This window comes from Actinoallomurus soli (assembly GCF_024055715.1).
Classification (GTDB): domain Bacteria; phylum Actinomycetota; class Actinomycetes; order Streptosporangiales; family Streptosporangiaceae; genus Actinoallomurus; species Actinoallomurus soli.
The window spans coordinates 616,807-665,759 of sequence record NZ_JAMXMV010000002.1 but is presented as its reverse complement, the minus strand read 5'-3'; the positions used below and the strand labels follow the sequence as shown (position 1 = coordinate 665,759).

The following is a 48,953-nucleotide window of genomic DNA, read 5'->3' as shown; positions in this document are numbered from 1 at the left end:
GGACGGACGAACCTCTGGTGTGCCAGTTGTACCGCCAGGTGCATGGCTGGTTGGCTACGTTCGGTCGGGATAACCGCTGAAAGCATCTAAGCGGGAAGCCTTCCTCCAGATGAGGTCTCCCAACCCTGGTGGTTGTAAGGCCCCCAGCTAGACGACTGGGTTGATAGGCCGGAGATGGAAGCACCGTGAGGTGTGGAGTTGACCGGTACTAATAGGCCGAGTGGCTTGACACACACTCTGTTTTGTTCGCGTTCACTATGCGGTTCCCGGGACACGGCCGGGAACATCGACCCCGAGACCGGTCTCATTTGGTCGTTTCGGTGGTTATGGCGAAGGGGAAACACCCGGTCCCATTCCGAACCCGGTAGTTAAGCCCTTCAGCGCCGATGGTACTGCACTGGAGACGGTGTGGGAGAGTAGGACGCCGCCGGACACTTACATAGATCAGGAAAGCCCGCCAGGCTGACGCCGGCGGGCTTTCCTGCGTTCACCGGCCATTTTTCATCCCAACGGAGCCGACCTATCGCGTTCCGCAGCCATCGACCCCGCCGAGACGCTGACCACGTGCGAGGACCCCGCCATGGCGGTCCGCTCACTGGGCAAGAGCGCTTCAGCGCCTACCGGCTCGGGACAATGCCTCCTCAGCCTGAGCGGCGAGGGCACCGACGAGGTCGGTCGCGGATGGCAGATCGTCGATGAGGTCGATGGCCTCGCCGGCCCATACCGGCAGTGCGGGTAGATCGCCGCGCGTAACGCCGTCCTGGTAAGCCTGTCTGGCCCGCGGATCGGCCGCGAGCTCCGCCTCCCTGCCGCGCCATCGGTCGAGGTACGGGTGGTTGAGGGTCCGAGCGGTGTACTTCGCGGGCCACCGCGAGCCTCGAGCGATGTCCAGCACTCTGCTGCGCTCGGTGTCCTCCCCGCGGCCTTCGATGATCGCCTTGGTGATCGACGGGTCGACGAGGGACTCGGCCGTGGCCTGGAAGCGGGTGCCGATGAGGGCTCCGGCCGCACCCAGCGCCAGGGCCGCGGCCACACCGCGCCCGTCGGCGACGCCTCCGGCCGCCAGCACCGGCACCGGTGCCGCCAGGTCGACCACGATGGGCACGAACGGCAGCGTCGATCGTCCGCGCCGGGCGCCATGTCCACCACCCTCGGTGCCCTGGGCCACGATGACGTCGGCGCCCAGGTCCACCGCCTGACGGGCCTCTTCCAGATCGGTGACCTGGAGGATCAGTGCCGCACCTGACGCGCGGACGTGCTCGGTCAAGGGACTCGGGTCGCCGAAGGACAGCATCACCGCACTGGGGCCCCACTCCAGCACCCGCTCGACCGCGCCGACATCGATCGCCCAGGTCAGGAACCCGACCCCCCACGGCTTCTCGGTGCCCTTCGCGACGATCGGCAACTCGTGAGCCAGCCAGTCCCGGTCCCCGTTGCCGGCGCCCAGCAGCCCCAGGCCTCCGCCGTTGGAGACCGCCGCGGTAAGCGCACCGCCGGCCGACCCGCCCATCGGCGCCAGCGCGATCGGGTGCTCCGTCCCGAACATCTCCGTGAACGCCGTCGACAATGCCATGCCCGTCATCATCCCGCTCGCCGCCGTACGGGGAGGCCTGGACGGACCGACCGGCGGCTCGTGGCATCGTCCATCCCGGCGCCGACCGGGCGCCCGACGTCAGACGTGCGGGGTGACCTGGGACAGGTCACGCTCATTCTTCGGTCCGGCGTACCTCGGTGTACGGAGAGATACCCGCACGGACCCGAGCGAACGTGGGCAAGTCGCCAAGGCTCGACAAGGGAGAACGCGCCGGTGCGCGATTCCGCACCGGCGCGTTCGTCCCGTCAGGATCTCGACGCGATCAGCCGCAGGCCTGCTTGAGCTCCTTGCCAGAGTTGACGAGGTTCGAAGTGTCGGGCATCTGCGGGTTTCCGCTCGCGGTCTGCCTCATCTGCCCCGCGAGCTGCTCCATCGCGGAGGCCGCGTGGTCCGCCGCCTTCTGAACCTTGCCGTCACCGGAGTCCTTGCCCTGCCGGCGCATCTTGGCGGCGGCGTTGGCGTACGTCTGTGCCAGCGCGTTCGGGTCGTTGATCTGCGTCATGCCCGTACGCGTCGTCTCCTGGATGGTGCTCTGCAGCTTGTCGCACGCGGCCTTCTTGTTCCCGCTGCCGCACGCGGCGGCCGAGAGCGCCAGTGTGGTCGTCAGCACGAGTGCTCCTGCGAGGCGAAGGGGGGTCTGCGTCACTGGGGAGGATCCTCCATGGTCGTCGGTGGGCCGCCCGAGGCGTTCCGGACCCCTCTTCGACAGCCTCGGGGCGGCCGTGGTTCCCGCAACCTCGCTGAAGATCGATGTCAGGCCAGGACGTCGGTGGCGCGGTGGTCGTCGCCCGCGCCGTCGATGAGCAGGATGGCGCCGCGCGAGTTCTCGGCGCGCAGCGGGATGATCTCGCGATAGGCGGGCGAGTCGTACCAGGCCCGCGCGCTGTCCAGGTCGGGGAACTCGATGAGGATCAGGTCGCCCGACCAGTCGCCCTCCCGCACGTCGGGCCGGGCGCCGTGGATCAGGAACCGGCCGCCGTACGGCTCCAGCGTCGCGTCGATCCGCTCGAGGTACTCGACGATCGCCGGGCCCGCGGCGACATCGTGCAGGTGTCCGACGGCGTATCCGGCCATGATTCTCCTCCTTCATCGTGGACCGCGGCCAGGTCCGCCGCGGACGATTCAAAGGATGGCGCGCGGGAGGTACGGAGGGCGATTACGCATGAGGTAATGCCAGACCGTCCCCGCACGCCTCCGGGCCATCGGCGCGCGCCGGCGGGTGGAGGTCGCGCGCGGGGGCCAGGGGCGTGTGCGCGACGATGTGATCGTGTGCGGACCGATCATGGGACAATTCGGTCGGTCTCGGCGTGAGGCGCTCGGCGAGCGCGGCCGGGACGGTCATCTCGGGAGGGCTCGCGGTCAGCGGTCTCCCGGCGCCCCGACCAGGAGGAACGATGTCCGAGCCGTACGGCCAGCCGCCCTCGCCCAACTGGCAGCCGTCCCCGGTGCCGCCCGGGACGCCCGGGCCGGGGCCCGCACCGTACGGGACGCAGCCTCCTCCTCCCGGCGCGCCCGGCCCCGGCGCGCCCGGCCCCGGCCCCGGCATGGCGGGCCCGGCCGGCCCGCAGGCCCCGTACGGCCAGCCCGGTGCTCAGGCCCCCTACGGTGGTCAGCCCGGAGCGCAGGCCCCGTACGCCCAACCTGGCGCCCAGGCGCCGTACGGGCAGCCTGGTGGGCAGGCTCCCTACGGGCAGGCCGGTGGGCAGGCCCCGTACCCGCCGGCCGGGCCGTACCCGTCCAGCCCCTACGGGGCGCCTACGCCGTTCGGGCCGCCCGGAGGGCCGGACGCGGCCAGGCGCCGGAAGCGCGCGCTGATCGTCCTGCCGCTCGCTCTGGTCGTGCTGATCGGGATCATCGTGGCCGGCCGGCTCTCGTCGCACAGTGAGGACGCGGCCGTCGGGGACTGCGTCCACCGGGTGACGAGCGGGGCGACCCAGAGCAAGGACGACAGCATCACGATCGTGAAGTGCACGGACCCGGCGGCCACCTACAAGGTCGTCGGCAAGGTCGATCACGTCTCGAAGATCAGCCTGAACATCCGGGAGAACCTTCCCAGCGACGGCAAGGGCATCTGCGGCCAGTTCCCCTCGGCGACCGTCCGTTTCTGGAAGGGCACCAGCAAGGACGGCTACGTGCTCTGCCTCGCGCCGAACCAGCACTGAGCAGAGTCGGCATAACGGTCCTCGGCGGGGTGGCGGCGCGATGGCGGCCCCGCCGGGTGGTCGTGGGCTCCGCCACACAAAGTTCCGGTAACGCGTCCTGAAAGGCGTTGGTGCGGCACAATCTGACTACTGTCCGCGAGAAGGGAGTCACGCATGGAAGCCGAACCTCCGAGTACCCCGTCCTCCAGCGGTTCCCACCCGTGTGTGGTCAGGCCCGACATCGAGCTGCTGGAAGAGGTGCTGGACCGGCTGGAGGTCAGCTCGTTCCGGGACACCCGCGGCCGTCTGGGCACGCGCTGGCCGTGCTTCAGCCTCTTCTTCACCATCCACGACGAGGACGAGGTCTTCTCGGCCCGTACGATCTATGACCACTACTTCAGCGTCGAGGACAAGCCGGCGCTCTGCGCGGCCCTCGACGAGTGGAACCGCGACACCACCGGGCTGAAGGGCTACACCGCCACCGATGACGACGGCAGTGTGGTCATCGTCACCGAGGCGATGATGCGCGTCGACGGCGGCGTGACCCGTGAGCAGTTCGCGGCGTCGGCGACCATCTGGCTCGGTCTGGCCGGGTCCTTCCACCTCTGGCTCACGCAGCGGCTGTCCCTCGTCGGGCTCGCCGGCGAGCCCCTCTGACCGACCCCGGTCGTCGCGCGTTCCGGCCACCCGCTCCCTCGATCGATGGGTTCAGGGGGATTCGTCTCGGCAATAGGTTGCTTAGGGCAACCAAGTGGGGTTATAGTTGCTTCAGGCAAGCAACTGCCCCCGCCTCCTCTCCCGGTCACTCTCGTACCCCCGCGTCGGACCGGCCAGGGCGAGGCCCCCCACTCTCTTCCGCGCGGACCCGATCGCGCGGTCACCGAACGAACGACCCCCACCCCTGTACGGGAAGGGGAGCGAAGGGAACTTGATGACAACCGCAGCACCGGCCGAGGCGCGGGCGCCCGGCCACGGAGCGGACGCCCCGATGTCGCATCGGCAGATCATGGAAGCGCTGTCCGGCCTGTTGCTCGGCCTGTTCGTCGCGATCCTGTCCTCGACCGTCGTGTCGAACGCGCTCCCGACGATCACCGCCGACCTGCACGCGAGCCAGACCGCCTACACCTGGGTGATCACCGCGACCCTGCTCGCGACCACGATCTCCACCCCGATCTGGGGCAAGCTCGCGGACCTGATGAGCAAGAAGCTCCTCATCCAGCTGGGCCTGCTCGTGTACGTCGCCGGGTCGGCGATCGCCGGCCTCTCGCAGAACCCCGGAATGCTCATCACCGCCCGGGTGGTACAAGGTCTCGGCGCCGGCGGTCTGACCGCCCTGGCCCAGACGATCATGGCGGTGATGATCGCGCCGCGTGAGCGCGGTCGCTACTCCGGCTACATGGGCGCGGTCTTCGCGCTGGCCACGATCGGCGGCCCGCTGATCGGTGGCGTCATCGTCGACACGTCCTGGCTCGGCTGGCGCTGGTGCTTCTACGTCGGCGTGCCGTTCGCGGTCATCGCCCTGATCGTCCTGCAGAAGACCCTGCACCTGCCGGACCGGAAGCGGCAGGTCAAGGTCGACTGGCTCGGCGCCACGCTGCTGACCGCCTCCGTGTCCCTGCTGCTGATCTGGGTCTCCTTCGCCGGCACCAAGTACGACTGGCTGTCCTGGCAGACCGCCGTCATGGTCATCGGCGCCCTGGTCATTGCCGCGATCTTCGTGTTCGCGGAGAGCAAGGCCGCCGAGCCGATCCTGCCGTTGCCGCTGTTCCGCAACCCGACCATGAGCCTGGCGGTCGTGGCGAGCCTGTTCATCGGTGTCGCGATGTTCGGCGCGACGACCTTCCTCAGCCAGTACTTCCAGCTCGCCCGCGGTGACTCGCCGACGAAGGCGGGCCTCATGACCCTGCCGATGATCGCGGGTCTGGCCCTGGCGTCGACGATCGCCGGCCGGATCATCAGCCGCACCGGCCGGTACAAGGGCTTCATGGTCGCGGGCGGCATCCTGATGACCGCCGGGTACGGCCTCATGAGCATGCTGCGTCACGACACGGCGTACTGGGAAGTCTCGATCTTCATGTTCTTCATCGGCGTCGGCCTCGGCACGACGATGCAGAACACCGTCCTGGCCGTGCAGAACCAGGTGCGCAACGACCAGATGGGCGCGGCCAGTTCCTCCGTCTCGCTGTTCCGTACGCTCGGTGGCGCGATGGGCGTCTCCGCACTCGGCGCGCTGCTGTCCAACCGGGTCGTCCACTACACGGCGGACGGCCTGGCCCGCCTCGGCATCCACCAGGCCGCCTCCAGCGGCGGCGAGTCCATTCCCAACCTGTCCAAGCTGCCCGCCCCGGTCCGCGCGGTCGTCGAGGCGGCCTTCGGCCACGGCATCGGCAACGTGTTCCTGTTCGCCGCCCCGTGCGCGTTCGTCGCGCTGATCGCGATCCTGTTCATCAAGGAGGTGCCGCTGCGCACCTCGCGCCTCGAGGAGCAGAAGGCCGAGCCCGCCCCGGTGGCCGAGCCCGCCCTGGTGGCCCAGGCCGCCTCGGTCGCCCAGGCCGCCCCGCGCGGCCAGCACGCCCGGCGTGAGGAGTGGCAGCCGGCCGCCGCGACCGCGATGGCGGGGAACGGCAACGGCTCGTACGACGGCCGTCCCGGCGCGACGCGCCCCTTCGCCACCCAGCCCGGCGCGGCCCCGGCCGTCGCCGAGGCGGCGGCGGCGCAGTACGGCACGACCGCCTCGGCCGCGCCCGTGGCGAGCCTGATCGAGACGCCGGCCCCGCTCAACGGGAACGGGTCGCCGGCGGGCGGCGGCGTGATCCGCGGCTACATCCGCGGCTCCGACGGCAGCCCGGTGCCGCACGCGGCGATCACTCTGATCGACATCCGCGGCCGCCAGATCGGCCGCGCGACGGCGCGGACGGACGGCCGGTACGAGGTCGGCACTCCCGGCAGCGGCACGTACGTGCTGATCGCCGCGGCCGGTGACCACGACCCGCAGGCCGCCACCCTGGTGACCGGCGACCAGCCGCTCGACTACGACCTGGTCCTGTCCGGCAACGGCGGCCTCACCGGGACCGTGCGCGACACGAACGGCTCGGCCATCGCGGGCGCGATGGTCGTCGTGACCGACATCCGCGGCGAGGTCGTCGCGAACGGCCTGACCGGCGCCGACGGCGGCTACTCCTTCAACCAGGTCGTCGCCGGTACGTACACCGTCGCGGTCAGCGCCGAGGGGCACCGCCCGGCCGCGCTGCTCGCCGAGGTCGGCGGCGACGGCGTCTCGAAGGTGACCCGGCAGGACGTCGAGCTGCAGCCGGGCGTCCGCATCGCCGGCACCGTCCAGGCGCGCGGGCGCGGCCCGGTCGAGGACGCCCACGTCACCCTGCTCGACGCGGCCGGCAACGTCGTCGCCGTCACCACCACCGGCCCGGACGGCCGCTACTCCTTCGCCGACCTGACCGGCGGGCAGTACACCGTCACCGCGACCGGGTACGCGCCGGTGGCGAGTTCGGTCAGCCTGAACGGGCATGACGTGGACGAGCACGACATGTGGCTCGGCCACACCACGAGCTGACCCCGATGACCGGGCCGGCCCGCCCCGGCCCGGTCATCGTTTCGAGCTGTCACCCGGAAGGGGTCGACGAACAGCCCCGCGCTGGTGGATCCTTACCGTCGCCTCGATCATCGAGGGGGACGGCCAGGCATGAGGAAGCGAGCGATGACCGAAGCACCAGTCTCCACGGCACCGGCTCCGGCCGGCACCGGTAAGGACCAGGCGTACAACGCGCTCGAGCACGAGCTCGGCGTGCTGCTGCGCCGCGCGCGGGCGCTGTCCGCGGGGATGATGCGCGAGGTCCATCCCGATCTGGACCCCGCGGCGTACGGGCTGCTCGTGGGCCTGCGCGAGTGCGCTCCGGCCCGCCCCAGCGACCTCGCGGACTACTTCAAGGTCGGCAAGGCCACGATGAGCCGCCAGCTCAAGGTGCTGGAGGGGCTCGGCCTGATCGAGCGGCGGCCGGACCCGGACGACCGGCGCGCGCACCTGTTCGACCTCACCCCGGAAGGGCGCTGCCGGATGGACGCGGTCAGCGCCGCCCGCCAGGAGAGCTTCCACCAGCTGCTCGGGGCCTGGCCGGAGGAGGACGTCCGCGTCCTGGCCACGATGCTGGCCCGGTTCAACCGGCTCGTCGAGACCGCCACGAAGCCGCTCCGGTCGCGCACGGACACCTCCTCCTGCTGACGCCGCCGGGTAAAGGCTCATTAACCCGCCGCTGCCACTAATCTTCGGCGAATGCGGCGAATACTGATCATCTGCACCGTTGCCGGGATACTCGCGTCGGCCGGCGCCTGCGGCGGCAGCGGTGATTCGAAGAAGAACGACGCGAAGGGCTCGTCGAGCCGGCCGGCCGACGGCGCCGGGAAGACGGCCGGCGGGGACACCACCTCCAAACCCGCCGCCGGCGGGCACGCGGTCGTCCTGGAGGTGCAGGGGTCCGGAGAGCTTCCCGGCATCCTGTACAACACCACGACCAGCGGCAACGCCTCGAACGTGAAACTGCCGTGGAAGAAGACCGCCAAGGTGCCGGGCGGTCACCTGCTCGCCGTCCTCGCCAGCTCCACGTCGGGGAACCTGACCTGCAGCATCACGGTCGACGGAAAGGTCGTCACCAAGAAGACCGGCACGGTCGCCCAGTGCCGTTATCAGCTCAAGAAGTAAGCGTCAGCCGAACTCTGTACGAACCCCCGGTCGCGGCCTACCTTCTGATTTGGGATCGCTCCAAAACGCGGCGGCTCTCAGACCCGAAGGAGACGGTGTGACGCAAGCAGTCGGGCAGCTCGGCATCCCCCGCATCCCCGTGTCGTTGCGGTGGGATGGCGAGCCGGTGAGTTCCTACCGGTTGACGGACGACGGACTGGAGATCTCCGCCGGACCGGGCACGGACCTGTTCATCGATCCGCAGCGTACGGCCGTCACGTTGAACGCGCCGCACCTGCTCGCCTGCGCGGAGGGCGACTTCCTGCTCAGCGCCCGCGTCCAGGTCGGCTTCGAGTCGACGTTCGACGCGGGCGCGCTGCTCGTGTGGCTCAACGACCGCGCCTGGGCGAAGCTCGCCTTCGAGCTGTCCCCGCAGCGTGAGCCCATGGTGGTGTCCGTGGTGACGCGAGGCACGTCCGACGACTGCAACTCCTTCGTCGTCGACGGGGGTCACGTCTGGCTGCGGGTGGCGCGGGTCGGCGCGGCGTACGCCTTCCACGCCTCCACCGACGGGGTCCACTGGCGGCTCATCCGCCACTTCGCGCTGTACGCCTCGGAGACGCCGTCGTACGGCTTCTCGGCGCAGTCGCCGACGGGAGCCGGCTGCACCGCCGCCTTCGACGCGATCGCCTACGAGCCGAGGCGCCTCTCGGAGCTGCGCGACGGCTCCTGAACGGCCGTCCTCCGCCGCTCCAGCTCCACCGGGTCGTGCGCGGAGAAGACCGTGACGTCACCGGCCCGGGCCAGTTCCCGGAGCCGGTCGACGTTGTGCAGCCGCGTCGTACGGTCGGCCTGGACGAGCGTCTGGAACAGCCGCAGGCCCGGCGGGCAGCCGCCCGACTCGACCTGGTCGTGGTGGAAGTAGGCGTCGCCGGCGTGCAGGAGCCAGCCGTCGCCGGTCTCGACCGCGACGCCGACGTGGCCCCGCGTGTGCCCGGTCAGCGGGATCAGCAGCAGTCCGCCGGGCAGATCGCGTACGGCCTCGAACCCGTGCCAGCGGTCGCCGCCGGTGGTGTGCTCGACCCAGCGCGGCCGGTGCGACCACAGCACCGGCCGGTAGCGCTCGCGCTCCCAGAACGTCACCGGGCGCCGCGCGGCCTCCAGCTCGGTGGCGTGCACGTGGACCTCGGCCTCCGGGAAGTCGGTCAGGCCGGCCGTGTGGTCCAGGTCGAGGTGGGTCAGCACGATGTGGCGCACGTCGGCGGCCGTATGGCCCAGCGCCGCGATCTGGCGGACGGCGGTCTCGGTGACGTCGAGCCGCGGCCGGGTCATCGCGACGAACGGCCGGCCGAGGATGTCCTTGGGCCGGGCGACGGCCTGCGTCCCCAGGCCCGTGTCGACGAGCACGAGACCGTCGTCGGTCTCGATCAGCAGGCAGTGGCAGACCAGCCGCCCCGTCGTCCGGTCGCCGCTCTCGTTCAGGAGCCGCCCGCCGAACGGCCGCATCGTGCCGCAGTTCAAGTGATGGACGCGCACGCGGACCCTCCCTGACGTCGCCGGACCAGCGCCTCATCGTAGGCCAGCGTGATCACGCGTGACGATCCCCGAGCCCGGGGATCGCACCCCCGTGACGCGGAGGCGGTCGGCGGCGGGAACGGCGAGCGCGGCGATGAGGCCGAGGGCGATGGCGACGACGTGCTCGCGGCCCGCGAGATTCGGCAGCAGGGTGACCTCGGTGACCATCGAGGTCAGCAGGATGGTCAGCGTCCGCGGCGCGCGTCGGACGCAGCACAGGTAAGCGACGAGCGCGACGACCGCCGCCGACGGGCCGGTGTCGGAGACGTACCGGGAGATCCACGGCAGGCCGACGATCGAGCCCGGCCCGAGGTAGCACATGATCCGGCCGCTGAGCGTGCACAGGAACGTCGCGGTCAGCGCGACCGTGAGCGTACGGCGCCGGCCGACGTACGTCTCGGCGACGCCGAACACCACGAACACCTGCAGCAGCGACCCCCAGACCGGGAGGTTCGGCGCCGGCGCGTACATCGATGCGGGCAGCCGGAGCACGGCGAGGTAGAACGGGGTGGAGGGGGAGACGTCGCTGATCAGCCGGACGATGGAGGCGCCGAGGGCGGAGAAGTGCAGCGACCACAGCAGGAACACCGCCGCGGCCGAGCCGAACGCCAGCGGCAGCCGGCCGCGCCGCAGCCGTTCCAGTGGTTCGGCCGTCAGCCGACGCGCCTCCGCCACGAAACCCGTGATCACATCATGACCTCACGTAGAAGGGACCTTGACCATTACCTGAATGATCGCTCCGGAGGGCCTCCGCGTCCTCCCCCCGCAGGCTGATTTCGACTCGGCCGTGGGCGTGAGTGATCCGCGCGCAGGCCGACGATGTGACGACGGTCCCGAAATCCGGCTAGATGGGATGAATCAGTCAATTTTGGGGAGAAGGGGGAACGTGTCAGCCTCTACGAAGAGTGAGTTCGTTGTCGTCGCCAACCGCCTGCCCGTCGACCGTGTCGTCGACGAGGACGGCGAAGCGTCCTGGCGCCGAAGTCCCGGCGGCCTGGTCACCGCGATCGTCCCCGTCATGCAACGGCGCGGCGGTGCGTGGGTCGGCTGGGTCGGCGCGCCCGACGAGGACCTGGAGCCGTTCAGCACCGAGGGCATGGACCTCGTCCCCATCCGCCTGTCCGCGGAGGAGGTCGAGCGCTACTACGAGGGCTTCTCCAACGCCACTCTCTGGCCGCTGTACCACGACGTTGTCGCCACGCCGGTGTACAAGCGGACGCTGTGGGAGGCGTACGTCCGGGTCAACCGGCGGTTCGCGGAGGCGGCCGCGGAGGTTGCCGCCGAGGGCGCGATCGTCTGGATCCAGGACTACCAGCTCCAGCTGGTGCCGAAGATGCTCCGGGAGCTCCGCCCGGACCTGCGCATCGGCTTCTTCCTGCACATCCCGTTCCCGCCGATGGAGCTGTTCGTCCAGCTGCCCTGGCGCAAGCAGATCATCGAGGGCCTGCTCGGCGCGGACCTGGTCGGCTTCCAGACCGCCGACGCCGCCGCGAACTTCTCCCGGCTCTGCAAGCGCCTGGCCGGCGCGAAGACCCAACGCGGCGAGATCGTCGTCGGCGACCGGGTCGTACGGGCCGAGGCGCACCCGATCTCGGTCGACGTCAACGAGCTGATCGACCTGATCGGCCGGCCCGAGGTACGGCAGCGGGCCGCGGAGATCCGCGCGGAGCTCGGCAACCCGGGCACGATCCTGCTCGGCGTCGACCGGCTCGACTACACCAAGGGCATCCGCCAGCGGCTGCAGGCGTTCAGCGAGCTGTTCCGCGACGGGCGGCTGAAGAGCGGCGACGCGGTGTTCGTCCAGATCGCCACCCCCAGCCGCGAACGCGTCGAGGAGTACCGCCGGCTGCGCAACGACATCGAGTTGTACATCGGCCGGGCCAACGGCCTGTACTCCGAGCTCGGCTCCCCGATCATCAACTACCTGCACACGTCGTACACGCGCGACGAGCTGGCCGCCCTCTTCCTCGCCGCCGACGTGATGGTGGTGACGCCGCTGCGCGACGGCATGAACCTCGTGGCCAAGGAGTACGTCGCCTGCCGCGCCGACCTGCGCGGCAGTCTGGTGCTCAGCGAGTTCGCCGGGGCGGCGGAGGAGATGAAGCGCGCCTTCCTCGTCAACCCGTACGACATCGACGGCATGAAGCAGACGCTGCTGGACGCCATGAACGCGAGCCCGGCCGAGCAGCACCGCCGGATGCGGGCCCTGCGCAAGCGGGTCATCGAGTACGACGTGGACCGGTGGGCCCACGACTTCCTCGAGGCCCTGGAGCGCCCGCACGCGTCCGAGCGGTCGTTCGAGGAGGTCGCGCCCGCCGTCTGACCGGCGGGCGCCGCCCGGCGTCCAGCGCCTCGACAGGGCGTGGCCGGTCCGAGACGCCGTCGACCTAGAGGCGGTCGACGGCGGTGACGTGGACGACCGCGCGGCCGGCCTCGTCGGAGGCGCGCAGGTCGACCTCGGCGCTGATGCCCCAGTCGTGGTGGCCCGCCGGGTCGTCGAAGACCTGCCGCACCCGCCACAGGTCCGTCTCCCGCTCGATCTGCAGGAGCTTCGGCCCGCGCGCGTCCGGACCGGTCTGGATCTCGTCGTGCTCCTCGAAGTAGGCGTCGAGGGCGTCGGCCCACCGGTCGGCGTCCCAGCCGTCCTCCGCGTCCAGCTCGCCCAGCTCGTCGTACCTCTCCAGGGCGGCGAGCTCCACCCGGCGGAACATCGCGTTGCGGACCAGCACCCGGAACGCGCGCTCGTTCGCGGTGACGACGGTGGGCGTCTCCTCGATCCGGGTGTGCTCCTCGGCGGTCTCCGGATGCTGGAGCTGCTCCCACTCGTCCAGCAGGCTGGAGTCGACCTGGCGGACCAGCTCGCCCAGCCACTCGATCAGGTCCTGCAGGTCCTCGGTCTTCACCGAGTCGGGGACGGTCTGCTGCAGGGCCTTGTACGCGCTCGCGAGGTAGCGCAGCACGATGCCCTCGACGCGGGCCAGCTGGTAGTACGCGACGTACTCGGTGAACGTCATCGCCTGCTCGTACATGTCCCGTACGACCGACTTCGGCTGCAGCGGGTAGTCCGCGACCCACGGGTGCCCGCGCCGGTAGATCTCGTACGCGCCCTCGAGCGTCTCCTGCAGAGGCTTGGGATAGGTGACGTCCTGCAGGAGCTCCATCCGCTCCTCGTACTCGACGCCGTCCGCCTTCATCTGCGCGACGGCCTCGCCCTTCGCCTTGTTCTCCTGCGCGGCGAGGATCTGGCGCGGGTCCTCCAGGATCGACTCGATCACCGACAGCACGTCCAGCGCGTACGACGGGGAGGACGGGTCGAGCAGCTCCATCGCGGCCAGCGCGAACGTCGACAGCGGCTGGTTGAGCGCGAAGTCCTCCTGCAGGTCGACGGTGAGGCGGGCGTACCGGCCCTCCTCGTCCGGCTCCTCGAGCTGTTCGACGACGCCGCCGGCCAGCAGGCTGCGGTAGATCGCGATCGCCTGGGAGATGTGGCGGCGCTGCTTCGCGCGGTCCTCGTGGTTGTCGGTGAGCAGCTTCTTCATCGCCTGGAACGCGTTGCCCGGCCGGCCGATGACGCTGAGCAGCATCGCGTGGCTGACCTGGAACCGCGACTGCAGCGGCTCGGGGTCGGCCGCGATGAGCTTGTTGAAGACCTCCTCGTCCCAGCCGACGAAGCCGTCCGGCGCCTTCTTGCGCACGACCTTGCGGCGCTTCTTCGGGTCGTCGCCGGCCTTGGCGAGGGCCTTCTCGTTCTCCACGACGTGCTCGGGGGCCTGCGCCACGACGTACCCGACGACGTCGAACCCGGCGCGGCCCGCCCGCCCGGCGATCTGGTGGAACTCCCGCGCCCGCAGCCGCCGCACCCGGCTGCCGTCGTACTTGCTCAGCGCGGTGAACAGCACGGTGCGGATCGGGACGTTGACGCCGACGCCGAGCGTGTCGGTGCCGCAGATGACCTTGAGCAGCCCGGCCTGCGCCAGCCGCTCGACCAGCCGGCGATACTTCGGCAGCATCCCGGCGTGGTGGATGCCGATCCCGTGCCGTACGAGGCGGGACAGCGTCTGGCCGAACTTCGTCGTGAAGCGGAAGTCGCCGATCAGCTTGGCGATCTCCTCCTTCTCGGCCTTGCTGGAGACGTTGATGCTCATCAGCGCCTGCGCCCGCTCGGCCGCCGCGGCCTGGGTGAAGTGGACGACGTAGATCGGGGCCTTCTGGTCGTGCAGCAGCTCCTCGATCGTCTCGTGCAGCGGCGTGACGCGGTACTCGTACTTCAGCGGCACGGGCCGCTGCGCCGAGGTGACGACGGCCGTGGGACGGCCGGTGCGCCGGGTCAGGTCCTCCTCGAACCGTGACACGTCGCCGAGCGTGGCCGACATCAGCAGGAACTGGGCCTGCGGCAGCTCCAGCAGCGGGATCTGCCAGGCCCAGCCGCGGTCCGGCTCGGCGTAGAAGTGGAACTCGTCCATCACGACCTGGCCGATGTCGGCGTCGGCGCCCTCGCGCAGCGCGATGCTGGCCAGCACCTCGGCGGTGCAGCAGACGATGGGCGCGTCGGCGTTGACGCTCGCGTCGCCGGTCATCATGCCGACGTTCTCGCTGCCGAACATGTCGATCAGGTCGAAGAACTTCTCCGACACCAGCGCCTTGATCGGCGCGGTGTAGAAGGTGACCTTGTCCTGGGCGAGCGCGGCGAAGTGCGCACCGGCCGCGACCAGGCTCTTCCCGGAGCCGGTCGGGGTGTTCAGGATGACGTTCGCACCCGAGACGATCTCGATGAGCGCCTCCTCCTGCGCGGGGTAGAGCGTGATCCCACGCTCGGTCACCCACGTGCTGAAGGCTTCGAACACGGCGTCGGGGTCGGATCCCTTGGGCAGACGGTCGATGAGGCGCACAGGTCAATACTGCCCGTCCCCGCCAAATCACGGGACCGCGCCTTGCTTCCCGGGCTCCACGAGGCTTAAAGTGATATCACTTTGATAGTTCACGCTAAGCACGTTGGAGGAGCCGTGACCGAGGTCGAGATGCCGAGGCCCAAGGTCGGCGAGCGGACCGCCGCCGGAGTCTCGGGCTGGGCGATGCTGGGAGCGGTCATCGTGGCCCTGGCCGCCGCCGTCGCGCTGTTCTTCACCCGGCAGCCCCTACTGATCACCCTGGCGATCGTCCTCATCGTCGCCGCCGCCTTCGTCTCCGTCGGGCTCACCGCCGTGGCGCCGGGCGAGGCCCGCGTCGTGCAGCTGCTCGGCCGGTACGTCGGGACGATCCGCACGGACGGCCTGCGCTGGGTCAACCCGCTGACCACCCGGCGGAAGATCTCCACCCGGATCCGCAACCACGAGACCGAGCGGACCAAGGTCAACGACGCCGAGGGCAACCCCATCGAGATCTCCGCCGTCGTCGTCTGGCAGGTCGAGGACACCGCCAGGGCCGTGTTCGAGGTCGACGACTTCGAGGAGTTCGTCGCGATCCAGACCGAGACCGCCGTCCGCCACATCGCCGGGATCTACCCGTACGACGCGCACGGCGACGAGCGGCTCTCCCTCCGCGAGAACGCCGACGAGATCACCGCCCGGCTGTCCGAGGAGATCGCGGCGCGCGTCGAGTCGGCGGGCGTGCACGTGGTCGAGTCGCGCATCACCCGCCTGTCGTACGCGCCGGAGATCGCCCAGGCGATGCTGCGCCGCCAGCAGGCCGGGGCCGTCGTCGCCGCCCGGCAGCGGATCGTCGACGGCGCGGTCGGCATGGTCGAGAGCGCGCTGAACCAGCTCGCCGAGCACGACGTCGTCGACCTGGACGAGGAGCGCAAGGCCACCATGGTCAGCAACCTGCTCGTCGTCCTCTGCGGCGACCGCGACGCCCAGCCCGTCGTCAACACGGGGTCCCTGTACCAGTGACGGAGCGCAAGAAGGTCCTGCTGCGGCTCGACCCGGCCGTCCACGACGCCCTGGCCCGGTGGGCGGCCGACGAGCTGCGCAGCACCAACGCGCAGATCGAGTTCCTGCTGCGCCGCGCGCTCACCGACGCCGGCCGCATGCCCCGCGACGCCGGCCGCATGCGGAGACCAGGACGGCCTCCGAAGGAGGAGGAATCCGAGTGATGAACCTGCCCCGATCGCTGCCCGCACGGCTCTACCTGCTCGCCTACGACCCGGACAAGGAGCGGATGACCGCGCGCAGCCGGCTCGGCCTGGTCCTGCGCGCCGCCGCGCTGGCGGACCTCTACCTCGACCAGCGGCTGGCCGACGACGACGGCAAGGTCAAGGTCGCCGCCGCCCGGCCGACGGGCGACCCTGTCCTCGACGCCGTGCTGCGCCAGATCGCCGACGCCGGGCCGCGGTCCTGGCGGCGCTGGGTCCGCGCCGGCGAGCGCCGCATCGTCCGTGAGGTCCGCGACCAACTGGAGAAGGAACGCTGGATCAAGGTCGAGCGGCGCCGGATCCTGCCCGATCGAGTCCGCCTGCGCGAGCGCCGTGAGGTCAAGCGGTACGCGGCGGAGGTCAAGTCCGCTCTGCGGCCCGCCGCGCAGGCCGACGGCCGCACCACGGCCGCCCTCGTCCTGGCCGCCCGTGGCGAGCTGCCGACCGTGCTGAGCCGCCGCGAGCGGCGCGAGCACCGGGGTCGCATCGAGGAGTTCGCCGACCCGCTCTGGCCGATCGCCCGCGCCCTGGAGCACGACCTGCGCCGGAAGCGCGCCGTCGTGGCGAGCGGCGCCTGACCCCGGGACTCCGGTGCGCGGCAGCCGGGGTATTCCCCGGTCCGGCTCTGCCCGGGTGGCCCCGGCTTTGTCTGTGGCGTCTACTGAGGGAAGACGAATTCTCCTGTGAGTAGACACCTGCTGGCGAGCACCCTGCCCCCGGCAGCCCGATTCTTCGCTTCATGTCTGGAATGGCGGTCGCGGCAGCCGAGTATCCGGGATTCGCAGATCCAACTCGGGGGAATGAGCGCGAGCGAAGGACCAGCGACGGGAAAGCGGGGGCGCTCCTATGTCCATTCGGTATTTCGTCGGCCTTGCCGGAATGGCGGGAATCGTCGTCGGGGCCGCGGTGGTGGGCGCCGGACCGGCGGCCGCCACCGGGTCGGCGAGGTCGACGACCGGCACGGTGGCGGGGTCGACGACCGGCACGGTGGCGGGGTCGACGGTCGGCGCGGCGGGCCGTCCGGTCGCACGAGCGCTGGCCGGGTGCGACGTGCTGCAGCCGGGGGCGTCCGCGGTGGCGCAGCAGGCGGTGCGGGCGGCGTGCTCGCAGCTCGGCGTCTGGTACAGCTGGGGCGGCGGCCACGGTCCCGTTCCCGGCGCGACGTACGGCCATTATGACGGCCAGGATCCGGCCAGCAAGAACGACGGGCAACGGCTCGGATTCGACTGCTCGGGATTGGTGCGATACGCCTATTACCGGGCGACCGGCCGCGACATTCTCAATGGCACGGCCGACAATCAATTCCATACCGGGCGGGCCGTCGCGCGATTCTCTCCGGGGCAGGGCACCGGTCCGCTTCTCCCCGGCGACCTGCTGTTCTGGGGCCGCGGGTGGGTGCACCACGTCGCGATCTACCTCGGGGCCGGCCAGATGGTCGAGGCGTTCCAGTCGGGGACGCACGTCCGGATGACGCCGGTCCGCCTCGGCGGCGACTACGCCGGCGCCGTCCGGGTCGACGGCGGCGGAGGCGGCGGGGGACAGCCCGGCCAGGTGAAGTACTGGGTGAACACCTTCGCCGACGCCGTCGGCTACCGGGAGCCGAACACCGGCGACGCCCAGGGCGTGCTCAACAAGGGGAACAACTACGTCTACTGCAAGGTCTGGGGCGCGCAGGTCGGCAGTGGCGGGCAGTTCAACCACTGGTGGCTGCGCACCGACCTCGACCGGACGTATCCCGGCAAGAACGGCCGGGGCGCGTACGTCTCCGCGTACTACCTGTCCCGCTGGGGCAACGACGAGGCCCGCGACGTGAACGGCGGTCCCATCCCCAACTGCTGACCCCGAACCGCCGATCAGCCCTCTCGGGCGGCCCGCATCTCGGCCTTGCGCTTCTGCCACTCGGCGAGGAACCTCGGGAGCTCCTCGTGGATGTAGTCGAAGAACGCCAGGGTCTCGGTCAGCCGGAGGCCCGCCGGGGTGTCGGGGCCCAGCGCCTCGACACCCTCGCGGATGCTCTTCTGCCAGCGGGGGATGATCCGGTCACGGTTGAGGATCGCCTCGAACCAGATGTCGGCGTCCGAGACGTAGACGTCCCGGCGGGATCCCGGCTCGCGCTCACGCCGGATCATGTGGACCTGGGACAGGTAGCGCACCGCGCCTGAGATCGCCGCCGGGCTGACCTGGAGTGTCTCGGAGAGCTGGGCGGCGGTGAGGCGACCGGAGTCGGAGCCGAGCAACGCCGCGAAGACGCGCGCGGGCATCCGTGGCACACCCGCCTCCACCAGGTCCGAGGCGAACCGCTCGATGAACCGGCGCACGGTTTCGGGGTCCCGCTCGACCACGCGCTCCCACCCCTCTCAGTCCGTAATCAGCTTATCGGAGCTTCACTATGTTCACGATTTTGTGAAACTAGTGTACGTTCAGAACTATGACAGACGCGATCTCCGTGTCCGGCCTGGTGAAGACCTTCGGCCGGACGCGTGCGCTGGACGGCCTGGACCTGACCGTCCGCCCCGGCGAGGTCCACGGCTTCCTGGGCCCGAACGGCTCGGGCAAGTCCACGACCATTCGCATCCTCCTCGGCCTGCTGCGGGCCGACGCGGGCACGGCGCGGCTGCTGGGCGGCGACCCGTGGCGCGACGTCACCACGCTGCACCGCCGGCTCGCGTACGTCCCCGGCGACGTCGTCCTCTGGCCGAACCTCACCGGCGGCGAGGTCATCGACCTGCTCGGCCGGCTGCGCGGCGGACACGACCCCGACCGCAAGGCCGAGCTGCTGGAGCGGTTCGAGCTGGACCCGAAGAAGAAGGGCCGGGCGTACTCCAAGGGCAACCGGCAGAAGGTCGCCCTCGTCGCGGCGTTCGCCTCGGACGTCGAGCTGCTCATCCTCGACGAGCCGACCTCCGGCCTCGACCCGCTCATGGAGGAGGTCTTCCAGCGCTGCGTCGAGGAGGAGCGCGAGCGCGGCCGTACGGTGCTGCTGTCCAGCCACATCCTGTCCGAGGTCGAGGCGCTCTGCGACCGGGTGAGCATCATCCGCCGGGGCCGCACCGTCGAGAGCGGCACGCTCGCCGAGCTCCGGCACCTGACCCGCACGTCGATCACGGCCGAGCTGGCGAGCCCGCCCGACGGGCTGACGACCCTGCCCGGCGTCCACGACCCCGACGTCCAGGGCACCCGCGTACGGCTCGAGGTCGACACCGACCGGCTCGACGAGGTGCTGCGGCACCTGACCCGGGCGGGCGTCCGCAGCCTCACGAGCACCCCGCCGACCCTGGAGCAGCTCTTCCTCCGCCACTACGAGGACGAGGCACCCGCGGGGATGACCCGATGAGGAGTCTCGCCGGCACCGGGCGGCTGCTGGCGCTCGGGCTGCGGCGCAGCCGGATCATGCTCGTCGTCTGGGTCTACGCCCTCGTCGCGTACGCGGCGAGCACGGCGTACGGCTTCAAGACGCTGTACGACACGCCCGCGTCGCTGCGCGACTTCGTCGCCGGCATCAACGGCAACGGCGCGGCGGTCGCCATGTACGGCCGGATCCACGTCGCCGGGTCGATCGGCGGGATCACCGCCTGGCGGATGGCCGCGACCGGCGGCCTGCTCGTCGGGGTGATGAGCGTCCTGCTCGTCATCCGGCACACGCGCGGCGACGAGGAGGCGGGCCGTCTGGAGCTGGTCGGCGCGGGCGTCGTCGGCCGCCGCGCGCCGCTGACCGCGGGCCTGCTCGTCGGGGTCGTCGCCAACGTCGCGCTCGCGGTCGTGACCGCCCTCGCACTGATCATCATCGGCCTGCCGGCGGCGGGGGCGTTCGCGACCGGGCTGGCCTGGACGATCCCCGGCCTGTGCTTCACGGCCGTCGCGGGCGTCGCGGCGCAGGTCGCCGAGACGGCCCAGGCAGCGCGGACCATCGCGCTCGCCGCCGTCGGTGTCGCCTACCTGCTGCGCGCGGTCGGGGACGCCGGCCGCGTCGCGTGGCTGCCCTGGGTGACGCCGATCGGCTGGGCGGAACAGGTACGGGCGTTCGGCGCGGAACGCTGGTGGGTCGTCGCACTCGGGCCGGTCGCCGCCCTGGTCCTGGGGGTCGCGGCGTACGCGCTGGTGGAGCGCAGGGACCTGGGGGCGGGCCTGCTCGCGGCGCGGACCGGCCCGGCCGGCGCCACGCCGTACCTGGGCGGCCCGCTCGGCCTCGCCTGGCGGCTGCAGCGCGGCGCGCTCCTGGCGTGGCTGGCCGGGTTCGCCGTGTACGGGGCGGCGGTCGGCGGCATCCTCAAGGGCATCGGAGATCTGGTCAAGGACAGCTCCAGCATGCGGGACATCCTCGCCAGGATGGGCGGGCGGCAGGACCTGGAGGACTCCTACGCCGCGGCGATGATGGGCATCATCGGCATGATCGCCGCCGCGTACGCCGTCCAGGTGGTGCTGCGGATGCGGGCCGAGGAGACCGCGCAGCGGCTCGAACCGCTCCTGGCCGCGCCGGTCCGCCGGGTGCGGTGGTCGATCGGCCACCTGCTGTTCGCGGTGGCCGGGCCGGTGCTGCTGCTCGCGGTCGCCGGGCTGACGGCGGGGCTGGCCGACGGCCTGCGGGTCCACGACCTCGGCGGACAGGTGCCCCGGCTGCTCGGGGCGGCGCTGGTGCAGGCGCCCGCCGCGTGGGTGGCGGCCGCGATCGCGATGCTGCTGTTCGGCGCGGCGCCCCGGCTGGCGCCGGCCGCCTGGGGCGTGCTCGGCGTCTTCCTGCTCCTCGGCCAGCTCGGTCCGGTCCTGCGGCTGAGCCAGGTGGTCATGGACCTGTCGCCGTTCACGCACGTTCCCAAGCTGCCGGGCGGTGAGGCGTCGGCGACACCGCTCCTCGCGCTCGCCGCCGTCACGGCCGCGATCACCGCCGCGGGTCTCACCGGCCTCCGGCGCCGCGACATCGGCTGATCACAGGATCACCGGTTCCCGGGATCACGGGGTCACGAGGAGCTGAGAGCGGCGTCCACGATCGCCTGCAACCGGCGGTGGTGGGCGCCCTTCCAGTAGAGCCGGCCGCACGCCTCGCACCGCGCGTACCCGTCGTAGTTGCGCCGGGTGCCGGGCTGCAGCAGGTGCTCGATCGTCTCCTTGGCGACCGGCGCCAGCACGCCGTTGCAGGCGGTGCAGCGGGTCCACGGCGCGAGCGGCGGCGCGAACCGGTCCAGCACGTCGAGGAACTGCTCCTCCGGCCGGGTGCCGCGCACGTACGCGCCGAACCACAGCCTCCGGCGGCGGAGCAGGCCGCGGTCCTGCGTCAGCAGGACCCGCTCCTCGCGGTTGGCCAGCTCGACCAGGACGTCGTCGTCGATGTCGTTGTGATAGTCGGTGTCGACCCCGACGAGCCGCAGTCGCCGGGCGAGCTTGCCGAGGTGGACGTCGAGCGTGAAGCGCGGCGGCCCGGCCGGCAGGCGCTGCGGGCGGTGTACGGCGTCCACCCGGACGACGTCGCCGTCCTCCGGGCGGTACGAGGCGGGCACCGGCCGGCCGGCGACGAGCAGGGCGCCGACCTCGGGCAGCGGGACGCCGACGGACTCGACCATGTGCCCGAGGGAGGAGGTCCCGTCGAGCGGGGCGAGCAGCGCACCGCCGCGGGCGGCGGGCGCGAGGAAGAAGCGGAGTTCGGCGGCGAACTCCAGACGGGCGTGCCCCATAGGTGCAGCTATCCCCGGTCCTGGGCCGGGCATTCGGTCTCGGGCGCGGCGGCGGGCGCCGGCACCGCGAACCGCGCCGGGCGGAACGGCCGCAGCAGCGCCGACTCCTTGCCGTACACCTCCCCGGCCACCAGGTCGCCGAGGAGCGGCGCGAGCGTGATCCCGCTGTGCGTCACGACGGTGTAGACGCGCGCGGCGGAGTCGGTGAACCCCGCGACGGTACGGCGGTCGGCGGGCATGGCGCGCTGTCCGACGCGGGTCTGCTCGACCCGTACGCCCTCGGTCGCGGACAGGACCTCGGGCAGCCGGGCGATCATCTCGGCGCCGACGTCGTCCGGCGGCCGGGTCTCGGGGTCGGCGGCCTCGTCCAGGTCGAGCGCCTGGAGCAGCAGGCGGCCGCCGCCGTCGGGACGGACGTTCAGACGGTCGCTCGTGAGCACGCGTCCCAGCCGGGCGGGGACGGGCGTGGTCGTGACGAGGAAGCCGTTCGTGACCGCCCCGGACACGCGCGGGTCGAGCACGGGGACGTCGACGAGCCCGCCCGTCCACCGGCCGACGCAGCAGACCAGGACGTCGGCGGCGCGGACCCCGCCGTCGGCGAGCGTGACGCTCACCCCGCCACGGCCCGAGGTGATCTCCCGGACGGCCGCGCCGGTCTCGACGCGGGCGCCGCGGTCGCGCGCCTCGCCGAGGAGGCGGGCGAGGAGCACGGCCGGGATCACGTGGCCCTCCTCGGGGAAGAGGACGTAGTCCGTGGCGTCGGGCTGGGCGGCCAGGTCGGGTTCGAGTTCGGCGGCGCGGCGGGCGGTGATCCGTTCGACCGCGTACCCGCGGTCCCGTAGCCGCTCGACGCGGGCGCTGAGCTCCAGGCGGCGCGTCTCGCCGTTCGCCCACTCCAGGTGCCCGGTGGGGACGAAGCCGTCGCCGCCGAGCGCGTGGTAGGCGTGCACGGCCGTGTGGTTGAGCGTGAAGTAGTCCTCGGGGTCCTTGGCGTTCGCGTTGACCCAGGCGAAGGACGTGCCGGTGGTGCCGGCGCCGGGGAAGCGCTGGTCGAGGACGGTCACCCACGCGCCACGGCGGGTCAGCCCGGCGGCGACGGCGGCGCCGATGACGCCGGCACCGATCACCAAGACTCGCACGCGGGATCCCTCCGTCGCTGGTGACGCGTTCGCTCACCGCGACGGTAGCGAAGTCGGCCTCTCAGGTCAGGGAGCGGCTCCGTCCCTGTCGGGTTCTTCACCATCACTTGGACAAGGTATTTGAGAGTTCAACTAAATCGCGTAGTCTCGTAGGCATGTCCGAACGGATGCCGGTGATCTACCTCAGCCACGGCGCACCCCCACTGGCCGACGACGCGATCTGGCCCGGCCAGATCGCCGCCTGGTCGGCCGCCCTGCCCCGCCCGAAGGCGGTCCTCGTCGTGTCGGCGCACTGGGAGTCCGCGCCGCTCGCCATCGGCGCCACCCGCCCGGTGCCGCTGACCTACGACTTCTGGGGCTTCCCCGAGCACTACTACCAGGTGACCTATCCCGCGCCGGGCGCGCCGGAGCTCGCCGACAAGGTCCGCAAGCTCGTCGGCGGCCCGGTCCACGACGACCCCGAGCGCGGCCTGGACCACGGCGCGTACGTCCCGCTCGTGGAGATGTACCCCGACGCCGACGTCCCGGTCCTGCAGGTCTCCATGCCGACCCTGGATCCGGAGCGCCTCCTCGACCTCGGCCGCCGCCTCGCGCCGCTCCGCGACGAGGGCGTCCTGATCGTCGGGAGCGGCTTCTTCACCCACAACCTGCGCGGCCTCACGAGGGACCCCGATCCCGCGAGCGCGCCCGGCTGGTCGAAGGAGTTCGACGCCTGGGGACGGGAGACGCTCGCCGCGGGCGACCTCGACGCGCTGCTCGACTTCGAGCACCGGGCCCCGGCCGGGCGGCTCGCCCACCCGCGTACGGAGCACTTCGCGCCGCTGTTCGTCGCGCTCGGCGCCGGCGAGGCCGAGCTGGACACCCAGCGCAGCGTCATCGACGGCTTCTGGCTCGGCATGGCCAAGCGCTCGATCCAGCTCGGCTAGACGTCGAAGACGCCGTCCGGGTCGCAAGCGGCCCTGAGCCCGGCCAGCCGCCGGTGGGTCTCCGGGCCGAACGCCGCAGCCGACTCGTCCTCCTCCGGCGGCCCGTAACCGAAGTTCAGGGAACGGCCCAGCGCGTCGGCGGCGAACGGCGCGAGGAGCTCCTCGTGCAGGGCGCGCACCTTGTCCTCCTCGCCCGGTTCGACGGGGGACAGGACGTTCAGCAGGTAGGCGGCCTCCCGGTGCCCGACGGCGTTCGGGATCTCCGGCAGCCGCGCCAGCGCGCCGCCGAGGTGCCGGAGCCCGATGACGCACATCACCGGCGCCGCCGGACCGGCCGAGGCGATCAGCGCGGCGAGCGCCCCCGGGTCGAGCGCGCGCAGCAGGTGGTTCCGTGACCGGTACGCGTGCGGCCGGTCCGGCTCGGCGAAGATCGTGCCGCCCTCGGTGTAGGGCAGTTCGCGCAGCGAGTCGCGCAGGCGCGGGCCGAGGGCGCGCAGCGGCTCGACCAGCTCCCGCCCCTCCGCCTCGCCGCCCAGGTGGGCGACCTGGACGTGCGCGACGTGCCGGCCGCGCAGCTCCTCGGGCACCATCGGCAGGTCCGGGTAGGACAGCACCGTCATACCCGACGTCAGCTCCTCCGGCACCGTCGCCGTCCACCGCCGCCAGGTCTCCGGCGCGTCCGGCGTCTCCGCGACGTCGAAGTACAGGCCGCCGCCGAACATCCGGGTGATCGGCAGTAGCCCGATCTCCATCCCGGTGACCACCCCGAAGCCGCGGCCGCCGCCGCGCAGCGCCCAGAACAGGTCCGGCTCGGAGGCCGCCGTGACCGTACGGAGCCGCCCGTCCGCGGTGACCAGGTCGATCCGGCGCACGTGGTCGGCGGCGAAGCCGTGGCGGCGCGCCACCAGGCCGATGCCGCCGCCGAGCGTGTAGGAGACCGCCCCGACACCGGGAAAGCTTCCGGACAGCGGGGCCAGACCGTACGGGGCGGCCGCCTCGACCACGTCACGCCAGGCCGTCCCGGCCCCCACCCACGCCGTACGGGACTCCGGGTCCACCCGGACCTCGGACATGCGGCGGGTGGTGATCAGCACGCCGTCCCGCAGCGCCCGGCCCAGCCCGTGCCCGGTGGCCTGGACCGCGACGCGCAGCCCGTGCGCCGCGGCGTACTCGACCGCGGCCCGTACGTCCTCCGCCGCGGCCGCTCCCACGATCACCGCGGGCCGGTGCGGGTCCAGCCGCTGGAACCCGAGGCGTTCGCCGTCGTAGCCGTCGGTCCCGGGCAGGTGGACCGGTCCGCGCGTCCGGGCCCGCAGCCGGTCGAGGCCGTCCCTCGTCGTCTCGCTCATGCCCGCCACCGTAGGGGGACTTCCGGACACATCCTGTCCGGAAGGGATGCGAACCTGGTATCCGTGACCGAGACGCCCCGCAAGGACCTGCCCGGCCGGCTGCTGCGCCTGCTGTCGCTGCTGCAGAGCAGGCGAGAATGGTCCGGAGCCGAACTGGCCGAACGCCTGGGCGTCACCGACCGCACGCTGCGCCGCGACGTCAGCCGGCTGCGCGCGCTCGACTACCCGGTGGAGGGCGTCACCGGTACGGCCGGCGGCTACCGGCTCGTCTCCGGCCGCAACCTCCCGCCGCTGCTGCTGGACGACGACGAGGCGATCGCCGTCGCGCTCGGTCTGGTGACGGCCGCGGACGGCAGCGTGGCCGGGATCGAGGACAGCTCCGCGCGGGCGCTCGCCAAGCTCGAACAGGTGCTGCCCGCCCGGCTGCGGCCCCGCCTGGCCGCGCTGAGCGACGCCGCCGTCGCCGTGCGGCACGGCGACGTGCCACGCGTCGCCCCTGACGTCCTCGCCGTGATCGCGGCGTGCCGCCGCGACCGCCGGCTGCTGTCCTTCGACTACCGGAACCGCGCGGACGAGGCCGGCGCCCGCCGGGTCGAGCCGCACCACCTGGTCACCCTGCGCGGACGGTGGTACCTGATCGCGTGGGACACCGGCCGGGCGGACTGGCGTACGTTCCGCGCCGACCGGATCGAACACCCGACGCCCGCGCACGCCCGGTTCGAACCGCGCGAGCTGCCGGTGCCGGACCCCGCCGCCTACCTCACCCGCGTCCTCGCGGGCGCGTCCTACCGGTACACCGCGCGGATGACGGTCCGGCTGCCCGCCGGCGCCGTACGGGCGGGCCTGTTCGCCGCGATCCGCGGCGAGATCGAGGACCGCGGGGCCGAGGGGTGCGCGATCCGTCTCAGCGCGGACTCCGCCCACCTGGTCGTGCAGTACATCGCCGCGATCGCGGCCCTCGGCGCCGCGTTCACGCTCGACGCGCCGCCGGAGATCTCCGACCGGGTGCGGGAACTCGGGCGCAGGCTGACCCGGCCGCCGACGTCCTTCTCCTGAACCGAGAGACCGGGCATTGACACGCCGTCGCCGGCCCGCCCGGGACGGCCTGTCAGGGCGGGCCGTTTCGGCGCGTACGGCCGTTCGTCGCCCGAGCGATAGAAAAAATCTATAGGCACCGTGTTTGGCGACATATTACCTATTAGTGATGGTGCGCGCCGATTACCGAGGGATGATGGCAATTGCGGCGCGCCCGGCTTAGTGATTCCAGGGCCGTCGTGTTTCAGGCTCTATGCCATTCCGATTCAAAGGAGGCACGACTGTGGTGAGGAAAGCGTCCGTTAGCGGCCTGGCGGCCGCAGCAGTGGCGAGCGGTCTCCTCATGGCCGCGCCCGCATACGCCCAGACCCGTACCGCGCCCTCGACCGGCAGCCAGGTCGTGGCGGCCACGGCGGCGGAAGTCGTCTCCGCCCTGCCCGGCGACGACGGCCGGCGGCGCCGCGAACGCGAGCGCATGCGCGAACGCGAGCGCATGCGCGAACGCGAGCGCATGCGCGGCGAGCACGGGCGCATGCGCGGCGAGCACGGGCGCATGCGCGAGCGCGAGCGCATGCGCCCGGGGCGTGAGTTCCGCCGGGAGGAGCACCCCAGAGGCAGGAGCTACGGCCGGTACGGCCGGGAGTACGAGAGGACCCGGGGCGGCCTGCCGCGCACCGAGCGCGGCCGGGAGGAGCTCCCCCGCGAGCGCGGCGGCATCAGCGAGAGAACGCGCACCGGCGTGTCCGAGCGCGGTCGAGTGCCTCATGAGCGCGGCATCACCGAGCGGACCCGATTCGGACCGCAGGAACGCGGCCGGACGGGCGTGGAGGAGCGCGGTCGAACCGGCATGTCCGAGCGCGGCCGGACCGGCGTGGAGGAGCGCGGCCGGACCGGCGTGGGCGAGGGTATTCCCACCGACTGAGTGATCGAGGAGCGGTCCGGAAACGCCATCCGGATCAATCGATTCGAGGGCACAGGCAACCGCCTGTGCCCTCGACCTGTGCGGGCCCGCCTCCGTCCGGCCGCTCAGGGCGCAATAGGAGCGGTCTATCATGGCGGGGATTTGTGGAGCCCTTACTGGCTCATTGTGTTATCTCCAGGTTGCGCAGCAATAATGGTTGATGCGTAGGCCTCCCGCAAGCGCGACCGAGACGGTCATCACTTCAAAACGTCATGCGCTCTTGACGAAAAGGAGGCTGAACGTGTCGAGGAAGAAGTGGGTCGCTTCCGGCCTTGCCACCGCCGCGACCGCGAGCGCACTGATGCTCGCGTCGCCCGCGATGGCCCAGAACGGCGCGGTGACGTCCACCAACAGCCGGACGGCGGCCACGGCCCAGGGCAACGTCGGCAACGTGGCCGCGTCCGACCACCACCGACGCCATCGCCACAGGCACCATCGGTACCACCGGCATCACCGCCACGGCCGTGGCGGCGGTGGCGGCGGGTACGGCCGCGGTGGCGGCGGGTACGGTCCCGGCGGGGGCGGTGGGTTCGGCCCCGGCCGCCGTCGAGGCGGGTACGGTCCCGGCCCCGGCGGCGGGTTCGGTCCGGGCGGCGGGTACGGTCCCGGCGGGGGCGGCGGGTACGGTCCCGGCGGTGGTGGCGGCGGTGGGTTCTGGCGTCACCGGTGAGAGGAGTTCCGCGGCGGAGACGGCCCTCCTGCCATGAGGCCGGTACCGATGCGGGCGACCACGACCGGAGGGCCTATCAGCGACCCGTCGAGACGGGATCCGGGCCGCCGACTCGTTCGGCGGCCCTCGCTCACCCGGCCTGGAAGGCCGTGACGCCGTTCGGGGTGCCCAGACCCGTGGGACCGTCGTAGCCGGGCCCCGCGTTGCACAGGTACGCCGGAGCGCAGGAGCCGTTGCTCCCGGACGTCACGTCGTGGAGCGCGCTTGCGTGCGCGTACGGGAAGGAGGCCGGGTCACTGCCCTCGGGCGGCGGGCCGGCCAGCGCGTACGCCGCGGCGATGATCGGGGCGGAGGCGCTCGTACCGCCGACGACCAGCCAGCCGCCGACGCCGTACGTGTCGTAGACCGCGACGCCCGTGGCCGGATCGGCGACGGCGGACACGTCGGTGATCGTCCGGCGCGCGCAGCCGGCGTCCCGCTGCCGGCCGGGCTTGGCCGTGAACGCGGAGCAGCCGGACCCCGCTCCGCTCCACGCGACCTCCGCCCAGCCGCGTGACCCGCCCGCCGAGCGCAGAGACGTGCCGCCGACCGCGGTCACCCGCGGTGAGGTCGCCGGATACATGGTTCCGTACCCGCTGTCCCCCGACGCGGCCGTGATCGCCACGCCCGGATGGGTGAAATACGCGGTGTCGTATCGGGTGGCCGAGGAGTCCTCACGCCCGCCGTAGCTGTTGGAGATGTAACGCGCGCCCAGGCGCACGGCCGTGTTGACGCCGGCGCCGAGCGACTCCATGTCCGCCTCGTTCGCCTCGATGAGGAGGATCCGGCAGTTCGGGCAGGCCGCCGAGACCATGTCCAGGTCCAGGGCCGCCTCCTCGCCCCACCCGATGTCCGCCGCCGGCAGCCGGGTCCCGCCGTTCTGGTCGACCTTCCGCAGGCAGCCGTCGGCGCCGGTGCAGGGCGGCAGCCCGTACTGCGCCCGGTAGGTGGCCAGGTCCGCCTCCGCCCGCGGGTTGTCGTAGGCGACGACGATCGCGACCGTCTGCCCGCTCCCGCCCGTCGCCGCGGGCAGGCCGTAGGCGCTCTGCAGGGCGGCCGGCCCGATGCCGGGCGGAGCCGCCGACTTCAGCATCCCTTGCTGCGGGGCGACGTCGGCGCGCACGAGGGCCAGGCAGGCCATCCGGCCGTTGGCCGGGGCGCCGCAGGCGGGAACGACCGAGAGCCGTGGGTGCGCCAAAGCCGGGTCGGCCTTCGCGGGCGGCGCGGCCAGGACGGCCAGTGAGACGAGCAGGGTGCCGACGACCGGCGGAAGCCGTCGACCTCGCGGGAGAGTGAGCGATGACACCCTGCTATTGACAGCACAGAGGGTGCTTCGTGATCGATCACCGACGAGCCCCCCTCGTCGATCAGTCGACCACCGTTTACCCACCCTTGCCCAGCCGCCCGCCGCGACAGCGCGCGCCACTTCCGGTGATCGGGAGCCGTAGGCTTCGGGCAGCTGAGAAGGAGAGTGCGATGATCCCCCGTCCGTTGCATGCGGTGAATGAGGGCCTGGCGTTCCTGCTGGAGCTCCTGGCGCTGGCCGTGCTCGCCTGGTGGGGCGCCGAAGCCGGTGACGGGGTGGTCCTGAGCGTCGTCCTGGCGGTGGTCCTTCCCCTGGTCGCCGCCGTGGTGTGGGGACTCTTCGCCGCGCCGAGGGCCAGGATCCGGCTGCCGCTCGCCGGCGTCCTGTTCGTCAAGGTGGTCGTGTTCGGCGCGGCCGTCGCCGCTCTGTACGCGCTGCACCATGGGCGTTCGGCCCTCGTCTGCGCGGTGATCGTGATCCTCAACCTGCTGATCGCGACCATGGACCGGAACGCCCTCGTACGGAACCGCGCCTAGCCGCCCTGTCCGTCTTCGTGACGAGGCGACTACGTGGAATACGTAGCGAGATGGGGATTTGTCCCGTCACGAAGGCGTGGTCTCAGGGGAGATGCTCGTGTCATACGCCGATTCAGGCCGACTCGGCGATGACCGAAAGTACGAGACGATGTGTCAGCAGCAGGCCACGTGCCCGCCCGCGGATGTCCCCCGTGGTGACGCGGGCAGGTGCGCGCTCCTCGCGGGACGAGAACGGCCGCTGCGCCAGGGAAGGCGGACGCCGTGAACCGGCTCAGCCTCGCCGGCACCCCCGTGAGGACCCCCACGAGCACGCAGTGGCGGCGCCCCTTGGCGCCGCAGGTCGCGCTCGCCCCCGGAAGCGGCGGCGTTCATCAGCGGCGTGGACCGACTGCCACCGTCCCCCGCGGTGAGTTCGCCCGCCCTTCCGTGGAGTCGGGGAGCGACCGGGGTACCGCTTCGTGGCCGCTCCCCTCCTCGACCGCCGCGGTGCCGCCCGCCCGCCGCCTCACCGGCGAACAGCTGGAGCACTGGGGCCTCGGCGACCACCGTGACACCGCCGAGCTCCTGGTCAGCGAACTCGTCACCAACGCCGTACGCCACGGCAGGGGAGAGATCCAGCTGACCGTGTGCGCGGAAGAGGACAGGCTGCGGTTCGAAGTGCACGACGAGGCCGCCGAGTCGGTGCCACAGGTACGACCCGTCGGCGAGATCGACGAAGGCGGGCGCGGGCTCCACCTGGTGGGCATGCTGTCCAGCCGCTGGGGCGCCGCGCGTACGGCGACCGGGAAGTTCGTCTGGTTCGAACTACGGACCCACCGGCCGTTTCCGGAGTTGGAAGTCGAGCTGTGAGGAGGTGCGGCCGAGGACAGAACACAGCGATACCCGTTTGATGCCTCGCAAGGATCCGGGGGCCGGAAGGCGGGCCCCCTCGCCAGGACGCTGCCGCCCCCGGATCCGCCCGCCAGCGGGGCGCATCCCTCCGGTCGCCAGGACGCTGCCGCCCCCGGATCCGCCCCTCCCCCTTACCTGGGTCGTCTCTTTCCCACCCAGGCTCCGATCTGGGCGCGGGAGTTGAAGCCCAGTTTGTTCAGGATGTGCTCGACGTGGCCCTCGGCGGTTCGCTGGGCGATCACCAGCCTGGCCGCGATGTCCTTGTTGCTCATGCCTTCCGCGACGAGATCGGCGATCTCCGTCTCGCGGCGGGTGAGGGGTGAGCCGACGGGGTCGGCGACCGGGAGCCGCCGCTCGCCCAGCGCGTAGGTGAGGGCGTTGCCGAAGGGCAGCGCCGCGCCCGCCTCGCAGGCCGTCGCGAAGGCATGGCCGCCCATGGCCGCCCGCGTACGGGACGCGCACTCCTCGTGGCAGCGGACCAGGTGGCCGCATCCGGACGGCGGCGCGCCGATCAGCCGCCAGGTCGTCCGCAGGATTCCCAGGAGCCGGGCGGCCCGCTCGTAGTCCTTCTCCGCGGTGGCGACCCAGGCGAGGATCTCGAAGTCGACCCCCATGCCCAGCGGGTCGTCGAGGTCCCGGTGGGAGCGCAGACTCCGCCTGACCAGCTCCGTCGCGCCTCTCAAGTCGCCTTCTCGCCAGGTCTCCACGCCCAGCGCCATGGTCGCGTACGCCCCGTTCCAGCGCTCCCCGGCGGCGTCGCAGAGGGTCAGGCCCTCCTGCCCGTACTCGAGGGCGGACTTCGAACTCCCCTGGAAGGAACACGCGAGGCAGAGCCAGATCAGCCCGAGCGCCAGGCCCTTCCGGTCACCGAGCCGGCGGTGAACCGCGGCGGCCTCCTTGTAGTACCGGATCGCCGAGTCGGCGTCCGTCGCGTACATCGCGACCATCCCGCGGAACAGCGCGACGTACGCGCCCACGGACCGCGATCCGAGAAGGTCCCCGATGCTCCCGGCCTCGTCCAGCATGCGCAGAGCGGCTCCGGACTCCCCTTGCGTGATGGCCATCCAGGCGTCGGCGCACAGGGCCTTGGCCCGTACGGCGCCCGGTTCCGTTCCGGCGGCGAGCCCGCGGTCCAGCCAGCCGCGGCCCTCCGTGAGGTAATAGTTGACCATCCAGTGATGCAGCAGGCCGGCGGCCATCTCCAAGCCGACGGCGCTCTCGTCCGCCGTGCTGAAGGAGTACTCCAGGGCGGCGCGCAGGTTGGGATGCTCGGTTCGCAGCCGGTCGAGCCAGGCGACCTGGTCGGGTCCGAACCAGTCGTGTTCGGCTCGGGTGATGAGGTCGCGGTAGTGGTCGCGGTGGCGTTGTTGGACTCGGGTGGTGGTGCCGGAGGCGTGGAGGCGTTCTCGGCCGTATTGGCGGATGGTCTCCAGGAGGCGGTAGCGGACGGTGCCGGAGTGTTCTTCGCGGAGGAGGATGGATTTGTCGACGAGTCCGATGACGAGTTCGAGGATGTCGTCGCGGTCGATGCCGTCGCCGGCGCAGACGGTTTCGGCGGCTTCGAGGTCAAGGCCGCCGGAGAAGACGGAGGTGCGTTCCCAGAGGAGGCGTTCGGGTTCGGTGCACAGGCCGTAGCTCCAGTCGATGAGGGCGCGCAGGGTCTGGTGGCGGGGCAGGACGGCGCGGGAGCCGGAGGTCAGGAGGCGGAAGCGGTCGTCGAGGCGGGCGAGGAGCTGGTGGACCGACAGGGCGCGCAGGCGTACGGCGGCCAGTTCGATGGCCAGCGGCAGCGCGTCGAGGCGGTGGCAGATGCGTTCGACGGTGGGGAGGTTGTCCTGGGTGAGGGTGAAGCCGGGGACGACCGACTCGGCGCGTTCGGCGAACAGCCGCACGGCGTCACCGGCCACGATCCCGCCGTCAGGGGCGGTGTCCGGTCCGGTGACGGTGCGGCCGGTCACCGGCAGGCTGGAGATCGAGAGGGTCTGCTCGCCGGCGACGCCGAGGGCCTGGCGGCTGGTGGCCAGGATCCGCAGGCGCGGACACGCGCGCAGCAACGTCTCGGCCAGCAGCGCGGCCTCCGGAAGGAGGTGCTCGCAGTTGTCCAGGATCAACAGCGCGTGGGCGTCGCAGATGTGGTCGATCAGTACCTGCAGCGGCGGATCGGCCGAGGAAGCCTCGACCTGCAGGGTCTCGCACACCACCGGGGTCAGCATGCCGGGATTGGCCAGGGCGGCGAGGTCGACCAGCCACACGCCATCGGGGAAGGCACGGCGGACGAGTGTGCCCACCCGGGCGGCGAGCCGGGTCTTGCCGACGCCACCGACCCCGGAAAGGGTGACGAGCCGTGACGCGGACAAGAGACGTTTGACCTCGGCCACCTCGTGCCGACGCCCCACGAAACTCGTCACTTCGGCCGGCAGGGGTGGCCCGTGCGGTCGAGGCTCGACCTGCTCGGACTTCACAGCCTTCATCGGAGCCCCGTAACGGCTGCCGGCCGACCGGACCGCGGCCAGGAACCGTGACCTCTGCAGACTTGAGTCTAGCCACCCGGGACGGCCGTTGACGCAGAGTAACCGTCAAAACGGCCCACGCTCCCGGTAAGCCGACGGCCCGTGAGCATCGGACGTCACATGAAGCGCCCCCGGCGATCTCCGCCGTCATGCTCGCACGCCGATACGGTGGAGAACCGAGGAGGACCGACCGTGCCCGAGCTGTCCGAGGAAGAACACGCCATCGTCGAGGTCGTCGCCGACTTCGTCGACCGGGAGGTACGCCCGGTCGCCCGCGACCTGGAGCACGCGAACACCTACCCCGAGCACCTCATCGACCGGATGAAGGAGCTGGGCGTCTTCGGGCTGGCCGTTCCCGAGCCGTACGGTGAGGTCGCCGTGTCCAAGCGGTGCTACGTCCTCGTCACCGAGGAGCTGGCCCGCGGCTGGATGAGCCTGGCCGGGGCCTTCGGCGGTCACACGGTCGTCTCGCACCTGATCGGCGTCTTCGGCACCGAGGAGCAGAAGCGCCGCTACCTGCCCCGCATGGCGACCGGCGAGCTGCGGGCGACCATGGCGCTCACCGAGCCGTCCGGCGGCTCCGACCTGCAGGCGATCACGACCACCGCCCGCCGGGACGGTGATCACTACGTCGTCGACGGCGCGAAGATCTGGATCACCAACGCGCGCCGCGCCGGCCTCATCGCCCTGCTCTGCAAGACCGACCCGGAGGCGATCCCCCGGCACCGCGGCATCAGCATCCTGCTGGTCGAACCCGGGCCCGGGCTGACCGTCTCACGCGACCTGCCCAAGCTCGGGTACAAGGGCGTCGAGAGCTGCGAGCTGGCCTTCGACGGCCACCGGGCGCCCCTCGACGCGCTGCTCGGCGGCGTCGAGGGCACGGGGTTCGCGCAGATGATGCGGGGCCTGGAGGTCGGCCGCATCCAGGTGGCCGCGCGGGCGCTCGGCGTCGGCCGCGCCGCGCTGGAGGACTCCCTGCGGTACGCCCAGGAGCGCGAGGCGTTCGGGCGGCCGATCTGGCAACACCAGAAGATACATCGGGGCTACTACTTCTGCCTAGCCGCTTGAGACAGATTCCGAACAGGGGTCTTTCCGGTTCGTGCGGCGTACTCTGGCCGCAGGGTCACCGCTACTCCTTGGGAGTCCCCCATGCCCGAGACTCTTCCCCCTGAGCTGACGCGCGGCGAACGTATCCGTGCCCTCCGCGAGCGTCGCGGCATGTCCCGCACAGTGCTCGCCAACCTGGTCGGTCGTAGTCCGGACTGGTTGAAGAAGATCGAGCGGGGCGAACGCGACCTACGCGATTACACGCTCCTCGTCCGGCTCGCCGTAGCTCTCCGCGTCAATGACCTGTCCGTCATCACCGGTGGAACAACACCGGTGCCGGTCGATGCCTCCTCGCGCCTCATGCTGCCGTTCGTCGGTGAGATCCGAGATGCCGTGCGGGGACCGCTGTTCTCCTCTCCGTCGCAGGACGACCCTCCGTCCGTGGACGTACTTCGGGGGCGGGTCTCGGAACTGTGGCGGCTGTGGCACTCATCGCGCTTCCAGCGCTCCGAGGTCGGCCGGATGCTGCCTGATCTCATCCGGGATGCTCAAGCGTCAACGCGCCACTTCGACGGGCCGGAACGGCGCAAGGCGTACGCGGTGCTCGCTGACGTCTACCACCTGGCGCAACAGGCACTCGCCTACGCCTGTGAGCCGGAGCTGTACTGGGTCATCGTCGACCGTGGTCGTCTCGCCGCCCAGGAAGCCGACGATCCCGTGAGCCTCGGCGGGGCCGCGTGGACGTACGGCAACGGGCTCCGAGAGACCGGGTACACGGAGGAGGCCATACGCGAGGTAGAGACGGCCGCGAACGCACTCGCGCCGCTCCTGGAGGAAGGCTCCGACGATCTCCGGGCGATGTACGGCGCGCTTCATCTCCACGCGGCGATCACCTATGCGCGGGACGGAAGAGACGGCGACGCGTGGCGTCACTGGGACGAAGCCAACCGCGTCGTCGATCGGCTTCCCGCTGGCTACGCGCACGCCTGGACCGTCTTCGGGCGGGCGAACGTCGACATCCACGGGATCTCCGTCGGGGTTGACCTCCGCACACCCGGTGCCGCTCTGCAGCGCTCCGAAGAGATGGACCTCGACACGGTCCCGTCCGTGGAGCGCCGGTCGCGTGTCCTCATCGAACTCGCTCGGGCACAGCACCAACGCCATGATCACGCGGGCACCCTGCACTACATGAACCGTGCACACACAGCCTCGCCGGAGTCCGTGCGCTACACCCCTCTTGCCCGAGGGCTGGTGTCCGACCTGCTACGCGAGGCGCGGGGACCGCTCAAGAGTGACGCCGTCGCACTCGCTGACGCGGTGGGGGTCCTCGGGGGGTAGGGGGACACCGTGTCCCCCTCTGGTCACTCTGGGTTCTCTACCGTTCGGGCATGACGCAAACGGGAACACGACCAGAGGTCCCGGAGGACGCGCACACGGTCGCTGACCGCTTGGCGCGGGCCTGCCGGATCGAGGGGTTAAGCGCCGACGTGCTGAGCCCGACTCGGGTGCGCGCGTGCGTACCGAACGCGCATGCGGGGCTGGCGGAGATCATAAAGATCATGCCCGATGAGGGCGAGGTCCTGTCCTTCTACTGGAGCTGGGGCGAGCGCATCTGCCCGGCGGCCGACATCACCGGGGCGGTGGCTGCGATCAAGCACGTCGTCACGCCTCCGCTTCATTCGGCGTTCTGATGGCGTCGCCGGACGAGCTGATGTACTCGGTGCACAACTTCCATGCCACCGTGGAGCGGATGTGCCGACCGGGCGTCTCGTGGATCGCCGAGGTGGCACAGCTCAAGATTCTCGTCGGCAAGTATCCGGATCACGCTCGCCAGTTCCTGGACGGCCTGGGGGAACCGGTTCACCGCGCCGGAGCACGGGTCGGCGTAACGGCAGAACAGGAAGGGGCGCGATGGCCGTTGTGACGAGTCGCGTCCTGTCCGGGTGGGTGCGCGTCGGGGACGACATAGAGGGTGTCCCGCTGTGGCGCTGGAACGGGGAACCGGTCTATGCCGCGACTCGTGACACGGATCAGCTCCTGTTCCTCGGTGCCGCCCTGGCCCGGTTCGACGAGATGAGCGCCGAGGAACTCCACGCGTTCATCTCGTCGGCGACGGTACCCGGCGGCGGGGCCGACCGGCCGTGATCTGCGGAGGGGCGGGCGGGATCTTTGGCCGGTGTCCTGCCTTGGGGTGGGAGACCGGGGGCACCTAAGCTCGCTGGCGATCTCGGGCATGCTTGCCTGCCCGCGTCTTCCCGAGTCGTGCCCCCGGTCTTAGGGACCCGCCCCAAGGGAGGTGGCTAAAGATCCCGCCCGTCCCGGCCCACAAGGGCGGCAGCGGACAGAACCGGAATCCGCGGTGAGCAGTGCGGCCGGCCGAATGCCGCAGGCACCCGAAGGGCGAAGTTCGGCCGGCGGCACTGCGCCCCTGGACCGCGAACCGGCGGCGGTGCGGTCTGACGGGTGACGTGCAGGCCCCACGCGGGCGGTCATGTTAACGGCGGGCGGTCCGCCTCTCGGCTCGGGCGCGAACGGCCCCCAAGGCCGCACGCGCAAGCCCGAAGCCGAGGAGCGGACCGGGCGGCGGCGGGAGCGCCGCCGCCCGCCCCGGCTCTCCTGAGCGATCACTACCCGTCCGATCCCAGCGGTCTCCATGCGCGCGGCTCGGTGGGTGCTGATGTCGCTGAGGCGGCCCGTGCCCTTCATGGTCTGTGCGCCAGCCGACCGGCGTCGGCCTCGCCGGAGCGGAGTCCGAACGGAGCGGTAGGCGAGGTGCCGAGTCGGCGGCGCGTGCGGCCCGGCAGGGCCGCCTTGACCCTGTAGAGAAAATCCTCGCCGATTCAGAGCTTCCGGCTAGCTGGCCTTCTGGTCGCGGTCACGTTCTGTGGCCTGACGCCGGATGCTGCGGGCGGTCTGTACTCGCTCCCGGATGGCTTCGGCCCAGTACCCCTCTCCGTGTAGATAGCCGCTCCCCGCGTAGCTCCACTGAGCGAGAGTCAAGGTCCGTCGCTGCTCGGTTGGCTCGCCTTCGCCGTGAGCGCGGGCTTGGGCCTCTTGGTAGTCGGCTCGCTCCTGCCGGAGCGCTCCGAGCGTGGTGGAGTAGTGGCGGCTCTTGGTGGAGAAGTGGCCGCCGTAGCCGAGCATGTGTGCCCACTGGCGTAGCCGCAGATCGACGTATTGCGGGAACTCGGCGAGTTGGAGGCAAGTCCAGATCATCCGGCGTGCGTGCTCGTCGATGTCGAGGGCCTGGACCTGGTGGAGGTAGCGGATCGGCCGGTCGACGGTCCCGGATGCCTCTGCCCCCTTGGTGGCGTACTTGGCGATGTAGCGTGCGACGTTCTTGTCAGTGGTGACGCCGTCGAGTTCGGCGGCGACGTACACCGGCTGTACGTCGAGTTGCTTCGTGCCCCAGACGAGCGACAGTGAGCCGTCTCCGTCTGGTGCTGGGACTGACACGGTGACGTCCTCGGCCGCCTCATGGATCGCCTGCGTCAAAAGATCGGTTGTCGCCCATGCAGGCGGTGCGTCGGTCGGTCCGTCCGGTCCGTCGATGCGGATGACGGCATGGAAGTGAACCAAGCCGCGACGCTGGTACTCGATGACGCGGGCGTAGGACACGCGGGCCTGTTCGCGGAACGCCTTGCGGGTGATGCCGAGAGAGGCAGCCAGGCGTTTAGGGAGTGCGAGCATGAAGCGTCGCCATAGCTCGGCGGCGCGTGCGTTCCAGAGGACGGCTCCGACGTAGTCGTAGCAGTCTCCGCAGATCGGCTGCCCCAGTGTGGAGGCGTCAGCCTCATGGCGTTGGCCGCATCCTTCGGGGCGGCCGTGGACACAGACCGGGCTGTTTCTGCGCGGGCGGCATGGGAGTGCCTTCCCGGCTCGCTCTCGTCGTGTGTGCACGGCACCGAACGACGGAGCGGTGAGGGTCGCGAAGACGCGAGGATGTCTGCTCACGCCTTCGGGAACGCCTTTGCCGCCCTGCATCCCGGCGATGATCAGGTGATACGTGTCGTCGCGGTAGACCTCGGCGCACGCCGGACAACGCGAGGCGCGACGGTTCCCGCACGCCGTGAGCAGGTATCCGGTCGGCTCGTCGGCGGTCGCGTAGGACTCGATGACCTCGCCGGTCTCTGCGTCGAGAGTCACACGCTCGCCTTTGAGACGGATCGGCTGGGCGCATCCGCCGGTTGCGGTGACCATTTGTTGCCATCTTGGGAAGTCCGGCATGGTCGCCCGCTGCAATGCGGCCATGACATCGGGCGGCAGGTCCGGGAGCTGGGAGGTGTTCACGCCGCCTCCGGCATGTGGTCGGCGCTTCCGCTGTCCTGCTCCGGATCCGTGGGATTGATCGCGACACCGAGGATCGTCGCGACGCGTTCCCATTTTTGATCAGTCCAGCGCGGTGACTGCGCGGCCTGTCGCTTGCCCCATTCCTGTGCTTCCGGGCTCGGCTTCAACCCTGACAAACCCCTTCTCCCTCTCGACGGAAAAGGAGCACGCGTGACAGGACACGAGCAACAACGATCCGGCTCAACGCTCGAAGCGTCGGCCGGATGTCGGGCGAGACTGTTCCGTTGAGAGTTCTAAGGTTTTTAGGGCATTCGGTTATCGGCATTCTCGGGCAATTGCCCGTGGGGGCCGACCCCGGGTGCCAGGACCCTACCCCGGCTCAATGTTTATGTATATGTGTGTGTTTTAAGAGGCTGTCGTTTTCGTGAGACGCCCTCGCGGGTGCCTCGGCGGTCGGGAGCCTACCCCGGCCTGTGTCTCGCCTGCCCGTGGAGTCGTGATCGCGGCTCCGGGTCAAGGATGCCCCGATTCCAAGTCCGGTCAAACACCTCAAACCCCTGCGGGCGCGGGGTTCCTGCGGTCTCAAGTTGTCCGTGGGTGACCGCTGGCGTCCGGTGGCGTCCGCTGGTGACTGGTGGCGTATGGCTGCACCATCGGAGAGAGTGAGGGAGATCACGCACGCGGAGACGCCCCGGCGTGTAGTTGCCAGGGCGTCTCGGTCTTCTGCGGGTCAGTCTTCGCGCCAGATCGGCTCTAGCAGATCGGGGTTGAATCGCTTGCCCGCACCATGGCCCTTGCCTGCCGGGTGGACGATGACCGCATGCAAGGCTTCCTTGACATAGGTCCGCTTCGTCGAGATGGGAAGCCCGCCTTCCTCTTCCGGTAGGTACCAGCGCCGACGTACATCGGCCATGTCGGTGGTGGCCTTCTGCTGCGCGGCGGCGTACTGCTGGCGTTCGGCGCGCAAGCGGGAGATGTCTCCTTCGAGGCGTCGTGATTCCTCAAAGAACAGGCTGTTTGATATCTGACGTGCGGCCCAGTGTTTCCGTAGCTCCTTAAGCTGCTCTTGGTAATCGTTCAGCTCTTTCTCACCGAGCCATGGGCCGGAATCCTTCTGGGCGGCGATCGTGCGTTCTTCCAGCTTTGCCAACACGGCTTCTGAGACGAATTCGTCGATCTTGTCACCGCGTCGCGAAAGGGAACCGCATCCGCCGTTCGTCTTCGCGCGGCAGAAGTAGCGGTGGGCGCTGCGGTCGGGTTGCATGGACACTCGGAGTCGCGCCATGCACATGGAGCCGTCTTCGAGGATGCGACCGCATCGCAGGATGCCCGACAGCAGGTAGCGGTGTTCCCGGTGGTCGCGGTCCAGCAGATAGAGGGGTTGGCCGTCCGTGCTGACCTGGTGGCCGCTGCGGGCCTGGAAGATGGCTTGGAGTGCCTGCCACTGGTCCGGGGTGATCAGGGGTTCCCAGTCGCCTTGGACGGGCGTACCGCCATCGGTCACGAGTTCCCCGTTGATCATCCGCCATCCGCACAGGCGGGGATTCTTGAGCATCTTCTTGAACGGTCCCTGAAGCCAGTCGTTGCCGCGCGGGGTCTTCACGCCGTTGCGCTGCCACTCCCGGACGATCGAGTTCATGGAGCGCCCGGCAATGGCCTCCTCGACGGCACGCCGGATCAACGCCGCTTCGACGGGGTCGGGCGTCACTCGGTCGGCCTGCCATCCGAACGGACGCGGGCCAGCGGGCGCGATGCCCCTCTCTGCGCGGGACTGATGCCAGCGCCGGACCCGGCGGCGGGTCTTCTTGACCTCCATACGGGCGAACACGGCGCCCATGAGACCCATGCTCTCGACGTCTTCGCTGTAGAGGTCCTTGAACCCTCGTGCGTCGGCGTAGACCCGGCCGTCCTGGTAGGTCAGGGCGTCCACGAACCGCTCGTAGTCTCCGGCTCGGCGGACCAGGCGGTCATCAGCGGTGACGATCACGCCCATGACGGGGGTGCCGTCCGCGAGTCGTCCTGCCCTGATGACTCGAAGCATCTCCTCGAAGTCGTCGCGGACGACTCCTTCTTTCGCCGCTGACTTGTCGTTGTCCTTGAACCGGTGGACGATGCGGCAGCCGAGACGGGCGGCCGTCCGGGCGTTGACGCGCTGCTGGTCTTCAACCGTGTGCTCGTCCCTGGCCTTGTCGGCGCTCGCCCTGCTGTAGTCCACGACGGGGATCAGGTCACGCTCTGTGTCCGGCACTGGTCCTCCCGAGGAGTAGCCCTTAAGGATCTTCCAGCACCAGTCGATCGGCAACTACCTGGCCGACATGGCGACCCGGCTGCAGGCCGCGCGGCTGCTCACGCTCGACGCCGCCGACCGCCTGGACGGCGGCGAACGCTGCGACCTCGAGGCGGGCATGGCCAAGCTGTTCGCCTCCGAGGCCGCGATGCGCATCGCCCTCGACGCCGTCCGCATCCACGGCGCGGCCGGCTACTCGACCGAGTTCGACGTCGAGCGCTACTTCCGCGACGCCCCACTGATGATCGTCGGCGAGGGCACCAACGAGATCCAGCGCAACGTCATCGTCAGGCAGCTTATCGACCGCCACCGCCTCCGCTGACCGGCCTCCGCCGACCTGTTCCTCTGAGCCGCGCGCCGTCGGTGGTCCGCCGTCCGTGAGCAATGTGTGAGCAGACGGCGCGGTACGGGGTACCAGAAACCACTGGACGGGATGGCTCTGTACGTCGCTCAGGAGGCGAGACCTGGGGTCAGGCGATCAGGGTGCTGTGCATGTGGTCGTCCAACTCGGCCACGAACCGCTCGTCGCGCCAGGGGCCGAGCGCAAAGCGCGCTTCCCGAATCCGCTGGGCAACCACACGTCCGCGTGTGCTCGCCGTCAGGTCCACGCACTCGTGGAGAAGCTGGACGGCGGCTGCAGGTTCGTCGAGACGGATACGCGCCATCGCCCCGTCGGCGAGGACGACGCCTCGCTGTACGGCGTCCCGTGGCCGCTGGAGGGTGCTCGCCGAGTCGGTGAACTGACTCTCCGCCTTGGCGGGGTTTCCGGCGTACAGATGACATAGTCCATCGAAGCCTTGGAGCCGTCCGGCGTCGAAGCTCCCTGGCGCGGGATCTTCGGGATCGGCACGGTCAACCACATGCGACGCGGCGTGCAGTGCGGTGAAGGCACGGCGAATGTCGTTGGCTCGCGCGCTCATCTCGGCTTGCAGGGCATACGCGCGGGCCCGAACGAGTGCACTGCGTCCCCGGCGGGAATCCCGTACGGCCTCTGACGCGATCGCCTGCGCTTGGTCGAGGTCTCCGGTCGAGTAGAGAACGACCATGGTCTGGCTCGTCCGCACCAGCGCGCGGTGCCACGGGTCCGGTAGGCGGTCGGCAGCGGCCAGTGCCTCGGAGTAGAAGCCGGTCGATGAGGGGGCATCGTAGGTCTCGAAGGCCAGGCGGGCGGCCAGAAGGCATGCGGTGCTCGAAATGGCGAGCAGCTGTTCCCGCAGCTCGCCGGGCACGGGTCCGGCGGCAAGCGTGCGGCATGACTCGATGATCGGCACGAGTCCGATCTGAAGTCGTACGAACGGCACCGCTCCGATACGGCCGTTCAGGCCGGCCACGGCAGCGCGCAATTGCGCGATCAACTCGTCGTCGGTACGGCTCGGATCGGCCAGCGTCGGCATGAGGGATGCCGTGAGGTTCGGACTAAGGAAGGCAAGGAGGCCCCTCGCGCCGCTCGTCAAGGCGTCCGCCACCAGACCGCGAAGCTCCGAAATCCGGAGTGGCTCGATCCCGTACATGGCGAACACGGTCATGAGTTGATCGAAGTCCGAACCGGGGCCGAGCGCCGTCGTCCCGCGTTGATCTGCATACACGTGGGCCAGCAGGAGTTGGTAGCGCTCGCCAGGGCGTACCCCGTCGTTCTCCCAGCGGGCGATGGTCCGCTGAATGGTACTCAACCGGGCCTGGGCGACAGTGGGCATACGAAGACGGCGGGCGACCTCCCTTAACGCGCGCGCCTGGTCGAGCAGGGACCAGCCCCGGCTCATACGCAAGGTACGGATGCGCTGGGCGGCGCACATCCTTTCTGGTGACTTCACGTGACCAGTACAACACAAGCGTTGATCAGACGGGCACGATGAGACGAGGCTTCCCTTGCCCGGCCGCGTAGTCCGCCGTGTACCAGGTGCCGCGGGTTCGATCGACGCCGCGCGGAAAAGCGATCACGAACTCACTGCGGTCCACCATCCAACGATTTCGATAGTGGTACGCCTCGGCCGAGGGATGTCCCGAGTGTCGTAGCTCGATCAGCTCGCTCAGCCGGCCCTTGTCCTGCGCAGTCGCTATCGCCTGGCGCGCTTCGGAGGGCTGATCAACGGCCGTACCGGGTACTGCCACGGTGATTCTCGATCTTGTCTCGGTCGTGAGCCAGAGCAGGGCGAGCGAGTCGATGCCGATCGCGCCTCCGATGTAGAAGTGCTTCGCCTCATCGGCGAATGGCGCAAGGTATTCGGCGAATATCGCGTCGTACTCTCCGTGCGGCCGATCTTCCGTCGCGCGAGTACCGGTGATCGTGATCGCTGTCGGCATGCCATGCCTCCCGCTCCATGCCATCGGATGTCATCTGCCGCCCCCATCGCCTCAGACGGTTACATCGGCTCCATGACAGCGCAAGGAGCATCGCGAGACGGGATTCCCGCCGGCATAAGCCATGCTGAGAAGGTCGACCGGTTGGTCGATCTATGCCGGGAACTGGTCAAGCGCGGAATCCGCGTCGAGATGAGCGATGCGCGGCCGGCGGTCTCGGCGCGTTCAAGTCCGACAACGCCCCGGACGGCGGTTGAAGTCGTCAACGGCGCGTTCGTGTGGCGGCGCGACGACTACGACAGGCACACCGCCGAGGACGTGGCCGGAGCCGCCGACCGAATCGCCGACCACCTCAGGACACGCGATGGGGGCGGCTCGACATGACGGGGTTACGCGTCACTCCGGATCCTGCATGGGTGATCTCGCGGCGGTTCCCGGGCCTCGTGTTCTGGTTCGGGAGGTTCACCCGGTCCTGGTGGGCGCTGGTGCCCGTTCCGGTCGGATGGCGGCTGGTGGAGGCGGCGGATGCGGACGACCTCACGCGTGCGGTGCTTGAGGCGCAGACCGGACTCCGGGCGGCGGCAAAGCGGGGCGTAACAGTCATCGACCTGTACGAACGCCCGATAGGCAGCACGATAGGTGACGGGAGGTGAGCATGGGCAGGCACGGTGGAGGCAACAGCGACGGCAACACGCCGACGGACGGCAGAGACCCGCAGGGCGGCAAGCGCGGTACCGGCGGCAACACCAACGACAACCCGAGCGACGGCAAGAGAGGTAAGTGAGGGATGACGTCCTCTGACCCGCGTGCACGCGCAGAAGCCCTCGCCGACCTGCTCGCGGGTCAGGGGGACCTCGCCGATGAGCGGTGGCGGCAAGCGCTGGTCGAGGTGCCGCGGCACCTTTTCGTGCCAGACGTCGCCTGGGCGAACCCGGACGGTCCTGCCCCTGGATACCCGGTCGACCGGGCCGGTGACGAAGCGGCCTGGTGGGAGGCCGTGTACTCCGATGCGTCGTTGGTCACCCAACGCGACGACGGCGGCTCTGACGTGCTAGGCGACGGGCTGGCCAGCTCTTCCTGCTCGGCTCCGGGGGCGGTTTTCGCATTCCTGGAATCGCTCATGGTCAAGGATCACGATCGCGTCCTGGAGATCGGTACGGGAACCGGTTGGACGGCCGCGCTGTTGTCGCACCGCATCGGCGACCGGAACGTCACCACCATCGAAATCGACCCGGTGCTGGCGGAGCGGGCGGCGGCGAACCTCAAGGCGGCCGGATACGCGCCTCGTTTGGTCGTCGGGGACGGTGCCGAGGGATGGCCGGACGGTGCACCGTTCGATCGCGTCCATTCAACGTGCGCGGTCGCGACGATCCCGTACGCCTGGGTGGAGCAGACCCGTCCGGGTGGGCTGATCCTCACCCCCTACAGCCCCGGCTACGGGTACGGCCGGCTGGCCCGTTTGGCCGTCGTCGGCGACGGAACGGCCGTGGGGCGGTTTCCGAGCCCGGCCGGATACATGCTGATGCGCTCGCAGCGCCCGGCACGAGGGTCCGCGTTCGACTGGGTGCACGAGTCGGATGATCCGGCCGAGTCGACGACCCGCCTCGACCCGCGGCACCTGCACGACGACACCGACGCGGACCTGTTCATCTGCGCCGGCGTGCCCGGCGTGCACAAACGCCTCTACTACGACGAGGAGACGGATTCCGGCGAGGCGACGTTCTGGGTGCTCGACAATGCCGGGAACCACGGGTCCTGGGTGTCGGTGGACTACGTGCCCGGAGAGGCCGAGTTCCTCGTCCAACAGCATGGGCCGCGCCGCCTGTGGGATGAAGTCTCCGAGCCGTATCTCCGGTGGCTGTCCCTCGGGCGTCCGGGCCGTGATCGGTTCGGGCTGACGGTCTCTTCGGAAGGCGAACGCGTGTGGCTCGACGACCCGGCCAATCCGGTCGGACCGTAGCGGGCTGCTGAACGTCCGGTCGTGGACCTGTCCTCGTGGGATGGTCCACGACCGTGACGGGAACGCGTCAGGCGACGCGTTCGAAGATCGCGGCGAGGCCCTGGCCGCCGCCGATGCACATGGTCTCCAGGCCGTAGCGGGCGTCGCGACGGCGCAGTTCGTACAGCAGCGTCGCGAGGATGCGCGCGCCGGTCGCCCCGACCGGGTGACCCAGGGAGATCCCCGAGCCGTTGACGTTCAGCTTCTCCAGGTCGGCCTCGTCCAGCTCCCACTCGCGCAGCACCCCGAGCACCTGCGCGGCGAACGCCTCGTTCAGCTCGATCAGGTCCATGTCGTCGAGGCTGAGCCGCGCCCGGCTGAGGGCCTTCTCGGTCGCGGGTACGGGGCCGAGCCCCATCAGGTGCGGAGGCACGCCCGCCACGGCCCAGGACACCAGCCGGGCCTGAGGAGTCAGGCCGAGCGCGGTCGCCCGCTCCCGCGTCGTCACCAGGCAGACGGCCGCGCCGTCGTTCTGGCCGCTGGAGTTGCCCGCCGTGACCGTCGCGCCGTCGACGCGCATCACCGGCTTGAGGGTGGCGAGCCGTTCCAGGGTCGTGTCCGCGCGCGGGTGCTCGTCCCGGCCGACGACCTGGACGCCCTTGCGGTCGCGGACCTCGACCGGCACGATCTCGTCGTCGAACAGGCCCTTGTCCTGCGCGCGCACCGCCCGCTCGTGGGAGCGCAGGGCCAGCTCGTCCTGCTCCGTACGGCCGATGCCGTAGCGCTCGCGGACGTTCTCGGCGGTCTCCAGCATGCCGCCCGGCACCGGGTGGCGCTCCCCGCCCGCCGTGACGCGGGCGCGGGCCAGGCGGTCCATCAGGTTGATCTGCGGGCCGGGGCGGCCCCAGCGCAGGTCGGTGGCGTAGTACTCGACGCCGCTCATGCTCTCGGTGCCACCGGCGATGACCATGTCGTTCACGCCGGTGGCGACCTGCATCACCGCGTTCACGACCGCCTGCAGCCCCGAGCCGCACCGCCGGTCCACCTGTACGCCGGCGACCTCCACCGGCAGGCCCGCGTCCAGGGCGGCGACCCGGCCGATGGCGGGCGCGTCGCCGTTCGGGTTGCAGTTGCCGAGGATGACGTCGCCGATCTCCTGGGGGTCGACCCCGGTGCGCTCCACGAGCGCGCGGATCACCGTCGCCGCCAGCTCCTGCGCGCTGACGTCTTTCAACGCGCCGCCGAACCGCCCCACCGGCGTACGAACCGGTGAACAGACCACAACCTCGCGCATATCACCACTCCTCTCGCGACAACCCTACGTTTCGGTTCGCGAGAGGACCTGCCGGGTTTCCGGCAGGTGAGAGCCCGGCCCGTCGTCAGGACTATCCGGGAGGATCCGCAGGATCTCGCCGGGAGTCTCCCGGCACCTCTGCCGTCTCCACCACCTCGATCGACTCGAGGACGAGCTCGTCGCCGCCCTCGATCGCCAGGTCGGTCCCGCCGCACACGGGGCACACCGCCATCAGGCCGTCGGACGTCGTGGTCCGGTCGCACCGGCCGCAGGTCAGCCGCACGGGGTCCACGACCACCTCCAGGCGGGCGCCCTCCGCCACCGTCCCGTCGGCGGCCAGCTCGAACGCCCGGCCGAGGGCGGCCTCGCCGATCCGCAGCAGGACCCCCGCCCGTACGCGCGCCCGCCGCACGGAGCGGCCGTCCGCGCACTGCTCCACGGCCGCCAGGATCGCCTCCGCCATCCCGAACTCATGCATGCGCGGCCCCCGTCGCCCGGGAGAGCCCCCGTCCGGAACCTCGGCGATCCGCCGGGGCCGTCACGTCGTCGTCTCCTGCGACGAGAGAGCGCCGAGGGCGATCTGAGTCAGTTCGCCCAGGACGTGGTAGACGGTCGTCTGCGCCTCCTGGATGCGGTGCACGGACGACGACGGGATCACGAACAGGTAGTCGAGGGCCGCCAGCTCGGCCAGCTCACCGCCCTGGTAGCCGGCCAGCGCGATCGTGAGCATGCCGCGCCGGGCGGCCTCCTCGATCGCCCGGACGACGTTGGGCGACCCGCCGCTCGTCGAAAGGCCGAGCGCGATGTCGCCCGTACCGCCCAGCGCCGCCAGCTGCCGTGCGAACGTCACCTCGAAGCTCACGTCGTTGGACAAAGCGGTCAGCACCGCGACGTCGTTGGTCAGGCACAGCGCGGGCAGGGACCGCCCGCGCGGCGGATACGAGAACGCCTCGGCGACCTCCTGCGCATCGGTGCTGCTGCCCCCGTTGCCGAACGTGAACAGCCGGCCGCCCATCGCGAACCGCTTGGCCATCGCCTCGGCGCACTCGGCGAGCAGGACCCCCGACCGCTCCGCGACCTCTTGTCGCAGGGCGACGATCTCGTTCGCCTTCTCCGCCGTCGACCGGCCGACCTCCGCCAGCACCGCCTCTATCTCGGACTCGCCCGAGTACAGGAAGGGATAGAGCTCCCGCATCCCCTCCGGTGGCTCACTCCCGGTCATTGCCGTTCCCCCCTGCGACTCTGCCGGGGTCACCCCGCGTGACCACCGCGATGGCCTCTTTCGCGTGGACCAGGACCGTGTCGCCGACGGCCGCGTCGACCAGCGCGACGCTGATCTCCTCCCGCGCGCCGCCGCCGACGTCGGCGATCGCGAGGTCCCCGTCGAGCAACCGCAGCACCGTGACGGGCACGGCCTCGTCGGAGCAGGTGACGCACACCTCCTCCGAACACCGGCCGCGCTCAGTCACCCGATCACCTCCGGGCCGAGCAGGCCGGGCTGCTCCAGGAACACGTGCACCAGCTCCCACAGGATGTGGTACATCGTCACGTGGACCTCCTTGACGACCGCCGGGTCGTCGCTCTGCGCGGTGAGCAGGTGGTCGATCGCCGGGCTGTCGCCCAGCATGCCGCCGTCCCCGCCGGTCAGCGCCACCGTGAGGAGCCCCAGCTCATGGCCTGCCTGCAGGCCGCGGAGCACGTCCACGCACTGACCGTCCGCCGAGATCCCCAGGGCGATGTCCGCCGGCGCGCCCCAGTGGCGCACCTGGTGGGCGAAGACCTGGCACAGGCCCTGCCGGCGGGCCACCGCCGTGATGGCCGCCGCGTCGTTGCTGACCGCGATGGCGGGCAGTGCCCGCTTGCCCACGATCACGGGGTGCATGAACTCGACGGCGACGTGCGCCGCGTCCGTACCCGCCCCGCCGTTGCCGAAGGCGATGAGCTTCCCGCCGCGATGGAACCGGATCGCCATGTCCCGGCAGGCGAGCGCCACTCGCCCGGAGTCCTCGGCGAGCATCCGGCCGGCCGTCTCCCGCCTCGCGAACGCCTGACCGACCCGTTCGATGGGTGGTGTCACCGTCATGTGGACGCTCCCTCCCCGGATCTGTCCCGTCACGCTATGTCCATGTCGTTCTGGGGCAACACCCTCTGCCGGACAACCACCGGTAAAGCCTGCGCGCCCCAGGTAAGGTCCCGGCGACGATGGCGGCAGAGACCCCTCACGACCCCCAGGCGAGAGAAAACAAACGATCCCCTCTTCCGGATCAGCCGGAGGCGAGGGGACCGATAGTCAGCAGCGGGCGTGGTGCCGTCGCCGCATCCGCGCACATCAGAGATTCAGGTGACGACGGAGTGCCGCGTCGATCAGGTGCAGCGTCGGCCCGGGGACAGTGCCCATGCGTTGCCGCAGTCGGCGGGGGATTATCGAACGCACCTGTTCGGCCTGGGCCTTCGAGTCGGTCTTCAGCCCGCAGTCCGCGGCGTCGAGCAGGACCTGGAAGGGGTAAATGTGATGGATCTCCTGCCGGAAGGACGACCGAAGGCCGCGGACGGTCAGGGCCGGCAGATGGTGCCCGCCGGGGGCACCTGCCCGGTGATCAGGTAGTCGACTTCCCGGCCGCGGGCGCAGGAGGAGTT

50 protein-coding genes, 2 rRNA genes and 3 pseudogenes (1 of these 55 running past the window's edge) are annotated in these 48,953 nt (G+C 70.8%); 30 read left to right on the top strand and 25 right to left on the bottom strand.

Annotation, left to right across the window (positions count from 1 at the left end; genetic code table 11):
- Together NDW01_RS09160 and rrf are read left to right on the top strand one after the other, a co-directional pair.
- A 23S ribosomal RNA gene (locus tag NDW01_RS09160) occupies window positions 1-233 on the top strand; the annotation flags it as partial.
- Between the two features lie 83 nt (window positions 234-316).
- A 5S ribosomal RNA gene (rrf, locus tag NDW01_RS09155) occupies window positions 317-433 on the top strand.
- 177 nt (window positions 434-610) lie between these two features.
- Here rrf and NDW01_RS09150 read toward each other — a convergent pair.
- The 3 genes from NDW01_RS09150 to NDW01_RS09140 form a co-directional block, all read right to left on the bottom strand.
- Window positions 611-1,573, bottom strand: coding sequence for an NAD(P)H-dependent flavin oxidoreductase (locus NDW01_RS09150; protein WP_252818729.1), 963 nt, complete (start codon window positions 1,571-1,573; stop codon window positions 611-613).
- Between the two features lie 283 nt (window positions 1,574-1,856).
- A complete protein-coding gene (locus NDW01_RS09145) occupies window positions 1,857-2,204 on the bottom strand; it encodes a hypothetical protein (protein WP_252818727.1) in 348 nt (115 codons plus the stop codon).
- Between the two features lie 143 nt (window positions 2,205-2,347).
- Window positions 2,348-2,668 carry a DUF1330 domain-containing protein gene (locus NDW01_RS09140; RefSeq protein ID WP_252818725.1) on the bottom strand — a complete coding sequence of 107 codons (321 nt, stop codon included), beginning with the start codon at window positions 2,666-2,668 and terminating at the stop codon, window positions 2,348-2,350.
- 320 nt (window positions 2,669-2,988) lie between these two features.
- Here NDW01_RS09140 and NDW01_RS09135 point away from each other — a divergent pair, with 320 nt between their 5' ends.
- From NDW01_RS09135 to NDW01_RS09110, 6 genes are all read left to right on the top strand, one after another.
- The gene (locus NDW01_RS09135) at window positions 2,989-3,756 is read left to right on the top strand and encodes an LppU/SCO3897 family protein (RefSeq protein ID WP_252818723.1); all 768 of its coding nucleotides are present in this window, start codon (window positions 2,989-2,991) and stop codon (window positions 3,754-3,756) included.
- Window positions 3,757-3,909: 153 nt separating this feature from the next.
- Window positions 3,910-4,392 (top strand): YbjN domain-containing protein, encoded by a 483-nt coding sequence (locus tag NDW01_RS09130; protein WP_252818721.1) that lies wholly within the window; start codon window positions 3,910-3,912, stop codon window positions 4,390-4,392.
- Window positions 4,393-4,666: 274 nt separating this feature from the next.
- Window positions 4,667-7,306 (top strand): MFS transporter, encoded by a 2,640-nt coding sequence (locus NDW01_RS09125; protein ID WP_252818719.1) that lies wholly within the window; start codon window positions 4,667-4,669, stop codon window positions 7,304-7,306.
- A gap of 144 nt (window positions 7,307-7,450) precedes the next feature.
- Window positions 7,451-7,972, top strand: coding sequence for a MarR family winged helix-turn-helix transcriptional regulator (locus NDW01_RS09120; RefSeq protein WP_252818717.1), 522 nt, complete (start codon window positions 7,451-7,453; stop codon window positions 7,970-7,972).
- Window positions 7,973-8,023: 51 nt separating this feature from the next.
- Complete coding sequence (locus tag NDW01_RS09115; RefSeq protein ID WP_252818715.1) at window positions 8,024-8,449, top strand: hypothetical protein; 426 nt, start codon at window positions 8,024-8,026, stop codon at window positions 8,447-8,449.
- A gap of 97 nt (window positions 8,450-8,546) precedes the next feature.
- The gene (locus NDW01_RS09110) at window positions 8,547-9,161 is read left to right on the top strand and encodes a DUF1349 domain-containing protein (protein WP_252818713.1); all 615 of its coding nucleotides are present in this window, start codon (window positions 8,547-8,549) and stop codon (window positions 9,159-9,161) included.
- Window positions 9,162-9,292: 131 nt separating this feature from the next.
- On the opposite strand, the pseudogene NDW01_RS09105 reads toward NDW01_RS09110, so the two are convergent.
- Together NDW01_RS09105 and NDW01_RS09100 are read right to left on the bottom strand one after the other, a co-directional pair.
- Window positions 9,293-9,934 (bottom strand): annotated as a pseudogene (locus NDW01_RS09105) (MBL fold metallo-hydrolase); the annotation flags it as partial.
- 63 nt (window positions 9,935-9,997) lie between these two features.
- Window positions 9,998-10,693 carry a hypothetical protein gene (locus NDW01_RS09100; RefSeq protein ID WP_252818709.1) on the bottom strand — a complete coding sequence of 232 codons (696 nt, stop codon included), beginning with the start codon at window positions 10,691-10,693 and terminating at the stop codon, window positions 9,998-10,000.
- 196 nt (window positions 10,694-10,889) lie between these two features.
- Between NDW01_RS09100 and NDW01_RS09095 the strand changes: the two genes are divergently transcribed.
- A complete protein-coding gene (locus NDW01_RS09095; protein WP_252818707.1) occupies window positions 10,890-12,326 on the top strand; it encodes an alpha,alpha-trehalose-phosphate synthase (UDP-forming) in 1,437 nt (478 codons plus the stop codon).
- A 64-nt stretch (window positions 12,327-12,390) separates the two neighbouring features.
- On the opposite strand, the gene NDW01_RS09090 is transcribed toward NDW01_RS09095, so the two are convergent.
- Window positions 12,391-14,892: a DEAD/DEAH box helicase gene (locus tag NDW01_RS09090; RefSeq protein ID WP_252818705.1), complete on the bottom strand. Its 2,502-nt coding sequence runs from the start codon at window positions 14,890-14,892 to the stop codon at window positions 12,391-12,393.
- 129 nt (window positions 14,893-15,021) lie between these two features.
- Between NDW01_RS09090 and NDW01_RS09085 the strand changes: the two genes are divergently transcribed.
- The 4 genes from NDW01_RS09085 to NDW01_RS09070 all read left to right on the top strand — a co-directional run bounded on the left by NDW01_RS09085 (window position 15,022) and on the right by NDW01_RS09070 (window position 17,972).
- The gene (locus NDW01_RS09085; RefSeq protein ID WP_252818769.1) at window positions 15,022-15,891 is read left to right on the top strand and encodes an SPFH domain-containing protein; all 870 of its coding nucleotides are present in this window, start codon (window positions 15,022-15,024) and stop codon (window positions 15,889-15,891) included.
- Complete coding sequence (locus NDW01_RS09080) at window positions 15,888-16,094, top strand: hypothetical protein (RefSeq protein ID WP_252818703.1); 207 nt, start codon at window positions 15,888-15,890, stop codon at window positions 16,092-16,094. The genes NDW01_RS09085 and NDW01_RS09080 overlap by 4 nt, the downstream gene beginning before the upstream one ends.
- Complete coding sequence (locus tag NDW01_RS09075) at window positions 16,094-16,711, top strand: GOLPH3/VPS74 family protein (RefSeq protein WP_252818701.1); 618 nt, start codon at window positions 16,094-16,096, stop codon at window positions 16,709-16,711. The genes NDW01_RS09080 and NDW01_RS09075 overlap by 1 nt, the downstream gene beginning before the upstream one ends.
- A 268-nt stretch (window positions 16,712-16,979) precedes the next feature.
- Complete coding sequence (locus tag NDW01_RS09070) at window positions 16,980-17,972, top strand: C40 family peptidase (protein ID WP_252818699.1); 993 nt, start codon at window positions 16,980-16,982, stop codon at window positions 17,970-17,972.
- Window positions 17,973-17,986: 14 nt separating this feature from the next.
- Here NDW01_RS09070 and NDW01_RS09065 read toward each other — a convergent pair whose 3' ends face one another.
- The gene (locus NDW01_RS09065) at window positions 17,987-18,475 is read right to left on the bottom strand and encodes a GbsR/MarR family transcriptional regulator (RefSeq protein WP_252818697.1); all 489 of its coding nucleotides are present in this window, start codon (window positions 18,473-18,475) and stop codon (window positions 17,987-17,989) included.
- 86 nt (window positions 18,476-18,561) lie between these two features.
- On the opposite strand from NDW01_RS09065, the gene NDW01_RS09060 reads away from it, so the two are divergent.
- Window positions 18,562-19,467 (top strand): ABC transporter ATP-binding protein, encoded by a 906-nt coding sequence (locus NDW01_RS09060; protein WP_252818695.1) that lies wholly within the window; start codon window positions 18,562-18,564, stop codon window positions 19,465-19,467.
- Window positions 19,464-21,056, top strand: coding sequence for an ABC transporter permease (locus tag NDW01_RS09055; protein WP_252818693.1), 1,593 nt, complete (start codon window positions 19,464-19,466; stop codon window positions 21,054-21,056). Before NDW01_RS09060 ends, NDW01_RS09055 begins: the two co-directional genes overlap by 4 nt.
- A 32-nt stretch (window positions 21,057-21,088) precedes the next feature.
- Here NDW01_RS09055 and NDW01_RS09050 read toward each other — a convergent pair whose 3' ends face one another.
- Complete coding sequence (locus NDW01_RS09050) at window positions 21,089-21,799, bottom strand: Mut7-C ubiquitin/RNAse domain-containing protein (protein ID WP_252818691.1); 711 nt, start codon at window positions 21,797-21,799, stop codon at window positions 21,089-21,091.
- 8 nt (window positions 21,800-21,807) lie between these two features.
- The gene (locus NDW01_RS09045) at window positions 21,808-22,938 is read right to left on the bottom strand and encodes an NAD(P)/FAD-dependent oxidoreductase (RefSeq protein ID WP_252818689.1); all 1,131 of its coding nucleotides are present in this window, start codon (window positions 22,936-22,938) and stop codon (window positions 21,808-21,810) included.
- Between the two features lie 155 nt (window positions 22,939-23,093).
- Here NDW01_RS09045 and NDW01_RS09040 point away from each other — a divergent pair, with 155 nt between their 5' ends.
- On the top strand, window positions 23,094-23,864 hold the full coding sequence (locus tag NDW01_RS09040) for a dioxygenase family protein (protein ID WP_252818687.1): 771 nt from the start codon (window positions 23,094-23,096) through the stop codon (window positions 23,862-23,864).
- On the opposite strand, the gene NDW01_RS09035 is transcribed toward NDW01_RS09040, so the two are convergent.
- Complete coding sequence (locus NDW01_RS09035; protein ID WP_252818686.1) at window positions 23,861-25,213, bottom strand: FAD-binding oxidoreductase; 1,353 nt, start codon at window positions 25,211-25,213, stop codon at window positions 23,861-23,863. The genes NDW01_RS09040 and NDW01_RS09035 overlap by 4 nt on opposite strands.
- Before the next feature lie 63 nt (window positions 25,214-25,276).
- On the opposite strand from NDW01_RS09035, the gene NDW01_RS09030 reads away from it, so the two are divergent.
- Both NDW01_RS09030 and NDW01_RS09025 read left to right on the top strand, forming a co-directional pair.
- Entirely contained in the window at window positions 25,277-26,269 is a 993-nt protein-coding gene (locus NDW01_RS09030; RefSeq protein WP_252818685.1) for a helix-turn-helix transcriptional regulator, read from the top strand.
- Window positions 26,270-26,534: 265 nt separating this feature from the next.
- On the top strand, window positions 26,535-27,170 hold the full coding sequence (locus NDW01_RS09025; protein ID WP_252818684.1) for a hypothetical protein: 636 nt from the start codon (window positions 26,535-26,537) through the stop codon (window positions 27,168-27,170).
- A gap of 249 nt (window positions 27,171-27,419) precedes the next feature.
- Here NDW01_RS09025 and NDW01_RS09020 read toward each other — a convergent pair whose 3' ends face one another.
- On the bottom strand, window positions 27,420-27,590 hold the full coding sequence (locus NDW01_RS09020) for a hypothetical protein (protein ID WP_252818683.1): 171 nt from the start codon (window positions 27,588-27,590) through the stop codon (window positions 27,420-27,422).
- Window positions 27,591-28,009: 419 nt separating this feature from the next.
- Window positions 28,010-29,224: a S53 family peptidase gene (locus tag NDW01_RS09015; RefSeq protein ID WP_252818682.1), complete on the bottom strand. Its 1,215-nt coding sequence runs from the start codon at window positions 29,222-29,224 to the stop codon at window positions 28,010-28,012.
- A 170-nt stretch (window positions 29,225-29,394) separates the two neighbouring features.
- Between NDW01_RS09015 and NDW01_RS09010 the strand changes: the two genes are divergently transcribed.
- Both NDW01_RS09010 and NDW01_RS09005 read left to right on the top strand, forming a co-directional pair.
- Window positions 29,395-29,760 (top strand): DUF2568 domain-containing protein, encoded by a 366-nt coding sequence (locus NDW01_RS09010; protein ID WP_252818681.1) that lies wholly within the window; start codon window positions 29,395-29,397, stop codon window positions 29,758-29,760.
- Between the two features lie 261 nt (window positions 29,761-30,021).
- Window positions 30,022-30,609 carry an ATP-binding protein gene (locus NDW01_RS09005; RefSeq protein ID WP_252818680.1) on the top strand — a complete coding sequence of 196 codons (588 nt, stop codon included), beginning with the start codon at window positions 30,022-30,024 and terminating at the stop codon, window positions 30,607-30,609.
- A gap of 173 nt (window positions 30,610-30,782) precedes the next feature.
- Here the strand turns inward: NDW01_RS09005 and NDW01_RS09000 are convergent, their stop codons facing one another.
- Window positions 30,783-33,122, bottom strand: coding sequence for an ATP-binding protein (locus NDW01_RS09000; RefSeq protein ID WP_252818679.1), 2,340 nt, complete (start codon window positions 33,120-33,122; stop codon window positions 30,783-30,785).
- A gap of 231 nt (window positions 33,123-33,353) precedes the next feature.
- On the opposite strand from NDW01_RS09000, the pseudogene NDW01_RS08995 reads away from it, so the two are divergent.
- The 5 genes and pseudogenes from NDW01_RS08995 to NDW01_RS08975 all read left to right on the top strand — a co-directional run.
- Window positions 33,354-34,196, top strand: a pseudogene (locus NDW01_RS08995) (acyl-CoA dehydrogenase family protein); the annotation flags it as partial.
- 114 nt (window positions 34,197-34,310) lie between these two features.
- Window positions 34,311-35,546, top strand: coding sequence for a helix-turn-helix domain-containing protein (locus tag NDW01_RS08990; protein ID WP_256511091.1), 1,236 nt, complete (start codon window positions 34,311-34,313; stop codon window positions 35,544-35,546).
- 50 nt (window positions 35,547-35,596) lie between these two features.
- The gene (locus tag NDW01_RS08985; RefSeq protein ID WP_252818677.1) at window positions 35,597-35,899 is read left to right on the top strand and encodes a hypothetical protein; all 303 of its coding nucleotides are present in this window, start codon (window positions 35,597-35,599) and stop codon (window positions 35,897-35,899) included.
- Window positions 35,899-36,132 (top strand): hypothetical protein, encoded by a 234-nt coding sequence (locus tag NDW01_RS08980; protein WP_252818676.1) that lies wholly within the window; start codon window positions 35,899-35,901, stop codon window positions 36,130-36,132. Before NDW01_RS08985 ends, NDW01_RS08980 begins: the two co-directional genes overlap by 1 nt.
- Complete coding sequence (locus NDW01_RS08975; RefSeq protein WP_252818675.1) at window positions 36,120-36,353, top strand: hypothetical protein; 234 nt, start codon at window positions 36,120-36,122, stop codon at window positions 36,351-36,353. The genes NDW01_RS08980 and NDW01_RS08975 overlap by 13 nt, the downstream gene beginning before the upstream one ends.
- A 708-nt stretch (window positions 36,354-37,061) precedes the next feature.
- Here NDW01_RS08975 and NDW01_RS08970 read toward each other — a convergent pair.
- The 3 genes from NDW01_RS08970 to NDW01_RS08960 all read right to left on the bottom strand — a co-directional run bounded on the left by NDW01_RS08970 (window position 37,062) and on the right by NDW01_RS08960 (window position 40,746).
- The gene (locus NDW01_RS08970; protein WP_252818674.1) at window positions 37,062-38,498 is read right to left on the bottom strand and encodes a replication initiator; all 1,437 of its coding nucleotides are present in this window, start codon (window positions 38,496-38,498) and stop codon (window positions 37,062-37,064) included.
- Window positions 38,495-38,674 (bottom strand): hypothetical protein, encoded by a 180-nt coding sequence (locus tag NDW01_RS08965; RefSeq protein ID WP_252818673.1) that lies wholly within the window; start codon window positions 38,672-38,674, stop codon window positions 38,495-38,497. Before NDW01_RS08965 ends, NDW01_RS08970 begins: the two co-directional genes overlap by 4 nt.
- A 554-nt stretch (window positions 38,675-39,228) precedes the next feature.
- Window positions 39,229-40,746, bottom strand: a complete 1,518-nt coding sequence (locus tag NDW01_RS08960; protein ID WP_252818672.1) for a recombinase family protein — start codon at window positions 40,744-40,746, stop codon at window positions 39,229-39,231.
- A gap of 28 nt (window positions 40,747-40,774) precedes the next feature.
- Between NDW01_RS08960 and NDW01_RS08955 the strand changes: the two are divergent.
- Window positions 40,775-41,107: pseudogene (locus NDW01_RS08955) on the top strand (acyl-CoA dehydrogenase family protein); the annotation flags it as partial.
- Window positions 41,108-41,255: 148 nt separating this feature from the next.
- Here NDW01_RS08955 and NDW01_RS08950 read toward each other — a convergent pair.
- Both NDW01_RS08950 and NDW01_RS08945 read right to left on the bottom strand, forming a co-directional pair.
- Window positions 41,256-42,596 (bottom strand): hypothetical protein, encoded by a 1,341-nt coding sequence (locus NDW01_RS08950; protein ID WP_252818671.1) that lies wholly within the window; start codon window positions 42,594-42,596, stop codon window positions 41,256-41,258.
- Window positions 42,597-42,621: 25 nt separating this feature from the next.
- Window positions 42,622-43,086, bottom strand: a complete 465-nt coding sequence (locus NDW01_RS08945) for an LOG family protein (RefSeq protein WP_252818670.1) — start codon at window positions 43,084-43,086, stop codon at window positions 42,622-42,624.
- 72 nt (window positions 43,087-43,158) lie between these two features.
- Between NDW01_RS08945 and NDW01_RS08940 the strand changes: the two genes are divergently transcribed.
- From NDW01_RS08940 to NDW01_RS08930, 4 genes are read left to right on the top strand one after another with little or no spacing between them, the layout of a single operon-like run.
- Entirely contained in the window at window positions 43,159-43,467 is a 309-nt protein-coding gene (locus NDW01_RS08940) for a hypothetical protein (RefSeq protein WP_252818668.1), read from the top strand.
- A 32-nt stretch (window positions 43,468-43,499) separates the two neighbouring features.
- Complete coding sequence (locus NDW01_RS08935; protein WP_252818666.1) at window positions 43,500-43,736, top strand: hypothetical protein; 237 nt, start codon at window positions 43,500-43,502, stop codon at window positions 43,734-43,736.
- Window positions 43,737-43,738: 2 nt separating this feature from the next.
- Window positions 43,739-43,867, top strand: a complete 129-nt coding sequence (locus NDW01_RS42770) for a hypothetical protein (protein ID WP_256511089.1) — start codon at window positions 43,739-43,741, stop codon at window positions 43,865-43,867.
- Window positions 43,868-43,870: 3 nt separating this feature from the next.
- A complete protein-coding gene (locus tag NDW01_RS08930) occupies window positions 43,871-45,043 on the top strand; it encodes a methyltransferase domain-containing protein (RefSeq protein WP_252818665.1) in 1,173 nt (390 codons plus the stop codon).
- Between the two features lie 67 nt (window positions 45,044-45,110).
- Here NDW01_RS08930 and NDW01_RS08925 read toward each other — a convergent pair whose 3' ends face one another.
- From NDW01_RS08925 to NDW01_RS08900, 7 genes are all read right to left on the bottom strand, one after another.
- A complete protein-coding gene (locus NDW01_RS08925) occupies window positions 45,111-46,316 on the bottom strand; it encodes an acetyl-CoA C-acetyltransferase (RefSeq protein WP_252818662.1) in 1,206 nt (401 codons plus the stop codon).
- A gap of 91 nt (window positions 46,317-46,407) precedes the next feature.
- Complete coding sequence (locus NDW01_RS08920; RefSeq protein ID WP_252818660.1) at window positions 46,408-46,794, bottom strand: hydrogenase maturation nickel metallochaperone HypA/HybF; 387 nt, start codon at window positions 46,792-46,794, stop codon at window positions 46,408-46,410.
- A gap of 60 nt (window positions 46,795-46,854) precedes the next feature.
- Complete coding sequence (locus NDW01_RS08915; RefSeq protein ID WP_252818658.1) at window positions 46,855-47,538, bottom strand: D-sedoheptulose-7-phosphate isomerase; 684 nt, start codon at window positions 47,536-47,538, stop codon at window positions 46,855-46,857.
- Complete coding sequence (locus NDW01_RS08910) at window positions 47,525-47,785, bottom strand: HypC/HybG/HupF family hydrogenase formation chaperone (RefSeq protein ID WP_252818657.1); 261 nt, start codon at window positions 47,783-47,785, stop codon at window positions 47,525-47,527. The genes NDW01_RS08915 and NDW01_RS08910 overlap by 14 nt, the downstream gene beginning before the upstream one ends.
- Window positions 47,782-48,399 (bottom strand): D-sedoheptulose-7-phosphate isomerase, encoded by a 618-nt coding sequence (locus NDW01_RS08905; RefSeq protein WP_252818655.1) that lies wholly within the window; start codon window positions 48,397-48,399, stop codon window positions 47,782-47,784. Before NDW01_RS08905 ends, NDW01_RS08910 begins: the two co-directional genes overlap by 4 nt.
- A gap of 246 nt (window positions 48,400-48,645) precedes the next feature.
- Window positions 48,646-48,825, bottom strand: coding sequence for a type II toxin-antitoxin system PemK/MazF family toxin (locus NDW01_RS44295; RefSeq protein ID WP_406567706.1), 180 nt, complete (start codon window positions 48,823-48,825; stop codon window positions 48,646-48,648).
- A gap of 44 nt (window positions 48,826-48,869) precedes the next feature.
- Window positions 48,870-48,953: the final stretch of an alpha/beta hydrolase gene (locus NDW01_RS08900; RefSeq protein ID WP_252818653.1), read on the bottom strand. 1,383 nt of this gene lie beyond the right edge of the window; 84 of the gene's 1,467 nt are visible here — the last part of the coding sequence; its start codon lies off the right edge, out of view; its stop codon occupies window positions 48,870-48,872.

What these genes read in the sequence shown, in the direction of transcription:
- NDW01_RS09150 (WP_252818729.1), bottom strand. Translation starts at nt 1,573, where the DNA reads ATGGCATTGTCGACGGCGTTCACGGAGATGTTCGGGACGGAGCACCCG.
- NDW01_RS09140 (WP_252818725.1), bottom strand. Translation starts at nt 2,668, where the DNA reads ATGGCCGGATACGCCGTCGGACACCTGCACGATGTCGCCGCGGGCCCG.
- NDW01_RS09135 (WP_252818723.1), top strand. Translation starts at nt 2,989, where the DNA reads ATGTCCGAGCCGTACGGCCAGCCGCCCTCGCCCAACTGGCAGCCGTCC.
- NDW01_RS09130 (WP_252818721.1), top strand. Translation starts at nt 3,910, where the DNA reads ATGGAAGCCGAACCTCCGAGTACCCCGTCCTCCAGCGGTTCCCACCCG.
- NDW01_RS09125 (WP_252818719.1), top strand. Translation starts at nt 4,667, where the DNA reads ATGACAACCGCAGCACCGGCCGAGGCGCGGGCGCCCGGCCACGGAGCG.
- NDW01_RS09120 (WP_252818717.1), top strand. Translation starts at nt 7,451, where the DNA reads ATGACCGAAGCACCAGTCTCCACGGCACCGGCTCCGGCCGGCACCGGT.
- NDW01_RS09115 (WP_252818715.1), top strand. Translation starts at nt 8,024, where the DNA reads ATGCGGCGAATACTGATCATCTGCACCGTTGCCGGGATACTCGCGTCG.
- NDW01_RS09085 (WP_252818769.1), top strand. Translation starts at nt 15,022, where the DNA reads ATGCCGAGGCCCAAGGTCGGCGAGCGGACCGCCGCCGGAGTCTCGGGC.
- NDW01_RS09075 (WP_252818701.1), top strand. Translation starts at nt 16,094, where the DNA reads ATGAACCTGCCCCGATCGCTGCCCGCACGGCTCTACCTGCTCGCCTAC.
- NDW01_RS09070 (WP_252818699.1), top strand. Translation starts at nt 16,980, where the DNA reads ATGTCCATTCGGTATTTCGTCGGCCTTGCCGGAATGGCGGGAATCGTC.
- NDW01_RS09060 (WP_252818695.1), top strand. Translation starts at nt 18,562, where the DNA reads ATGACAGACGCGATCTCCGTGTCCGGCCTGGTGAAGACCTTCGGCCGG.
- NDW01_RS09055 (WP_252818693.1), top strand. Translation starts at nt 19,464, where the DNA reads ATGAGGAGTCTCGCCGGCACCGGGCGGCTGCTGGCGCTCGGGCTGCGG.
- NDW01_RS09050 (WP_252818691.1), bottom strand. Translation starts at nt 21,799, where the DNA reads ATGGGGCACGCCCGTCTGGAGTTCGCCGCCGAACTCCGCTTCTTCCTC.
- NDW01_RS09040 (WP_252818687.1), top strand. Translation starts at nt 23,094, where the DNA reads ATGTCCGAACGGATGCCGGTGATCTACCTCAGCCACGGCGCACCCCCA.
- NDW01_RS09035 (WP_252818686.1), bottom strand. Translation starts at nt 25,213, where the DNA reads ATGAGCGAGACGACGAGGGACGGCCTCGACCGGCTGCGGGCCCGGACG.
- NDW01_RS09010 (WP_252818681.1), top strand. Translation starts at nt 29,395, where the DNA reads ATGATCCCCCGTCCGTTGCATGCGGTGAATGAGGGCCTGGCGTTCCTG.
- NDW01_RS09000 (WP_252818679.1), bottom strand. Translation starts at nt 33,122, where the DNA reads ATGAAGGCTGTGAAGTCCGAGCAGGTCGAGCCTCGACCGCACGGGCCA.
- NDW01_RS08990 (WP_256511091.1), top strand. Translation starts at nt 34,311, where the DNA reads ATGCCCGAGACTCTTCCCCCTGAGCTGACGCGCGGCGAACGTATCCGT.
- NDW01_RS08985 (WP_252818677.1), top strand. Translation starts at nt 35,597, where the DNA reads ATGACGCAAACGGGAACACGACCAGAGGTCCCGGAGGACGCGCACACG.
- NDW01_RS08980 (WP_252818676.1), top strand. Translation starts at nt 35,899, where the DNA reads ATGGCGTCGCCGGACGAGCTGATGTACTCGGTGCACAACTTCCATGCC.
- NDW01_RS08975 (WP_252818675.1), top strand. Translation starts at nt 36,120, where the DNA reads ATGGCCGTTGTGACGAGTCGCGTCCTGTCCGGGTGGGTGCGCGTCGGG.
- NDW01_RS08945 (WP_252818670.1), bottom strand. Translation starts at nt 43,086, where the DNA reads ATGCCGACAGCGATCACGATCACCGGTACTCGCGCGACGGAAGATCGG.
- NDW01_RS08940 (WP_252818668.1), top strand. Translation starts at nt 43,159, where the DNA reads ATGACAGCGCAAGGAGCATCGCGAGACGGGATTCCCGCCGGCATAAGC.
- NDW01_RS42770 (WP_256511089.1), top strand. Translation starts at nt 43,739, where the DNA reads ATGGGCAGGCACGGTGGAGGCAACAGCGACGGCAACACGCCGACGGAC.
- NDW01_RS08930 (WP_252818665.1), top strand. Translation starts at nt 43,871, where the DNA reads ATGACGTCCTCTGACCCGCGTGCACGCGCAGAAGCCCTCGCCGACCTG.
- NDW01_RS08925 (WP_252818662.1), bottom strand. Translation starts at nt 46,316, where the DNA reads ATGCGCGAGGTTGTGGTCTGTTCACCGGTTCGTACGCCGGTGGGGCGG.
- NDW01_RS08920 (WP_252818660.1), bottom strand. Translation starts at nt 46,794, where the DNA reads ATGCATGAGTTCGGGATGGCGGAGGCGATCCTGGCGGCCGTGGAGCAG.
- NDW01_RS08915 (WP_252818658.1), bottom strand. Translation starts at nt 47,538, where the DNA reads ATGACCGGGAGTGAGCCACCGGAGGGGATGCGGGAGCTCTATCCCTTC.
- NDW01_RS08905 (WP_252818655.1), bottom strand. Translation starts at nt 48,399, where the DNA reads ATGACGGTGACACCACCCATCGAACGGGTCGGTCAGGCGTTCGCGAGG.